We start from the raw sequence: 57,671 nt of genomic DNA, 5'->3' as shown, positions 1-57,671 counted from the left end.
CCGCATCGTCACTTCCCCAGCTGCGCGAGGGATTCGCCTATTCGAAGATGAGCATCGCCGAGGACCTTCTCGGCGTCCCCGTCGACGAGGACCAATTCTCAACGGTCAAGGGCCACCCCGACCTCTTCGCCCGCATCGAGCCCGAGTCAGCCGTCGTGCCGCCATGGGAGCCCGACGCAGTGTGGGTGCTCTCGTCGCTTTGGGAGCACGGGGAGCGGTCACCGCTCTGCGCGCGCGGCGCCCTGGCGTCGGCGCGTGAACGTCTCGAGGCCGAGCTCGGACTCACCGGCATCGCCGCCGGGGAGCCCGAGTTCTACCTGTTCGAGGTCGATGACGACGGAAAGCGCGTGGGCGCCTACGCCAAGAACGGCGTGTCGTACACGATCGACCGCATCACCGACCCCAGGGGCGTGGTGGGGCGCATGCACCGCAGCCTCATCGACTTCGGCATCGGAGTCACGGTCGTCAACCGCGAATTCTCGCCGGGTCAGTTCGAGATCAACCTGCACCACGACGAGTGCCAGGTGGCCGCCGACCAGGCATTTCTCCTCAAGACCGCGATCAAGGAGCTCGCGATCACCGAAGGTCTTGAGGCGAACTTCATGGCGAAGCCCGTCACGGGCGACGAGGGCTCGAGCCTGCACTTCCACCTGTCGCTCTGGGACGGTGACCGCAACGTTTTCGCCACCGACGGCGCCACGGAGGAGGGGCTGAGCGAATCGCTCCGACACGCGATCGCTGGTCTGCAGGCGCATGCGCCCGCGATCATGGCGTTCGCCGCACCAACCGTGAACTCCTACAAGCGCCTGCAGGGCGACGGACTCTCCCCGCGCACGAGCAACATGGGCGTCGACAACCGCTACGCGTTCGTGCGCATCCCTCCGGAGGGGGGCTCGGCGGCGCGCTTCGAACTCCGTGCGGGCGACGCGAGCGCGAGCCCGCACCTGTTGCTGGCCGCGATGCTGCACGCCGCGCGCGACGGCATCGTGCGTCGCCTCGAGCCGACCGATGCGGGCGTTGCGCTGCCGCGTTCTCTCGAGCAGTCGGTGGCCGCACTGCAGGCGAGCGAGCTGTTCCGCGACGCCTTCGGCGACGAGCTGGTACCGATCTACGCCGCGCTCAAGCGCCGTGAGATCGCGGCGTTCGAATCAACCGTGACCGATTGGGAGTGGAACCTCTACCACTCGCACGTGTAAGAGGCCCCGCCGGGGACCGCGAGCGCCCGCCGCCACACCTGCGCGGGCGCTCGCCAGCCGCATTGGCCACGAACACCCGCCCCGGCTCCCCTGCGCACGCGACCGATGCATCAGCACCCCCACTGCGACGAGATGCCCCTACGGCGACGAGAGCGTGGCGCCACATCGTCATGCCCGCTACCACGCACGCCAGCAGGTGCAGGATGCTCATGCGCATGGGCCACGGAATGCGCAGCGACACCTCTGTCGCGGACGCGGTGTCCTCGTTCGCCGTGGAGGCGTTCATCGAGGCGCGGCCGGGCGCGCTATGCCGCGACGCGGGCCCCGGCCGCCGCCTCGATGAAGGCCGACATGAGGGCTTTCGAACGGTCGTCGAGCTGCTCCTCCGGGTGCCATTGCACCCCAACGCAGAAGACTGCGCCTGGCAGCTCGACACCCTCCACGACGCCGTCCGGGGCGACGGCATTCGGCACGAGTCCGTGGCCGAGCCGATCGACGGCCTGGTGGTGGTGCGAGGCGATCTCGAACCGCGCATCCGGCATGATCGCTGCCAGCCGCGTGCCCTGGATGATCTCAACGGGATGCCTTGTGAAGGCGCCGACGACATCTCGGTGGGGCGTCTGGTCGACCCGATCGGCCAGGTGCTGTTCCAACGTGCCGCCGAGCGCGACGTTGATGAGCTGCTCGCCCCGGCAGGCGCCGAGCAGCGGCATGTCGCGGCGCACCGCCTCGCCAATGAGCGCAAGCTCGAGCCGGTCGCGGATCGAGTACGGGGGGTCATTGGCCCCGTGCGGGTCGTGTCCGTACAGCACGGCATCGACGTCGCGGCCACCGGGCAGGAAGAGCCCGTCGACCAGGTCGAGGAGCACCCCAGGCCGGTCGATGTACCCCTCGAGGCTGGGGAACAACACGGGATCGCCTCCGCACGTCGTGACGGCATCGACGTACGTGCGCGGCAGGCTGTCGTTCGGGATGTTCTTCCACGCACCGGACGTGACCCGCTTGAGATCGGCGATGACGCCGATGACGGGGCGGGGCGCGCCGGTCATGCGCGTGCGGGCGCCTCGTCGCCCTCGAGCGGGTTCGCATCGGTCCAGTCGGTGACCCCGTACGCGAACGACAGCCAGACGCAGTCGTGCCCCTCGTCGGCCCCGTGCCAGTGCATCTCGCCCGGCACGGTCTCGATCGCGGTGCCTGGCTCGAGCCCGGCCCAGGTGCCCTCGGCGCTGCCGACGCGGCCGACGCCGGACTGCAGCACGATGATCTGTCCGCCGGGGTGCCTGTGCCATTTGGTGACGGCACCATCGGTGTGGTGCACCCGCGCCAGGTCCACGTCGGTGGGCGTCGGCGCCTCGATGATCATCTCGAGCTGCACCTGGCCGGTGAATCGGCCGGCGTAGACGTAGTTCTTGTCGCCCTCGGGCAGGACACGCATCGGGCCCTCCTTCATGTGTGTGGAACGTTGGCGCGGATGGGCGGCGGCAGACGGAATGGTCCGGCCGCCGCCGGACACCCGCGTGGTCAGCTGTCCTCGGCGCGGACGCCGTTGCGGATGCTGCCGACGCCGGGGATCTCCACCTCGACCACGTCTCCGGGCACGAGGTAGCGCGGGGGCTTGCGCTCGTCACCGACGCCGCCCGGCGTGCCGGTGGCGATCAGGTCGCCGGCCTCCAGGGTCGTGCCACGCGACAGGTACTCGATGATGCTCGGAATGTCGAAGATCAGCTGGTTGGTGTTGCCGTCCTGCATCACCTCGCCGCTGACGGTGGTCTTGACCTGAAGCTCGCTCGCCTCCGCCAGCGAGCCGGGCTTCGTCGCCGCCGAGACCGGCGTGAAGGTGTCGAAGGACTTGCCGAGCGTGAACTGACGCATGGGCGTCTCGAGCTGCGCGCGGCGGCCCGAAACGTCATTGAGGACGACGAGGGCACCGACGTAGTCCCAGGCCGCTTCCTTCGAAATGCGGTACCCCGTCTTCGACAGGACGAGGCCAAGCTCGCCCTCGTAGTCGGTTCGCGTCTCTTCGCGCGGGATCACGATGTCATCGGTGGGGCCGGTGACCGACGACGGGAACTTCGCGAACACCACCGGCACGTCGGGGCGGGCGAGGTTCGTCTCTTCGACGTGCGTCTGGTAATTGAGGCCGATCGCGAGGATCTTGCCGGGGCGCACGGTTGCGAGGAGTTTGACGTCCTCGACCGCGTGCGCCGCACCGGCGGCCGCCTCCACCGCAGCCCAATTCTCAGCCGAGGGAATGAACCCCGGCGTGGGCGCGTCGTAGGCCGTCGTGATGGTGTCACCGTCGAGACGACCGATGAAGCGGCCTTCCTGGGTCTCGAACTGCACAGCTTGCGTCAAGGGGGCCTCCTGGGATGTCGTCCGTGGTTGCTACAAGAGTATACTCGTATCCCTAAAATAGCACTCCAGGACGATACCGGCGATGCCATTTCTGCGAACATGAAGACATGTCGTCCGCGCACTCCGCCACGCTCGCCGAGAACCTTCGCCGGCTTCGCGAGACCCGAGGCCTCTCCCTCTCCCAGCTCAGCGACCGGTCGGGGATCGCCAAGGCCACCCTGTTCAAGATCGAACGGGGCCATGCGAATCCGACACTCGACACGCTCGTGGCGATCGCGGACACGTTTGACGTTCAAGTGACATCGCTCATCGCATCGTCCCCCCGGGCCGTCATCGACGTCGTCCGCGACGGCGAAGGCGTAGAGGACATCTCCGACGACGCATCCGTGGGCTTTGTCCTCCGGCGAATGGTCGTTGGAGCAGGATCGATTGAAATCCATTCACAACGTTTTCAGCCGGACGCCGTCGAGACATCGCCGTCTCACGGCTCCGGAGCGCGTGAGCACGTACTCGTGCGCTCCGGCCGAATCGAGGCCGGCCCGGTCGGCCTCGAGGTCGACCTCGGCCCGGGCGACTACGCGACCTACCCGGCGGACCGCACGCACCGGTGGCGCGCGATAGACCAGGAAGCCGCCGTCTTCATCGTTCATACGTTCCCCAGGGCCGCGACCGTCGTCGAGTAGCGACGCGCCCCGCGACTGCACGCCATTGAGGCGTGCAGTCCTGCGGCACGCAGTCCCCGCGGCACGCAGTCCCTGCGGCTCCTAGCCCTCGAGAACTGCACGCCTCAGATACCCGATCACGTGACGGCACACCGCCCGCGTCGGCATGCCCTTGGCGACACTGGTCGCAGCCCCCCCCCCGAGCGAGGCCCCGGAGCACGAGGGCGCGCCACTGACGCGGGAGCGGCGAGGCGAGCGGACGTGGCGATCAGGCGTAACACGATCGCTATCTTTTGGTAGCACGGCAGTGTTACTGTAAGAAACGCAATGGATCTCCGGGCACGGCGAAGGAGAGCAACGACGCCTCCTCAGCCACGCCGCCCAACTTCGAAAGGAAGACCATGAACACTGCGCAGCCTCATACACGAATCTCGTCCCGAGCGCTCTCCGGCATCGCTGCCGCGTCACTGCTCTTGCTCGCAGGGTGCGCGGGCCAGTCCGAAGCCGAAGGGCCCGGCGAGACCCAGGACTTCAGTCAAGAGCTTCACGACATGCTGCCCGAACACATCCGCGCGGCGGGGGTCATCAGTGTCGCCGGCGCGTTCGACAACCCTCCGAACCTCTACGCCGATACGACCGACACCACGAAGGCCAACGGCATAGCCCCGGATCTCGCAGAGGCGATGGGCGAGCTCCTCGGCGTCGAGTTCCAGTGGGTGAACACGCAGTGGCCCGGGCAGCTTCCAGGCCTGGATGCAGGAACCTACGACCTCATCTGGGGTCAGGCCTCCGTCACGGAAGAGCGTGAACGCGAGATCATCGACCTCATTCCCTACACGCAAACGGTGCTCGGCTGGCTTGTCCCGGCCGGAAATCCCCTCGACCTCAGTGGCTGGGAATCCGCGTGCGGCAAGCGGATCGGCATTACGGTCGGCGCCATCTTCGCGGAGATCCTCGCCGACGCGAGCGAGGACTACTGCACCAGCCAGGGCCAACCAGCGATCGAGGTGAGCGAATTCCAAGGGAGCGAGCACACGGCGATTCTGTCCAATAACATCGACGCCGGCATCGACTCGTATCCCGTCCTGTCAGGGACCGCCAACGAACATCCCGACGACTTCACGGCTGTTCAGATGCCGGAGGATGAGTCGTTCGAGTACTACTCGGGCCTCGCCGGGATCGGCATCAGCAAGCAGAACCCCGAACTCGCCAACGCGCTCGCGGAAGCAATGCTCGTTCTCTACGAGAACGGAAGCCTCGAGTCGATCTACGCAGAATATGACGCCGTCGATCAGATTCCGGACACCGAATTGATCGGCGTCAACCCGCTGACGCAGACCCCGGCGGGCGAGATCGAGTCGGCGTGACGCACAACGACGACAGGCGACCCGGCCGCAACTAACGAGCAGCATGAGTCGGGATCGCGCGGATGCACGTCGCGCGATCCCGGCGCGCACAAGAGTCACCAGCCGACGCGGGGCCGGACCCCCAACGACATTCGAGGAGCATGTGATGAATAAGGAGACGCCGGACACGGGCGTCATCACCCAGATGGAGCGGCAGGTTCGCGAGGAAGTTGATCTTTCCGCGAAAGTCGTGCCGGTCCGCCATTGGGGTCGAGGCGTACTCACCGTTATCGTAGCACTGATCGCCCTGCAGATTACCTGGGCTTTGGCGACGAACGAGCACATCCACTGGGAAGTCGTCGCCTCTCACCTTTTCAGCGGGTCGATCCTCAATGGCCTCTGGGTGACGCTTCAGCTGACCGCCCTCTCGCTCGTGATATCCCTCGTCTTGGCAGTTATCGCCGCCGTTCTGCGGATGTCGAAGAGCAAGGTGGTGAGCGGAGTCTCATTCGCGTACGTCTTCTTCTTCCGAGCGATACCACTCATCGTTCTCCTCATCTTCGTCGGCAACCTCGGCCTCTTCGTCACGGAATTGACCCTCGGAATCCCGTTCACCGAGATCGTCTTCTTCTCCATCCCGGTCAACCAGGTGTTCACCCCGTTTGTGGCGTCGGTCGTCGGCCTCTCCCTGGCGGCCTCCGCCTATATGAGTGAGATCGTTCGTGCGGGCCTGCTCTCCGTCAACAGAGGCCAGTATGCGGCTGCCATGGCCCTCGGCCTGGACCGGGGAAAAACGCTTCGCTATATCGTAATCCCGCAGGCGATGCGAGTCATCATTCCGCCTATGGGCAACGAGTTCATCACCATGCTGAAAATGTCCGCGCTCGTCTCGGTCATCGCCGGCGGCGACCTCTTGACCGCTGCGCAGGCGATCTCGGGGGTCAACTACCGCACAATCGAACTGCTCATCGTCGCGACCATTTGGTACATCGTCGTGATCATCGTCGTTTCCGTGTTCCAGTACTTCATCGAGCGCCGCACCGCGGAGAAGTAGGAGAGACCGTCTTGAACAAGCAAGTCATCAGACGCGAGGCCATCGTCCAGATCGACAAGGTCAACAAGTCCTATGGCGGCACCCAGGTGCTCTTCGACATCGATCTCGAGGTCTCACAGGGAGAAACGGTCTGCATCATCGGCCCCTCCGGTTCAGGAAAGAGCACCCTCCTTCGCTGCGTCAACTACCTTGAGGAGATCAACTCGGGTCAGATCTGGGTCGATCACGACCTCGTCGGGTATCGCGTCGCAGGAGGACGCCTCCACGAACTCCGCGAAAACGAGGCCTGCAAGCAGCGCGTCGATATCGGCATGGTGTTCCAGAACTTCAATCTGTTCCCTCATATGACCGCGATCGACAACATCACGCTGGGGCCCATCCTGGCGAAGCGGATCTCGAAGGCCAACGCGCGCAAGGCGGCACAGGAACTGCTCAACCGGGTCGGCCTCGGCGGAAAAGAGCATCACTACCCGTCGCAGCTCTCCGGCGGGCAACAGCAACGCGTCGCGATCGCTCGGGCACTCGCGATGGAACCGAAAGTCATGCTGTTCGATGAGCCAACAAGTGCTCTCGACCCCGAACTCGTCGGCGAGGTCCTCGCCGTCATGAAAGACCTCGCGCAATCGGGAAGCACGACAATGCTCGTCGTGACCCATGAGATCGGGTTCGCGAGAGAGGTCGCCGACCGCGTCGTGTTCATGGACGCGGGCCGAATCGTCGAGGTTGGTTCTCCGTCGGAACTGCTCGACACCCCCAAGGAGGAACGCACGCGAGCGTTCCTGTCGGCGGTGCTTGCATGATCGACCACGGAGCCGCCTCTGCGTGGAGGCGCTGGGAAGACCTCCGCCGCCACGAGGTTCGCGACGTCGGTGCGGACGCGCTCGTCATCGTTCCGGTCGGCGCCGTCGAACAGCACGGTCCCCATCTGCCGACCGGCACGGACATCGCACTCGTGAGCACTGTCACAGAACGCGCACTCGAGCTGGCAGCGCCCGAGAGCCCGCGTCCGTTCGTCCTCGCCTCCTTCTTGCGCATCGGATGTTCCGCGCATCATCTGCCGTTCGGCGGCACAATTTCGCTGAGCGCGCCCGTGATGATCGGCGTCCTGGTCGACGCGATTTCGAGCATGTCCGCGAGTGGCGTCCGGCGAGTGGTGCTGGTGAACGGCCATGGCGGGAACACGGGGGTCTGTCACGCGGCCGCCGCTGAGCTGGCATCGCGCCACGGCATGACTGTCGCGGCACTGGACTACTGGGAGTTCGCGCATCCGGCGCCCGACGTGCCGATTCCCGGCCATGCGGGCAAATTCGAGACGTCGCTCATGCTCACCTTTGCGGAGACGGTCGCACCGCGACACGAGACCCGTTCCGGCGATCAGTCCCCGCAACCTGGGCGCGGCGTGTACGGTCCGGAAATCTGGGCCGGTATCGACGGGTACACGGACCAGCCCGCGGCCGCCACGGAGGAGCTCGGGCGTTCTCTGCTCGACCAGGTATCCCGGGGTCTCGCCGATCGTCTGCGAGAGCTCGCCGGGGAGATGCCGTGACTGAGACGATCTACCTCAACCGCGATGAGGTTTTCCGGCTCGCTGCCGACATCGACGTCGAGGACGCGATTCGGCGCATCCTCATCCAGTCAGCAAAGGGGATCGCCGGACAACACGTCCGCACGGAACTCAGTCCCCGACAGCTCGATGGCGTCCTCGGCATCATGCCGGCGTTCCGTGCTGAAGACGACCCGGTGTTCTCGGCCAAGGTCGTCTGCGTCATCCCGTCGAATCCCGAGCGCGGTCTGCCGGCCCACCAGGGCATGGTGTTGCTCTTCGACGCATCCGACGGTCATCTCAGGGGGTTCGCCGATGCCGGTGCAGTGACGGAGATCCGCACGGCCGCGCAGACAGCCTTGGCGACGCGCACACTGGCCCGCATTGGTTCCGGCCGACTACTGATCGTCGGCGCGGGGCACCAGGCCGCAGCCCACGCTCGCGCGCTGAGCGGTCTCGGCTGGCGGTTGTCCCTCTGGGCGCGGAGAGTCGCGCGCGCCGAAGCGCTGGCACAGCAGCTCGCTGCGGAAGGCATCGTGGTCGAGGTCGTCGACGACCTCGAGTCGGGCGTTCGGCAGGCCGCCGTCGTCACCACGACAACCGGCACCGCTGAGCCGTTCATCCACGCCGACTGGCTTCGGCCGGACGCGCACTGGAACGCGATCGGCTCGAGCACGCCCCGCGTGAACGAGGTGCCGGCCGAAGTGCTGCACGGTGCCCGGATCTTTGTCGATGATGTCGAGGCCGTCTCCACGCTCTCGGGAGAGATGCAGCGTCTCGGTCCGCCCCTGCCGCACATGACGCCCCTCGGCGAAGTCCTCGCTGACCCCGGTCGGTTCGATGAGTCCTGGAACGGTCGAACGGTCTTCAAGTCCGTCGGTGTCCCCGTCCAGGACCTGGCACTCGTGACGAAGCTCGTTGAGGCCGCGAATCGCCGACAGGTCGGTCAGCGCCTCACGCTCACCGCATGACCGACAGCTGACCCCGACGACCGCGATCGCGGTCGTCGGGGTCAGCTGTCGTCGTGACGAAAAACTCACGACGTCACGGCGAGCGAACACCACGGAAGGCGCCGATCACCGCGTCTGCGAAATCATCGGCCACCTCGACGTGTTCCGGCTTCATGATGCAGCTTCGCAGCACCGTGACGCTGTCGGCATCCGGCTGCAGTTCGCCGCCGGCGGCGTTGAGCCACGACACGTCCACGGTGAGCTTTGCAACGTGCCAGCCGTCCCGGGCCAGCGAGTCGAAGACCGCATCCGACGCCGCAGTGACGGCCGATGCGCTGGACAACGACGGGTAGTAGCAGACGATGTCGAGGTCCGGTTGCACGACCAGCCGAACAGACGGGTCCTCGTTGAGGCGCTCCGCGACCCGTAGCGCCGCACGGCGTCCATCACGGAGACCTCGGCCGAGTCCGTCGGCGTTCAGCGGCAAGGCTTGGATCGTCGCCCAGAACGCCGCCGCGGAGGCCCCGGCTCGAGAGCATTCAAGGCTGATTTCGCCCAAGTGCAGTTCGTCCGACGTGAAATACGTGTACGGCGAATCATGTGCGTACAGCCGCCCAACGCCCGGGTCGGCGAACAGTACGCTGCCGCACCCGTACGGCTGGAGACCGTGCTTGTGCGGGTCGACCACGATTGAGTCGACGTGCGGGAGCGCGGCGAAGGGGCTCGGGTCGACCGCGGGCGACGCTCCAGCCAGGAGCGTATGGAAGCCGCCGTAGGCAGCATCCACGTGGACCCGTACGCCGTGCTCGCGCGCCAGCTCGACGATCTCATGGACCGGGTCGAGCGCGCCGAGACTCGTCGTCCCGAGCGTGGCGACGACGACGGAGACGCCGCCCTTCTCCAGCCGTTGGGCGAGGGCCTCGACATCCATGCGCCCCGACCCGTCCTGTGCGACGGTCTCGTGCCGAACGCCGAGCAGGTCGCACATCCGCTTGTGCGTATAGTGCGCTGCCTCACTCGAGAGGACCACACCATCAGGTTGCAGTTCGCGCGACACATAAAGCGCTTCGAGATTGGCGATCGTGCCGGACGACGTGAGATGGCCGAGATGCCGCGGCATCCCGAACATTCGCGCCAGCTCCTCGACGGCCTCCTTCTCCATTTGCGCGGTCGCAGGGCCGCCGTCAAGTGCGTGGTTGTTCGGATTGATGAGGGCGGTGGCCGCGTACGCGGCCCAGGCCACCGGATGCGGCGGCTTGAGAATCTGGCCGATATAGCGAGGGTCACCGTACGGGTACATGTTCCGCAGGCGCTCGACGACCTTGGCCAGCGCCTCCGCATCACGGTTGCTCTGGAGCTGCTCCGGCCCCCACAAGGCGCCGACGCGGCCGAGGTCGGCGACGACTTCGTGCAGCCTCGAGATGACCTCCGTGTCCAAGGCCGGGTGGTCGGTAGACATGATCATTGCGTCTCCAGATTCGGAAATTCCCGTGGAATGAGGGGTGGGGCCGGCAATGACCGGCCCCACCGTCGTATCTCAGTAGATGTTCCAGATGGTGTCAGAGGGCTTTCCGGTCCCCCGCAGCTCCGCCAGCTGACGGATGACGGGCCCGGACTCTTCGAGGAACGCCTTCAGGTCGTCCTCGGACTCCCACTCATCAATGTCGAGGATCTCGTTCTCGCGGTACAGGCGGCGGTGTCCCTTGCAGCCGTGTCGAGTGATTGACTCCCGAAGCTGTTCGTGCAGCTCCGGATAGTCCCGCTCGACCTGGCGCACCCGTTCGATGTCCACGTCTGGGATTCGAACCGTGACGACAATTGTCATGTTTCCTCCTTCATTACTGGAGAGCTGTGCCTGTGGCGTCAGCTCGACTCGACTCGTCCCGCTTCTTCGATCGGGACGCGCAACTCATCGACGTGCGCGGTGCGGATGTCGACTGCGCCGACGCCTTCGATGATCGACTGCGGGATGAACTTCGGCTCGCCCGCGATCGCCCCGTACTCGCTCACCGTGCGGTAGCCGGCGCGCTCAGTGCGGTCCCAGATCGGGCGCCCGCCGGCCGGGCGGAACCTGGGCATGACCTCCTCGGCGAACAGCGTCATGTTCTTCGTCGTCATCCATGAGGGCATCGTCCACGTGTCGCCCGTGATGCAGACCCGCCCAGCGTCCATCTCCGTGGTGATCTCCTCGAGACGCTCGGCGACGGTGTCGGGTGATCCGACGATGAACTGCCCTGACTCAAGGGCGTCCTCATAGGTGGTCTCGCTCACGTCTTTGCTGCGATACCCGCCGCCGGCGGCCATTCCCCGCAGAGACCCCTCCGTGACATGTCCCGGCGGGAAAGAATCGTGGAAGGGAGACCCGAGCGAATTCTGCAGGAGGGACATCACGTGCGCCTCCGCCTCTTTGCGAGCCTGACGGTCGGTCTCGGCCACGTAGACGTGCGGGGTGGACACGATACGGCGAGGATCCCACTCCTGCCCGGCTTCCTCGACCTGCTCGCGGAACGTCCGGCAGTTCTTCAGCAGAATCGGCCACGGCACGAGGACCGCGAGGTAGGAGTAGCCGTTCTGTGCCGCGAACGCGAGCGATTCCTTCGACCCGGCCGCCGGAACCCACGCCTCCGGATACGGTTTCTGGAGTGGTTTCGGCCAGAGGTTGACGTACTCCGCGTTGAAGAACTTTCCATCGAACTTGAAGGGGCCGTCCTCGGTGAACGCCCGCTTCAGGAAGTCATGCGCCTCGCGGAACCGTTCACGTGCGTAGGTCGGGTTCATCATGCCGAGGCCGTGGTAGTTGGCGCCGATGCCCATGGGGAGACCGAAGAAATACCGGCCGTTCGAGAGGATGTCGAGCGTCGCGATCTCCTCGGCATACCGCATCGGCGTCAGGTAGCTGTTGAGGATCGCGCCGACCGTGCCGATCCGCATGTTCGTCGTCCGCGAGATGGCAGCCGCCGCCATGACGATGGACTGTCCCGCGATGGCATTGGGGCCGCTGTGCTGCTCGAGGATGACCGCACCGTCATATCCGAGCTTTTCGGCCTGCGCGAAGTTGCCGAGGAAGTCTTCGATGATCCGCTGACCGCGCACGTCGTCGTAGTGGTCGTTGGGGGTGGAGATGAAGATGGATTTCCCTAGCTGATCCCGCCGCGGGATGTATGGGAACTTGCCACCGAAATTGATGTAGAACTCTAGATTGTTCGGCATGCTCATTCAGCCCTTCGTGCTTTTCTCGACAAAATCAACCAGCGTCGTGGCCAGCCCCTCGGGCGCTTGGACGAACGGCAGGTGCGACGTCGGGATCGGCGTCGAACGCACAACGTCGACCGTTGCCCCCGGAATGAAGTCCGCATACCGCGCGCCGACGTCGCTGTCGAGCACACGGTCGTCTTCCGCAAGCAGCACCCTCGCCGGCACGTGCACGCGCCCGAGACGGCGTTCGAGCTTGGGATCATAGCGAGGCTGCCACGCGAGGCGAGCGCGAGTGGTCAGCTCCTTGTAGTTGTGCACGAGCGCCTCGACCGGATCACCGTCGTCGGTGTACTCCGGGAACGCGTCGGCGTGCCCGTTGAAGAGGCGCTCGAGCGCCTCGTCACCGTCCTGCCGGAACGCATCGTGCAGATCGGCACCCTTGAGCCCAGCGGGCGTCACCAGTTGCAGCGAACGCAGGCGCTCGGGGAAGAACGTCGCGAACTCGGCGGCGATCCATCCGCCCAACGAGTGTCCGACCAGATGGAAGGTTTTGAGGCCCATGGCGTCGAAAAGCTCCGCGTAGTGGAGGACGAGATCATCGAATCCATCAAGCCAGTCGGGGAACGGGGTATCACCGAACCCCGGGTGCTCCGGCGCGATGAAATCAACGCGCTTGGCCATCTCCTCATAGAACGGTATCCACCTGCGAGTGAGGCCCGCCCCATGGAAGTACACCACCGGCTCACCGGAACCCTCCCTCCGGTAGGCAACGTCGAGATCTCGAACGGTTATCTTCCGCGGCTCCGTGTAGAACGGCCATGGCAGTTCGCTACTCATCTTGTGCGACTCCTGACGACTTTGGTTATTTTACGAATACTACTGTATCCCTAAAACAACCCTTGGTCAACGATCGAATCGGGACGAAGCAAAGGCGTCCAAGTATGCGGGCGACGAACCCGTGTCGATGAGCCGAGCGACTCCGTCGCCAAGCGCCGGGGCCAAACCAAGACCATGCCCGCTCGTCCCCACGATCAGGGCGAGACCATCGATGGATGCGCCACCGACGATGGGCAGGAAGTCCGGCGTGGCATCGATCACCCCGCCCCAGCTCAGGTTGCAGTCCACGCCCTCCAGTTCCGGCACAAGCTCGGCCAGCCTGCGGCTCCCCTCGGTGACCTGCCGGCCGTTCACGCGGGGGGTTTCGAACGGCAGCGATGGGAGCTCGCGCCTCGCCAGCAGCCCTCCGACATCACGCACGAGCTCCCGTCCGATGCGAACGGACATCTGCCCGCGGCTCTTCACCAGGGTCGGCAGGAGCTTCCAGGCTTCTGCGACGTCCTCCCAGTGAACATCGACGTCGACGTATCCCCCGAGCCCGAACACGATCCGACCATCAGCGGACTGCCGGAATCCCACGCCTCCGACATCCCATACCGATGCCCGCGTGATCGGAGGAGCGGGCACGGTGAGACCAACAGTCCCGCGGCCGACGTGTATCGGCAGATGAACACCGCACGTTCGCAACAGGCGCGATGACCATGCGCCAGCCGCCACCACGATGTCAGAGGCACGGATCTCCGCCCCCGGAAGTGACACGCCAGTCACCCGCCCGGCGGCGACATCGATGCCCTGCACCTCGGCACCCTCGAAAACCTCAACGCCCGCCCGACGGCAGAGCATCAGGAGCGACGCCGTCGCCCGCGACGGATCGACATGCCCGTCGTCGGGGGTATAGCCGGCGCCGACGACGTCGACGCTGAGCCAAGGCATGCGCTCCCGCAGCGCCTCCCGCGTGAGCACCTCGAAGCGGACATCATGCTCACGTGCCACCTCGCCCCAGTCGCGGACTCGCTGCATCGCCGCATCGTCTCGGGCGACAGACACATGGCCGCCACGGATCCAACCGAGATCCGGCCCGAGCGCGCCCGCGAGGGTCTGCCAGCTCCGATTCGCGCGGCGCATCGCGGCCGCCTCGATCGCCTCGCGCCCTTGCTCCCGAATAAGACCGAGACTCCGGCTGGATTGCGCCCAACCAGCCCGGCACGCCTCGAGAACGACCACCCGCCGCCCGGTCTCTCGAAGCCGCAGTGCGGTGAAGAGGCCCGTGAGGCCACCCCCGACGACCACGACGTCGACTCGGCGGGGCAGCTCGGCACGGTCGGGTCGACTCAACGGGACAGGGAGTGCGGCGATCGACTCCGTGCGCTCCATGGCAACCCCTTCCGTACTCACTTTAGTGTATTGCACGTAGTATTGTAGTAAACACAAGCCCGATGCAATCAGTCCGAGGGCGAGCCACGCCTCACGTCCGCTCCGCGTCGTCGTCTCAGGTGCCATCCTGGCGGCGCGGAGCTCTCCCGACGCGAACCCCAGCTCCCGGCGCTCAGGAAGGGATGACTCCTTTGGCCGGTCCTCAGCCGCCTCCGGGTTCCAGTGGCGCGCTCCCCGCGACGCTGCTGTTCTCACTCGCCCTCCTGGCGGCCATGGCACCGTTCGGGATCGACCTCTACCTCCCGGCGTTCCCCGGAATGATGAGTGACCTCGAGACGACCGCGACCGGCGTCCAGCTCACGCTGACGAGCTGCCTGCTCGGCATCGCCGTCGGCCAGCTGGTCTTCGGCTCACTGTCGGACCGGTTCGGTCGCAGGGGGCCGCTCTTGCTCGGATCCGCCCTGTGCGTCGCCGCGAGCGTTGTCACGGCGACCGCCCCCACCATCGAGGTGCTCGTCATCGCCCGCTTCGTTCAGGGGCTGAGCGGTGCAGCGGGCGTCGTCATCGGTCGAGCGGTGATCGCCGACACGAGCACCGGCAGCAGAGCCGCCCGTCACCTCTCTCTCATGACCGCGATCGGGGGCGCCGCTCCCGTGGTCGCGCCACTGATTGGCGGCATCCTCACCCCTCTCCTGGAGTGGCGCGGGATCCTCTGGGTCTTGTTCGGGATCGCCGCCGCGATGTTCGTCGTCAGCATCCTCTTCGTTCCGGAGACTCGCGTCCGTGCAGCGGCCACGCCCCTCAAGCGCCCAGTTGGCGCCGTGCGGGCAGTCTTGGACCCGCATTACCTGGCCTATACGGGCATGTTCGTCTTTTCATTCGGCGCGCTCATGGGATACATCTCCGCGTCGCCATTCGTCTATCAGGAGATCATGGGGCTGAGCGCCACCGCCTTCGGCGTCGCCTTCGGCTTCAACTCTCTGCTCGCGATCTCCGGGGGGCTCCTCTCGGCCCGGTTGGTGATGCGGCTCGGCCCGCACCGCCTCCTCGGAGTCGGCCTCGGGATCCTCTCCGCCAGCAGCATCGCCGTCCTCGTCCTCGCTTCCAGCGGATATGCCTGGTGGACGTTCGTGCCACTCGGGACCGCGAGCATCGGAGTCGGCCTCGTCTTCGGGAATGCGACGGCCCTCGCCCTGGGGAGGGTCCGGCAGTTCGCGGGAACCGCCTCGGCGGTGCTCGGCGCCCTGCAGTTCACCGTGGGGGCGATCGTGAGTCCCCTGGTCGGAATCGGCGGGAGCGAATCGACGCTGGCGCTCGGCATCACGATGACGATCACTTCGCTCTTTGCGACCGGCTTGTTCATGGCGATCAGACGCGGCCGCACGGCGTGAGCCGGCAGCGTCGCAGATGTGCCCGTCGGTTATTCGTCGCCCTACGTGGACTCCTCCTTCGGGGCGCAGAAGAGGGGCGCCGCACTCGTCGCGCGGCGCCCCTGCCCGCTCCGGCACCCTCAAGGGCCCGAAGCGGCGGCGCTCAGCCCCTCAGCGCCTCACTCAGCTTTACCCGTCCGCCAGTGCGGAGCACGGCGTTCTCGTAGATCTTCGAGCCGATCCAGATCGCAACCGCGGCCGCGAGGACGAGCAGCACCAGCGAGGCGACGGGCTCCCACCACATCGCGTCGCCCGTGAAGACGCGCACCGGCATGGCGATCGGCGCCGAGAACGGCACGTAGCTCATGACGGTCATGAGCACGGGGTTCTCGCTCGCGAAGAACGACAGGATGTACGGGATCATGATCACGAACATGAGCGGCGTCGTAGCCGTGCCGACGTCCTCCTGACGCGAGACCGTCGCCGCGACGCCGGCGTAGAGGGCGGCGAGCAGCACGAACCCGACGACGAACAGCACCGCAAACCACACGATGGCGGGGCCGACCATGGTGAAGAGCGCCGCCTGGCCGGTCGCGGCGAGCGCGAGCACCGAGACGAGGCCGATCGCGGCGACCTGTGCAAGTGCGAGCAGGCTATTGCCGAGCACCTTGCCCGCCATGATCGTGCGGGGCGAGACCGTCGCGAGCAGCAGTTCGACGATGCGGGTCTGCTTCTCTTCAACGACAGACTGGGCGATGGTCGAGCAATAGGTGATCGCCGACATGAAGAACATGATGCCGAAGAAGACCGTGAGCAGGTAGACGAGCCCAGAGGGCGCCGTCGGCTGCTCGAGGGCGAATCCTTCCGGCGTGATCGTCAGCGCGCTTGTGACCCCGCTGCTCGGCTCCTCGAGGCCCACGATGACGAATCCGCCGCCGCTCGGCGTTTCCGCCGGCGTCCCGTCGCTGTTGTAGGCCTCGATCTCACCGATCGATGTGGCCGGCAGGACCGCGGAGTCGGCTTCGCCGCTCTCGACGGCGGCAACGGCATCCTGCACCGAACTGAACTCGGTCGCCTCGAGGCCCGCGTCGGCCACGATGGGCGCGGTCTCCTCCGTGACGGCGACCGTCGGGGCATCGTCGCCACCGAACGACTGCTGCCCGAAGATGCCGAAGGCGATGATGCCGCCGCCGACGAGCACGAGCGTGAGGATGAAGCTCACCTGGAACGCCCGGGAGCGCACCTGCATGAGCATGTCGCGTTTCGCGACGAGCTTCACGCCCTCCCAGAACGAGATCGCCCGGCTCGGCCCGCTGCCCGTGCCGGGGCCGCCGCTCGGCGGTTGGGGGGATGCTCCGCTCGCGTCGCCGTGCCCGGCGCCCGCGCCCGTTGCCGCGTTGCCCGATGTGGTCGAGGTCATCAGATCACTTCCTGGTAGATGGTGGCGAGCTTGACGAGGTGAGGGCCGAACTCCGTGACCGGCCCGCGGTCGAGGGCGGCGCGCAGCACCCGCTGCGCGGTCTCGTCTTCGGCCCTGAAGGTCGCGAAGCCGCGCTCGAACTCGAGCACCTCGACACCCGGCACGTCGCGCAGCCAGCCGGCATCGTCGGCGACGGCGATGCGGTGCAGGCCGCGCGAGTGCTCGGCTTGCATTTCGCGGCGGTCGCCCGCTGCGCGGATGCGGCCCTCGGCGATGATCACGAGCCGGTCGCTGAGCCGCTCGACCACGTCGAGCTGGTGCGACGAGAACAGCACCGGCGCGCCCGACGCCGCGAATCGCTGCAGGACGGTGAGCACCGACTCGACGGCGACCGGGTCGAGGCCGGAGAAGGGTTCGTCGAGCATGAGCACGTCGGGCTCGTGCACGAGCGCCGTGGCGATCTGGGCGCGTTGCTGGTTGCCGAGTGAGAGCTCCTCGACCCGGTCGTTCGCGCGGATGTCGAGCCCGAGCTCTTCGAGCAGCGACAGGCCGTTGCGCTTGGCTCGCTCGACGGCGAGACCGTGCAGCTGCCCGAAGTAGATGATCTGCTCGAGCACCTTCATCTTCGGGTACAGCCCGCGCTCCTCTGGCATGTAGCCGAAGCGGGCCCGGTCGGCGGGCGTGAGGGGGTGACCGTTGAATCTCACCTCTCCCTGCTCCGGCCGGACGACGCCGAGGATGCTGCGCATCGTCGTCGTCTTGCCCGCCCCGTTACCGCCCACGAATCCCGTGAGCATGCCATCGCGCACGTCGAATGAAACGTCGTCGAGGACCTGTCTGCTGCCGTAGCGCTTGCTGAGATGCTGAATGTCGAGCATGCCCGAAACGCTACGCAGCCGGCCGGCGCGGCGGATCGGCCGCGTGGGCGAACTGCCGGTGTCTTGGCGCCCCGGAGGCTCGGCCGCACGGCGGAGGGGCTACCGGGCCGGACATCCGCTACCGGGCCGGACATCCGCTACCAGCCGTTCGGGAGCGATTGTCCCGTCGGGTAGCCGTTCGGAGCCGCGGGTAGCCACGGACGGAGCCGCGGGTAGCCGTGCGGAGCCGCGGGTGGCCGTGCGGCGAAGGAGCTACCCGATCGGACATCTGCTACCAGCCGTTCGGGAGCGATTGTCCCGTCGGGTAGCCGGTGGCGGCGCGGCGCCAGGTCGCCGCTACTCGGGGCTTCTCGGGGCTTCCGCCGCCGGGCCGACGAGACCCTGCTCGTAGGCGAAGATCACGGCGTGGATGCGGTCGTGCACGCCGAGCTTCGCGAGCAGGTTCGACACGTGCGTCTTGATCGTCGCCCCCGACACGAACATCTGCTGCGCGATCTCGGCGTTGCTCAGCCCCTCGGCGAGCAGCAGCAGCACCTCGCGCTCGCGCTCCGTGAGCTGCGCGAGGGCGGGAGGCTCCGGCGCGACCGCGCCAGACGCACCGGATGCCGCAGCCGCCGCGGGCGAGCCCGACGCCGCCGCGGCATCCTGCGAATGCGGGGCCCGTGCCGTGACGGCCGCCGCGATGACCGAACGCGTGATCTGCGGATCGAGCAGCGCGTCGCCCTGGTGCACGACCCGGATCGCCTCGATGAGCGTCTCAGGCGGCGAGTTCTTGAGGACGAAGCCGCTCGCGCCCGCCTGGAGCGCGTCGCGCACGGCAGCGTCGTCGCGGAACGTCGTCAGCATGAGCACGCGCACGGCCCCGCCGTGCGACGCCACGATGCGCGACGTGGCGTCGATGCCGCCCATGACGGGCATCTGCACGTCCATGCACACGACGTCCGGGCGCGACTCGGCCGCCATCGCGATCGCGTCGGCGCCGTTCTCGGCCTCACCGGCGACCTCGATATCGCTCTCGGCCTCGAGGATGAGCTGCAGCCCCGCCCGCACGAGCTTGTGGTCGTCGACGAGCAGCACCCGGATCGGGTCGGTCATGGTTTCCCCTCATGCAGCGGCGCGGGGCGGGCGCCGCGGTCTCGCGGCGGCGACGTCACCGGCGCAGGCCATCGTATCGACCGGCTCGGGCGGCGAACCTAGGCCGCGAGGGGAAGTCGGGCGACGACACGGAACCCGCCGCCGAGCTCCGCCGACCGCGGTCCGGCCTCGAGCGTGCCGCCGATCGCGGTCGCGCGCTCGCGCATCCCGACGATGCCGCGCCCTCCCCCGCGGGGCGCGCGATGCCCCGGCGCTCGGGGCCCATTGGTGACATCGAGCTCGACCTCGCGGCCCAGATGGCGCACCCGGACATCGACGTCGGCCCCGGGGCCGGCGTGCTTCTGCGCATTGGTGAGGGCCTCCTGCAGGATGCGATACAGCGTGAGGCCCGTGACGCCCGACATCGGCCGCGCGTCGCCGATCTCGCGATAGCTCACCGACATCCCGGCAGCGCGCACCGAGTCGATGAGCGCGGGAATCTCCTCGACCGACAGCGTCGAGGGTGCGACCGACGACCCCGCCGCCGGGGCCGCGGCGTTGCCATGGGCGGCCGAGGTGCCGGATCCGCCCGCGCCCGCGCCCGCGACGCGGTCACTCATCTCGCTCGCGGGCGAGCGCAGCGTCGTCAGGACGAGCTGCAGTTCGGTAATCGCGGAACGCGCCGACTCCTCGACGGCGAGCAGCGCCTGCACGGCCCGCTCGGGGCGCTCGGGCGCCGAGGCGAGCGAGCGGCGCGCAGCGGCCGCCTGCAGGCCCATGAGTGAGACATGATGCGCGACGACGTCGTGCAACTCCCTCGCGATCTCGATGCGGTCGAGTCGAACCGCCTGCTCCGCGACCACGCGCCGCTCCGCCTCGAGCGCCTCGGTGCGCTCGCGGAGTTCGGCCGTGCGCACGGCAAGCAGGTCCTCGTTGCCGGCGCGCCGGTACTCGTTCGAGCCGAGCACGGCCGCCGCGAGCACGTAGAGCAGGTTGGCGAACAGCGAGAACACGAATGACAGCGCGGTCGCTTCGCCCGTCACCTCGCCAAGGCGCAGGTAGGCGACGACGCTCATCAGTCCGGACGCGAGGAAGACCAGCAGGATCACGAGGTTCACGGCGCTCACGAGCACCCGCCTCGGCGACCACGCCGCGCCCGAGAAAATGAGCACGAAGCACGCGATCTGGGTGAAGAGGTGCTCGCCGTACGGCGCGACCTGGCCCGCGAGGAACGCGACGACGCCGATGATGACCGTCACGATCGGCAGCACTCGGCGCAGGGCGAACGCGGCGAAGAACATCGCCGGAATGACCCACACCGTCCAAGGCTCCGAGAGGTACATGGCCACCGATTCTTCGGGCACGTCTGCGGTGCTCACGATGGCCACGTTGTAGCGCTCCGTGAGCACCATCATGCCGACCACGAGGGCCGCGATCGGCAGGTCGACCTTGAGTCCGCGCAACCCGGGCGACCGTCGCCTCCAGCCGTCGAGGTGCCTCGGATCGATGCCGGCGATGCGATGCCAGAGCGTCAGCCGGGGCGGGTCGACGCCATCGAGAGGTGCCGCGCCCGACGCTAAGGCCGGCTCGGGTCGCGACGCGACTGGGCCGGATGCCTGTGGCTCGTCATGCAGGTCCGTTCCGGTCGATTGTGCTGTTGCCATGACCTCACGGTACGCAGCCCCGGGCCGCCGCGGATCGGCTGCCCGGCCGAATCACCGACGCGGTCGCGCATCCGGACCCGTTCGATACACTTAGGCTTACCTCACTTACGGCCGATCTGCTGGCCGTTCCCGACCGGAGCCCGCCCACATGCAGCACGTCAGCACCCGCGTTCTCATGAGCTGCGCCGCGATCGGCGTCGCGGGCGCCGTCATCTTCACCGTCAATGCGTGGCTCGGCGGCACGTTGTCGAACCTGCTGCCCCTCGCGTACGGGCTTACGATCGGGCTCTACTTCATTCCCGGCGTCGTGGCGCAGCGACTCATCCAACGACCGGGCGCCGGGCTCCTGACGGCCGCGTTCGCGGGTCTCATCGCGAGCCCGTTCCAGCCCATCTTCTTCGGCGCGTTCCTCATCTCGCTGCTCATCGGCGTGCTGCACGAGCTCCCGTTCCTCATCGCCCGGTATCGCGTGTGGCGGCCCTGGCTCTTCGCCGTCGGGTCGCTCGCCGCGGGCCTGGTGACGTCGGGCGCGGCGTTCCAGCTGCTGTCGAACAACACGCTCGGCACCGCCGGAGTCGTGCTCGCCTTCGTGAGTTTCGGCGTCTCGCCGTTCATCTGCACGATGCTGGCGCTCTGGCTCGCCACGGCGCTCGCGCGCGCGGGCGTCGGGCGCGGGCTGCGACCCGATCGCGCCTCGGTGACCCCCGCGCCGCGCGAACCCCTCCTCACCGAGCCGCCGCGAGCCGAGCCCGTGGCGCACGGCACCGAGTGACGAAGCGCGCCGACGCCGCGCCCCTCCTGCAGCTCGATCGCCTGCGCATCACGCACGAGGGCGCGCGCCGGGCGACGCCCGACGGTGTCTCGCTCACCGTCGACCGCGGCGAGGCGGTGCTGCTGCTCGGACCATCGGGGTGCGGCAAGTCGACCCTGGCCCTCGCGGCGGCCGGGCTCCTGCCGCGCGCCCTCGACGCCGCGGTCGAGGGCCGGGTGCTGCTCGGCGGCCTCGATGCGACGACGCTTCCCGCAGGTCACGCCGCCGCGCACGTGGCGATGGTGTTCCAAGATCCCGACGCGCAGCTCGTGACCTCGACCGTCGACGACGAGGTCGCCTTCGGCCCCGAGAACCTGTGTCTCGACGAGGCAGAGATCGAGCGACGCGTCACGGAGGCGCTGACCGCGGTTGGGCTGGCGCACCGAAGACGGGATGCCCCGGAGGTGCTGTCCGGCGGTGGTCGCCAGCGGCTCGCGATCGCGGCCGCGCTCGCGCTCGGCTCGCCGCTGCTCGTGCTCGACGAGCCCACCGCGAACCTCGACCCGGCCGGCGCCCGAGGGGTCTACGACGCCCTCGCCCCGCTCATCGCCGGGGGTACGCACGGCGTGCTGCTCATCGAGCACAACCTCGATGAGGCGCTCCGCATCGCCACCAGGGTCGTCGCCCTCGACGACAGCGGCCGGATCATCGCCGACGGTCCCCCGCGCGAGGTCCTCGCGGGGCGGGCCGCCGAGCTGGCCGCCGCGGGCGTGTGGCTGCCGATCGGCGTGACGGCATCCCGGATGCTCGCGGCCGAGGGCGTGACGGTGACGGATGCTCCGCTGACGGCGGCAGAGCTCGTCGCGTCGCTCGGCGGCGGCCTTCCCGGCCGGCCGCACGCGCAGCCCCACCCGCTCCCCGGGGAGCCGACACCCAACTCTCACCCCGAGGAGCCGACGAAGCAGGCGCCCCGAGGGGAGCACCCGGCCACGCTCCCCCTCCTCGCCGTCGCCTCCCTCACCGTCCGGGCCGGCGGGCGCACGCTCCTCGACGACGTCTCGCTCACCGTGCGGCCGGGCGCGTTCACCGCGGTCGTCGGGCCGAACGGCGCGGGCAAGTCGACCCTGCTGCACGCACTCGGCGGGGTCGTCAGGCCGCCGAAGGGCACGGTGTTCCTGGGCGGAGTCGACGTCGCGAAGCTCTCGCCGCGGCGCTTGCGCCGGCGCGTCGGCGTCGTCTTCCAGAACCCCGAGCACCAGTTCCTGCGGCAGCGGGTGCGCGACGAGCTCGAGCTCGGTGTCGACGCCGGCGACGACACGGTCGCCGCGCGCATCGACGACCTCCTCTCGAGGTTCGGTCTCCTCGAACAGGGGGCGTGGCATCCATACCTGCTGTCGGGCGGCGGCAAACGGCGCCTCTCGGTCGGCACCGCCTTGGTCGAGGGCCCGCAACTGCTGGTGCTCGACGAGCCGACGTACGGGCAGGACCGCGCCCGCGCCGACGAACTGCTCGACCTGCTCGAGGCGCTCCGCCGCGACGGCACGACGGTCGTCATGGCGACGCACGACCTGCAGCTCGTCGCCGAGCACGCCAGCGACGTCGTCGTGCTCGCCGACGGGCGCGTCGAAGCCGCGGGAACCGTCGGCGAGGTCTTCGCGGGCGACGCGCTCGACCGCGTCGGGCTCGGCCTCCCGCCGCTCGCACGGGCCGTCCGCGCCGCCGATGCCCCGGGGCTTCGCGGCCTCACGCGCCTGCGCGACGCCGTCCGGTTCGCGTCGCTCAGCCGACCATGCGCGAGCGACAACGCGGGAGCGGCCCCGTGACGGTCATCGATCGCCCGACGCTGACCACCGCTCGCGCGACGCGCCTGCCGTGGCTCCACCGGGTGCATCCGCTCGCGAAGCTCGTTGCGACGCTCCCGCTGATCGTCGCGATGTTCCTCGTCCGCGATCTTGCGACGCCGCTCGTCGCGATCGCCGCATCCCTCGCGCTCATCGTCACCGGTTCCTCGCTTTCGCTCCGCTCGAAGCTCGGCGTCGTCATCGGTGCACCCCTCGTCGCGCTCGTGCTGTCGATCACGCTCGGGGTTTGGGCAGACCGGGACGCCGTCGGGTCGACGCCCCTGCTCGCGCAGCTCGGCCCGTGGCCGCTCCACCTCGCGGGCTGGCTCGACGGGCTCGAGACCGGCCTGCGCATGGTCGCGATCGTGCTGCTCGCGCTGCTCGCCGGCAGCACGACCTCGGCGGGCGACTTCGTTCGCTCGCTCGTGCAGCAGCTGCGTGTGCCGTATCGGTTCGGGTACGCGGCGCTCGCGGCGTTCCGGTTCGTGCCGCGTTTCCGGGGTGAGCTCGAGACCATCAGGCGGGCGCACCGCGTGCGGGGAATCGGTGGGCGCGGGCCCGTCGCGTGGCTGCGGGCGCAGCTGTCGACGGCCGTGCCGCTGCTCGCGGCGGCCCTGCGGCACGCCGACCGTGTCGCCATCGCCATGGAGGCGCGGGCATTCGGCTATTCCGAGCACCGCACCGAGCGCCACCGGGTGCCTCTGGCCGCGGCCGACTGGATGTTCGCGGCCGTATCCGTGCTCGTCACGGTCGCCGTGGTCGCTGTCGCGCCGTCGTGGCACGACGGCGTGGCCGCCTGGCTCGCCGGTCTCGTGACCGGGAACGGTCGCTCGTGAGCCGGCCCGTCGTGCACGGGCCGGTCGTCGACAACGAGACCCGCTGCATCCACTACCGATCACCGCTCGACGTCGTCGCGATCAGGTTCCGCTGCTGCGGCGAGTACTTTCCGTGCCTGCACTGCCACGCCGAGATGCGCGACCATCGGATCGAGCGGTGGCGCGCCGACGAGGTCGGCGAACGTGCCGTGCTCTGCGGCGTGTGCGGCCACGAGCTCACGATCGCCGAGTACGTCGACGCGTCGAGCTGTCCGCGGTGCGCGGCGCCGTTCAATCCGGGCTGCTCGCTGCACCACGAGGTCTACTTCACGCTGGCGGGCCCTCCGGCCTGAGCATCCACGGCGCTCACGACTCGGCCGGGCGCACGCGCTGCACGTCGCCCGCCGCGATCGTGTGCGCGGTGCCGGCGTCGTCGCGCACCACCAGCTGCCCGCGCGCGTCGATGCGCTCGGCGGCGCCGACGACGGCGGTGTCGCCGGGCAGCGCCACACGCACGCGCTGGCCGAGCGTCTCGCAGGCCGCCGTGAAGTCGTCGAAGAGCCCCGCCTCGACCGCGTCGCCGCCCGCTCGCGTCAGCGCGTCGATCCGCCGCGTGAGCGCCGCCAGGTAGCGACGCTCGACACGGGTGCCGTCGATGGGGTCGACCCCGGCGAGGAGGAGCGACGTCGCGTGCGGAACCGGCAACTCCTCGCGTGTGAACCGCAGGTTGATGCCGCAGCCGATCACGACGGCGAGCTCGTCGTCGCGGGCGCCGAGCACTTCGCCCAGGATGCCGGCGATCTTCCCGCCGTCGACCAGCACGTCATTCGGCCACTTCAACCGCACCCGATCGCCGGCCCCATACTGTGCATCCCGCTCGCCGGTCGCCGCGCTGCCGTGACCGAGGAGATCGATGAGCGCGTCGCGCAGGGCCAGGCCCGCGACAAGCGGGATCCACCCGAGCCACGTCCCCGCTCCCCCGTCGAGGCGAAGGATGGTCGACACGGCGAGGCTCGCCCCTGGGGGCGACACCCACTGCCGCCCGAGTCGGCCACGGCCCGCGGTCTGCGATTCGGTCGTCACGCTCGACAGGTGCGGCAGGGCGCGGCCGGAGTCGTCGGCCGCCCAGCGCCGGCGCACCTCGTCGTTGGTGGACGGCGACTCGTCGAGGCGGACCACGAATCGCCCTCCCGCGTCACCCCTCGTCGTGCCCGTCATGCGCCCGCCAAGAGATCCGCGAACGAGGTGAGCGGCCCGATGAGCGCGATCGCCAGGCCGACGCTGCCGAGCAGGACGACGAGCGCGACGAGCGCGGCGACGAGGCCCCGCGTCGAGTGCGGCTCCCGGACCCGGTCGATGATGAGCACGACGATGCCCGCGAGCGCCAGCACGCCGCTCGCCCCGACGTTGAGGGGCGCCGCGGGCATGAATGCGACGAGCACCGCTGCGGCGGCGAGCACGAGCGCCCAGGCCAGGCGCCGGGTGAGACCGAGCGTCGCGAGTGCCGAGACGGGTTGCGGCTCATGCGCCGGCAGCGCCCCTGCCGACGGCACGGTCGGTGCCGGAACGGATGCAGCCGGTGCGATCGCGGGGCCGTCCAGCCCGAACGGGTGGCCTGCCTGGACCGGGGCGGCCTGGGACGGGGCGGCCTGGGACGGGGCGGGGCGAGCGTCAGGCGCGGCGGGCCAGGCGGGTTGCGGCGGCTGGAGACCGGGCGAAGCCGGACGAGGCTGCGCCGCCGCGGGCGGGGCGGGATGTGTCGCCGCGGGCAGGGCGGGTGGCGCAACCTGAGCGGGCGAAGCGGCCGGCGCCTGGGGGGCACCGTCCACCGGCGGCGTCGGCGGCGCCGCGCCCGCCCAGACGCTCGACGGGGCGTCATCACCGTTCGACGCACTCGTGCCGAAAACGGCGCCGAGGTCGTCGCCGGGTCTGATTCGGCGCGGGCCATCTCCGTTCGGCATCACCAGGCTCCCCCTTCGGCATGCTCCTGCGCCTACGGTACTCGCGCGCTCTCGCGCCCGCAGCATCTCGGTCACCACCCGGCACGGACCTTCGGGTGCAGGGTTGGCCACCCACTCGCTGCACCGGCGGGGGCCTGCGCAATCCGCAACCTCAAGCCCCGCGGAGCGGCGGCCGCCGGAGCGGCCCCGCCCCTCTCGTCCACGCCAGTGGGCGTGCCGCGGAAAGGTACAGTGACACTCGTGAATGCCTCTCCCGATGCCGCCTCGCAGCCGGACGACCTCGATGTCAGCACGACGGCAGGCAAGATCGCCGACCTCAAGGGCCGCTACGCCGACGCCGTGACCGACGCGGAGGCCGTAGCCGCCGCCAAGCAGCACGCCAAGGGCAAGAAGACCGCCCGCGAACGCATCGAGGGCCTGCTCGACCCGGGCAGCTTCGTCGAGATCGACGAGTATGTGCGCCACCGCACGACCGCGTTCGGGATGGATGCGAAGCGACCGTACGGCGACGCCGTCATCACCGGAACGGGCACGATCCACGGCAGGAACGTCGCCGTGTACTCGCAGAACTTCACGGTGTTCGGGGGCTCCCTCGGCGAGGTCGCTGGCGAGAAGATCATCAAGATCATGGACCTCGCGCTGCGCACGGGTGTTCCCTGCATCGGCATCCTCGACTCGGGCGGCGCGCGCATCCAGGAGGGCGTCGTCGCACTCGGCAAGTACGGCGAGATCTTCCGCCGCAACACAGCCGCCTCGGGCGTCATCCCGCAACTCTCGATCATCATGGGCCCCGCCGCGGGCGGCGCCGTGTACTCCCCGGCGCTCACCGACTTCGTGATCATGGTCGACAAGACCAGCCACATGTTCGTCACGGGACCCGACGTCATCAAGACCGTCACGGGCGAGGAGGTCGGCTTCGAAGAGCTCGGCGGAGCGCTCGCCCACAATCGCACCTCCGGCGTCGCGCACTACCTCGCGGCCGACGAGGAGGACGCGCTCGACTACGCGCGGGCCCTGCTCAGCTTCATCCCCGACAACAACCTCGCCGACCTGCCGACCTACGACTCCGACGCCGACCTCGAGATCACCGACGACGACCGGCTGCTCAACCAGGTCATCCCCGATTCCCCCAACCAGCCCTACGACGTGCTCACCGTCATCGAGGGCATCGTCGACGACGGCGACTTCCTCGAGGTGCAGCCCCTGTACGCGCCGAACATCGTCATCGGCTTCGCGCGCGTCGAAGGCAGCCCCGTCGGCATCATCGCCAATCAGCCGAGCCAGATGGCCGGCACCCTCAACATCGCCGCGGGCGAGAAGGCCTCCCGCTTCGTGCGCTTCTGCGACGCCTTCTCGATCCCCATCATCACCCTCGTGGATGTTCCGGGGTACCTTCCCGGCACCGACCAGGAGTGGTCCGGCGTCATCCGCCGCGGTGCCAAGCTGCTCTACGCCTACGCCGAGGCGACCGTGCCACTCGTCACCGTGATCCTGCGCAAGGCCTACGGCGGCGCCTACATCGTCATGGGCTCGAAGCAGCTCGGCGCCGACCTGAACTACGCGTGGCCGACCGCCGAGATCGCGGTCATGGGCGGCCAGGGCGCCGTGAACATCCTGTACCGCGGTGAGATCAAGCGCGCCGAGGAGGCCGGCGAAGATGTCGCGGCGGTGCGGACGAAGCTCGCGAACGACTACACCTACAACGTGGCCTCGCCCTTCCTCGCCGCGGAGCGAGGAGAGCTCGACGGCATCATCGAGCCGGCGGCGACACGCGTCATCGTCACGAAGGCCCTGCGCACGCTCCGCTCGAAGCGGGCGTCGCTGCCGCCGAAGAAGCACGGGAACATCCCGCTGTGACCGAGATGGCGTTCCCGGGCAACGGAGATTCGCTGCCGGACGAGTTCGACCCGACCGTCGCACGCGTCGTCGCGGGCAATCCGACCGACGAGGAGCTCGGGGCGGTCGTCGCCGTCCTGGCGGCTGTTTTCGACGCGGGACGGCAGGCCGACCGACCGCGGGACATCCCCGCGCGCCGCTCCGGGTGGGAGCGCTCGCGCCGCGCCATGCGGGGCGCGCCCGGCAACGATCCGTTCGCCGACACGTTCGGTCGCTGAGCTCCGGCGATGACCGACGTCTTCTTCCGCAACCTCGGGGGTGACCGGTACGAGTCGACCGAGCACACCCAGGGAGCCTGGAACCCGAACGAGCAGCATCTCGCGGCGGCGACAGGCCTGCTCGCGCACGTCCTCGAGCGCATTCCCGGTGGCGAGGGCAAGGCGCTGAGCCGCATCTCGCTCGACGTGCTCGGGATGATCCCTCGCGGCGAGTGTGAGATCACGTCGGCGGTGGTGCGCCCCGGCCGGCGGGTCGAGCTGCTCGAGGCCCAGTGGCACGCGGGCGGCCGCACCTCGATCATCGCGCGCGCTTGGCGTCTCGCGCGGGCAGACACCGCGGGCGTGGCCGGCACGGAGGACGCTCGGCTCGTGCCGCCCGAATCGGTGGAGCCGTCCCGGCACATGGATGCCTGGGGCGGCGGTTTCGTGCGTTCGCTCGAGTACCGGCCGCTGCCCGGACGGCGCGCCGGCTCGGGTGCCTTCTGGGTGCGAACGGGCGTCGAGCTCCTGGAGGGCGTCACCGCTTCCCCGCTCGCCCGCTTACTCGGGATGGTCGACGTGGCGAACGGCCTCGCGCCGAGGATCTCCCCCGGCGACGGAGCCTGGAGCTACCCGAATGTCGACCTGCAGTTGCACCTGCATCGGCAGCCGGCCGGTGAGTGGCTGGGCCTCGAGGTGCGGCAGCAGTACGGCCCCGAAGGGGTCGGGCTCACGTCGAGCGTGCTGCACGATGCCGACGGCCCCTTCGGTCGGGCCGAGCAGATCCTGCTGGTGCGCCCCGGCGGGCACTGAGCCCGCAGCGCGCCCTTCGGCCGGAGCACGCCGCGTCAGGCGGGCCTCGTGGGCGCCGGATCGACGCCCCCAGCGATCCCACCCGGATGACGTGCGCGGACCGTGCCGGCGCACCGCGGACCAGGCGAGGATCAGTTCTCTGCGAACGTGAGGTCGCCGTCGGCGAGCGGCGCGAAGACGGCGTCGACGTCGTCGGCCGTCACCTCGGCGAGGGTCGCCGGTGTCCACGAGGGGTTGCGGTCCTTGTCGATGAGCTGTGCTCGCACGCCCTCGGCGAAGTCGGGGGCCGCGACCATTCGCAGCATGAGCCGATACTCCTGCATGAGCGCGGTCTCAAGATCGGGCAGGTCGGCGGCCCGGCGGATCGCCTCGAATGACACGGCGAGCGAGCGCGGCGAGCGGGTCGCGATGACGTCGCGCGCCCCGGCCGCGGCGTCGGACCCGGCATCGGCGGCGGCCTCGATCATCGCGATCGCGGTCGCAGCATTCGTCGCTTCACCCAGCCGCTGCGTCCATCCCGCCTCCGACTCGAGCGCGGCGGACGGCGCCTCCGCGCGCACCTCGACGAGGGCGTCGTCGGCCGAGCGAGTCTCGAGGAGCTTGAGCAGCCGGTCGAGGCGCTCGCTCGGCACGAAGGCGTCGGCGATGCCCGCCCGAATCGCATCGCCTGCTCCGACCGGCGTGCCCGTGAGGGCGATCAGGACGCCCACGCCCTGCGGCGCCCGCGACAGCAGCCACGTGCCGCCGACGTCGGGAAACAGGCCGATCCCCGTTTCGGGCATGCCGACCTTCGACCGCTCGGTCACGACACGGTGCGAACCATGGGCCGAGACCCCGACGCCGCCGCCGAGCACGATGCCGTCCATGACGGCGACATAGGGCTTGGGATAGCGGGCCACGGCGCGGTCGAGCCGGTACTCGTCTCGGAAGAACGACGCCGCTTCCGCCGCGGCCGCGGTTGGGTCGGTGCGCATCAGCGTGGCGAGCTCGGCGACGTCGCCGCCCGCGCACAGGCCGCGATCTCCCGAGCCCCGGATCGCGACGGCGTGGATGCGGTCATCGGCCGCCCACGCGGCGAGCCCGCGGTGCATGGTCACCACCATGTCGTGGCTCAGCGCGTTGATGGCGCGCGGGCGGTTGAGCGTGACAAGCCCCAGGCCGCCGCGCTGTTCGAACAGCACGGCGCCCGAAGCGTCCTTCGGTGGCGACGTCATGCGGTGCCCTCGCGGACGAGCCGTGCCACGCACTCGACGTGGTGGGTGTTGGGAAAGAGGTCGAGCGCCCGAACCTCATCGAGCACGTAGCCGTCGTCGCGGAGCGTCCGAACGTCGCGCGCGAGCGCCACCGGGTCGCAGGCCACGTAGATGATCTGGGCCGGGCGAAGGGCGGCGATGGCGTTCGCGATTTCTCGGCCCGCGCCGGCTCGCGGCGGGTCGAGCAGGATCGTGCCGGCGGCGAGGTCGGTGCGATCTGCTGCGGTGAGCTCGCCCTCGAGGTCACGCAGGTAGCGGTCGACGCGAGCCGTCACCGCCGTGGGTCCCCGCCACGGGGCGAGGTTGCGGCGGGCGTGCTCGGTGGCGCCAGCCGCTGATTCGACCGTCTCCACGTATGGCGCGCCAAGACTCGCGAACGTCGCCGCGAAGAGGCCGACGCCGCCGTACAGGTCGAGGTGCTGAGCTTCGGGATCGAGGCGCGGCCCCGCGAGGTCGGCGACCGTCTCGGCCAGCGCATCGGCGGCGTGCCGGTGCACCTGCCAGAAGCCGTCTTCGTCGACCGCGAAATCGATGCCGCGGGCGCGCTCCGTGATCACGCCGGCCGGCCTTTGCTTCGGGCCGCGCTCGAGCCGCACGCGGACGTGCGCGCCGTCACCCGCCGATGCCACGAGGTCGACGCGGCCGGGACCGCGCCGTTCGCCGGTTCCCGTGCCGAGTCGAACGGTCCCGCCGCCGTGGCTGAGCTCGGGGAGCGTGCCGTCGAGCGGAGCGCGCGCCTCGAGCTCGGTGACCGCGAGCGGCAGGCTCGTCACGGGAATGACGCGGTGCGAGCGCGCGGCGTACGGGCCGATCCGGCCCTCGTCGTCGATGTGCAGCGTGACGCGCGTACGCCACCTCGTGCCGCTCGTGTCGTCGTCGCCGGGCATCGGCGCGACGACGAGCGAACGAAGGTCGCTCCCCTCGACGCCCCCGAAGCGCTGCAGCGCGTCGATGACGACCTCGGCCTTGAGGGCCCGCTGATGCGGCAACCGGATGTGGCCGAACTCGGCGCCGCCGGCGCGAAGCTCGGGGGCACGATCGATGCCGGCCTCTGGCCAGACGTGCTGGATGCGGTGCTCGCTCGGCGTGAGGGGAGCAATGGCGACGGCGCGCGAGAACGACGCCTTCGACTCCGTGATGAGGGCGCGGACCGGCTCACCGGGAATGCCGTCCGCGATGAACACGACGCGCCCCTCGTGCCGTGCAACCGCGAAGCCACCGTGGGCGATGCCGGTTGGCTCGAGTTCGAGCTCCGCCCCCGGGGGCGGGCCCGAGTCCCTTGCACTGCGCGTCGCGCCGGCCGCGGCCTCGCCCGCGCCACTTCCACTGCCCGCCATCGAGCTCCCTCCATCGCATCGCCGACGGTACCTCACGCCTCCGACACTTCCGCACCGCCGCCGGACGAGCATCCGGCGACGGGCGCCGGGCGCCGGGCGCCGGGCGCCGGCGACGCTAGCCTTGCCGGGTGCGTCTGACTCTCGCCTCGACCTCACCCGCCCGCAAGATGCTGCTCGAACAGGCGGGCGTGCAACCACTGATCGTGCCCTCGCGCGTCGATGAAGACTGGGCGATTGAGCACTACGCGGAGGGCCGCGGTCTCACCGTGGCCGACCTGGCGCCCGCCGACATCGTGCTCGAACTCGCGCGGCGCAAGGCGCTCGACGTGGCCGAGCGGCCGGCAACGGGCGAACCCACTCGGCGTCCGTCGGACGTCCCTGCCGCGCCATCGCCCTCCCCATCGCCGAAGGGTGATGTGCCGGCGAACGGGCTCGTGCTCGGCGGCGACTCCATGTTCGAGTTCGACGGCGTCGTGCACGGCAAGCCCCACGAGCCCGAGGTGGCCCGCGCGCGGTGGCTGGCGCAGCGCGGCCGTACCGGCACGCTGTGGTCCGGCCACTGGCTCGTGGAGCGGCGGGATGGGCACGCGGGGCGGGGCGTCGGCGCCGTTGCAAGCGCCACCGTCACCTTTGTCGACGACCTGGGCGATGACGAACTCGACGCGTACATCGCGAGCGGTGAGCCCCTCAAGGTTGCGGGCGCCTTCACCATCGACTCGCTCGGCGGCGCCTTCATCGAGCGCATCGAGGGCGATCCTTCGACGGTCGTGGGCATGTCGCTGCCGACCGTGCGCCGACTCGCGCGCGACCTCGGCGTGCGCTGGACGGACCTGTGGACCCAGAGGTCCTGATGTGCCGTGGCCGATCCGCGGCGACCGCGGCTGCGCTGCTCCGCTGCTGCGCCCGCACCGGCCCGACACGCTCGATTGACCAGGCTGCCACCGCCACTCCCACGCCTCCTACCGCTTGAGGCGTGCGGCCCCGGCGAGCTCGTAGTTCTCCTCCGACAGATAGATGTGCTGCAGCACGCCGAGCAGATTGCGCAGGTGTCGCTGCATGGGCGCCTCCACTGACAGCACGCGCCCGCCGCCATATCTGAACAAGTCGCGCACGAGCTCGTCGCAGAGCTCGGCCGCCAGCGTGTGCCGCGCGCGAAGTTCAGCGACGGTGTCTTCGTCGATCTCCCCGCCGGCGGCGACGACGCCGTATCCGTCCTGCGCGGCCCCGCGATACACGGCCCGGGCGGCCTGCCACATCGCCTCGGCCTTGCCGAGGGCCTTGAGGAACGATGCCCGACTCGGCAGGCCGCCGGCGAGTGAGCGAGTCGTGGTCTCCGCGAGCGCGATCATGTCGTCGATCGCCCGGCGGGCGATGCCGACAACGATGGGCGAGAGCTCGTTCGAGATGAAGATCATGATGGGCTGGCGGAAGATTGCGCCGCCGCGCTGCGGGATTCCGCCATAGGCCGGCATCGCTCGCGAGGCCGGCACGAACACCTCCTCGAGCGTGAAGTCGTGACTGCCCGTGCCCTGCAATGCGGCGGCGTTCCAGTTTCCGAGCACGTTCGCCTCCGCCTTCGGTACGACGGCGAAGATCGGCGCGCCCGTCCCCTCGACGATGCAGCCCCCGACCACCCAGTCGGCGTGATCGATGCCGCTGCCGAAGCCCCATTTGCCCGTCACGCGGTAGCCCCCGTCAACGGGCACGGCCGTCCCGCGCGGCGTGAACTGCCCGGCGACGATGGGGAGGCGCTCGCCGCCGAACAGCTCGGCGACTCCCTCGGCGGGCAGCCAGCCGGCCATCGTGCCGGTCGTGCCGTTGCCGACCATCGTCGCCCATGCGGCCGAGGCATCGTGATAGGCGATCTCCTCGAGCACGTCGCTGAAGCCGATCGGATCGAGCTCGCTGCCGCCGAGCTCGACGGGCGACTTCATCCAGAAGATGCCGGCGTCGCGCATGGCCTGCGCAACCCGATCGGGCAGGCGCCGCTCGAGTTCGGCGTCGCGCGCTGCGCCCTCGAAGATCGGCCCCAGCTCACGGGCGCGGGCGAGGAGCTCCGCCGCGCGCTCGTCGCCGTTCCCGGATGCACCGGCGGGACTGGCCGTCTCGTGGGGGCGCGGCGGGTGGGATGCTGCGGATGGCGCAGCCGGTGCAGCCTCGGTCGGGGTTGCGGTGTCGGAGTTCGTCATGGCCTGGATCTCCTTTGATGCCTGGCAGATGCGATGCGCCGTCCTTGGCGCGCGCGGTGCGAACACCGTACGGGTGCGCTGCGGTGCGCGCGGGCGTGAGGATCGATTTCCGCGGAAACCGGCTGGCACCCGCGGGATTCGGATCGCGAGCGTGCCTCTCCGGCGGTGGGTGCGCTGAGCCTTAGGCGCGCAGGGTGGCCGACGGCGGTTCACCGTAGCGCGCACGGTACTCGGCGGCAAACCGACCAGCGTGGCCGAATCCGTGCGCTCGAGCGACGGCGATGACGGTCGTGCCGTCGGCCGGTCCGGCGGCAGCGAGCACCCGTCGCGCCGCCTCCAGCCGGTACCGCCGCACCCACGCCATCGGGCTGCATCCCGCCTCGCGACGGAACGCCTCGTAGAGCGTGCGCTCGCTGACGTGCGCGGCGCGGGCCAGGTCGGCCACCGTCACGCGCTCCGCGCCCGACGCTCGCAGCGCCTCACGCGCGGCAGGGAGGACCCGCGGTGTCCCGGAGCGCCGCCCATCGGTCGCCTCGCGCCGACTGTGACGGTGCTCGAGGACGAGGAGCGAAACGATGAGCTCTTCGAGCTCGCCCGCGAGCTCCGCTGGCACGCCGGCCGCCCCGAAGTGCTCGGCCGTCGAATGCACGGTTCGGATCGCGTTCGCGATGGCGCGGTCCGCCGCGCCATGCCCGACGACCGGCTCGAAGACGAGGTCGCCGGGTCGCGACGCACCCGAATCGTCGCGCAGTTTGGCTTCGAGCCGCTCGCGATCGATGCGCAGCACGAGCAGTCGGAGGTTCCGTGACCAACGCATGCGGACCCGGTCGGTCGAAGAGATGATGGCTCCCGCACCCGGGCCGACACTCGCGGTCCGCGGCTCACCCCGCTGGGCGGTGATGTCGAGACGACCCGCGAGCGGCACGTGCACGGCGACGAACGACTCGAGCGGAGCGGGCGTGATCTCGACGGGGGCGCCGTAGGCGAACGAGAGGAGGCCGAGGTTGCCGACCTCGGCCCGGCGAATATCGGCGTCGAAGGCCTCGGCGCTGCCGAGCACGCGCATCCTGTGCTGATTCATGAGCCTGGTCGCGGCGGCGTGCGTTTCCGCAGGATCTCGCGAACGGATCGCGGGGAACGCGCGAAGCGGCGCCGGAAGCCCCGGCACGGAGGCGTGATGCACGCAACCACCTCCTCGTGGCGCCCGTCCTTCCCGGGAGGGTACCCGTTCCGGCCGTGCTCGGGTACCCTCGCGCGTCCGATCCGTCCCGGGCCCCGACGCGTCACCCCATCATGCCGCCGCCCGGCGGAGGCGCGGGAATCGATACCGCTCCGGTTGTGACCGGCGTGTCATCGACCTCGACCGCCGCCTGCTCGAACTGCGAGTTATAGAGCCGCCAATAGGCGCCCTTCGCGTCAAGCAGTTCATCGTGCGTGCCCTGCTCGACGATGCCGCCGTTCTCCATCACGAGGATGAGGTCGGCATCGCGGATGGTCGACAGCCGGTGCGCGATGACGAAGCTCGTGCGGCCCTGCCGGAGCGCGGCCATGGCCTTCTGCAGCAACAGCTCCGTGCGGGTGTCGACCGAGCTCGTCGCCTCGTCGAGAATCAGCACCTCCGGGTCGGCGATGAATGCGCGCGCGATCGTGATCAGCTGCTTTTCGCCGGCCGACACGTTCGAGGCTTCCTCGTCGAGCACCGTCTCGTAGCCGTCAGGCAGGGTCCGCACGAATCGGTCGACGTAGGTCGCCTCAGCGGCGACGAGAATCTCTTCCTCACCGGCGTCTTCGTTTCCGTACCGAATGTTGTCGCGGATCGTGCCCTGGAACAGCCACGGATCTTGGAGCACCATGCCCGTGCGTGCACGAACGTCGTGGCGGCGCAGTGCCGCCGTGTCCTGCCCGTTGAGCACGATCGAGCCGGAGTCGAGTTCGTAGAAGCGCATCACGAGATTGACGAGCGTCGTCTTCCCCGCCCCTGTCGGGCCGACGATGGCGACCGTCTGACCCGGTTTCACCGTGAAGTTCAGGTCGTGGATGAGGGTGGTCTCGGGGTCGTAGCTGAACGCGACGTCTCGGAACTCGATCGTGCCGTCGCCGCGGGCCGGCTCGGGTGCGTCGGCCGCGTCGGCCTCTTCTTCGTCGGCGTCGAGCAGTTCGAATACCCGCTCGGCCGACGCCGTGGCCGACTGCACAACGGCCGCCATGCCGCCGAGTTGCGTCAAGGGCTGCGTGAACTGCTGGGAGTACTGGATGAATGCCTGCACATCGCCGAGCCGCAGATTGCCGCTCGCGACGAGCAGGCCTCCGACGACCGCAAGGGCGACATACGAGAGGTTCCCGATGTACATCATCGCCGGCATGATGATGCCGCTCAGGAACTGCGCTTTGAAGCTGGCCTTGAACAGCTGCTCGTTCTCGGCCTCGAAGGCGTCCCTCGCGTCGCGTTCGCGCCCGAAGACGCGGACGAGGGCGTGACCCGAGAACGACTCCTCGACGCGGGCATTCAGGCGACCGGTGCGCCGCCACTGCTCCGTGAAGGCCTTCTGCGAGCGGGGGCCGATGACACCGATCACGATGCCCGTCAGCGGCACGATGCAGAGGGCGACGAGCGCGAGCCGCCACGAGATCGAGAACATCATGATGAGCACCCCGAAGACGGTGAGGATGCTCGTCACGGCTCCCGAGAGCGACTGCTGCAGCGCCTGCGTCATGTTGTCGATGTCGTTCGTGACGCGGCTCAGCAGCTCCCCGCGCTGGACTCGGTCGAAGTAGCTCAGGGGCAGGCGGTGGATCTTCTCCTCGACGCGGCCGCGAAGCCTGTACATGGCCTTCACCATGATCAGGTTCATCAGATAGCCCTGCAGCCACATCAAGAACTCGGCCGCGAGATACAGCGCGAGCACGAACAACACGATCATGCCGAGCCGCTCGAAGTCGATGCCCTGACCCGGCGTGATGTTCATGGCGCCGACCATGTTGGCGAAGTCGTCCTCACCCTGCGCGCGCAGGCTCTCGACGACCATGTCCTGCGTCAGCCCCTCCGGGAGCTGGGCCGAGATGGCGCCCTCGAAGATGACGTTGGTCGCCTCACCGAGGATCTTGGGGGTCGCGACCTGCAGGATCACCGCGACGGCGCCCATGACGACAACCGACCACAGCACGACCTTGAACGGCGCGAGCAGCCCGAGCAGGCGCTTGAAGTTCGGCCAGAACCGCTTGGGCTTGCCGCCCGCCATGCCCCCGTCGCCGCCGCCGGCCTGACGCATGGCCTCTTGGGCGCGCTCGAGCTCTTCCGCCTCCTCCTCGGAAAGGCCCCCGTCAGCGCTCGCGTGCTCGATCGCGCTCATCGTGCCGCCTCCGCTCCGAGCTGGGATTCCACGATCTCGCGGTAGGTGTCGCACGTTTCGAGCAACTCGTCGTGCGTGCCGATGCCGACGGCGCGCCCGCCGTCGAGGACGACGATGCGGTCGGCATCCGCGACCGTCGAGACGCGCTGCGCGACCACGATCTTCGTCACGTCGGGAAGCTCGCTCCACAGCGCCCGCCGCAGCTTCGCATCGGTCGTGAGGTCGAGCGCGGAGAACGAGTCGTCGAAGACGAGGATGTCGGGTTCGTGAATGATCGCCCGCGCGATCGACAGTCGTTGTCGCTGCCCACCCGACACGTTGGTTCCTCCCTGTGAGACGCGCGAATCGAGCCCGCCGTCTTTCTTCTCGACGAAATCGCGGGCCTGGGCGATCTCGAGGGCGCGCCACATGTCGTCCTCATTCGCCCGCTCGTTGCCGAACCGGAGATTGGAGCGGATCGTACCGGCGAAGAGGAACGGCCGTTGCGGCACGAGGCCGATCTGTTTCCACAACAGCTCGGGGTCGGCTTCACGAACGTCGACGCCGCCGACGAGCACGCTGCCCTCGGTGGCGTCGAAGAGTCGAGGGATCAGCCCCACGAGCGTCGTCTTGCCCGCACCGGTCGAGCCGACGACCGCGACGGTCTCGCCCCGCTTCGCCGTGAACGAGAGACCGGTCAGCACGGGCGCGTCGGCGCCCGGGTAGGTGAATCCGGCGTCTCGGAACTCGACCGTGCCGACCTCTGGGAAGTCAGTGACGGGATGCGCGACGGTCGTGACCGACGTATCGGTCGCGAGCACCTCGGAGATGCGCTCCGCGCACACCGCGGCACGCGGAATCATCACGGTCATGAACGAGGCCATCAGCACGCCCATCAGGATCTGCATGACGTATTGCATGAACGCGAAGATCGTGCCGACCTCGATTTCGCCGTCGCCCACCCGGATTCCGCCAAACCAGACGACCGCGACGACCGTCACGTTGAGCACCAGCATGGCGAGCGGAAAGAGGAGGACGAACAGCTCGCCGACCTTGCGCCCGACGACCATCAGGTCGACGCTCGCGCCGTCGAAGCGCTCGCGTTCGATGTCTTCGCGCACAAACGCACGCACCACGCGGATGCCGGTGAGCTGTTCACGCAGAATGCGATTGACCGCATCGATCCTGCCCTGGTACGCACGGAACAGCGGCACCATGCGCGCGATGATGAGCCCCGCCAGGAAGAGCAGCAGCGGCACGGCGACCGCGATGAGCCAGCTCAGCCCCAGGTCTTGGCGCAGCGCCATGATGATGCCACCGATCGCCAGCATGGGGGCCGAGACGAGCATCGTGCAGCCCATCATGACGAGCATCTGCACCTGCTGCACGTCGTTGGTGTTGCGCGTGATGAGCGAGCCGGGGCCGAACTGCGACACCTCTCGCTCGGAGAAGCCGCTCACGCGCGCGAAGATGCCGGCGCGGATGTCGCGGCCGGCCCGCATCGCCGCCTGCGCGGCGAAGAACGTGGCGATGACCGACCCGACGATCTGACCGAACGAGACGATCAGCATGAGCGATCCCTGCTGCCAGATATAGGCGGTGTCGCCGTCGGCGACGCCGTTGTCGACGATGTCGGCGTTGATGCTCGGCAGCGCGAGCGCCGCGAGCGCCTGCAGGAACTGGAAGACAAGCACCCCGGCAAGCAGGAGCCGGTACGGCCGCAATGCCCTGAACAGGAGCTTGGCGAGCATGGAATTCTCCTCGCGAAGGGTCGGCGCGCCACGGCGGCCGAGCAATGGCAGGCTGCGCGGCACCGGGGCTCATCAGGGCACGGCGCCGTCAGGCTGATGGAAGTGCTTCGGGACGAAGCGTATTCCCACCCCACGACATCGCGGTACCGCGCTGCACGGTTGGACACGCGCACGATCTTCCACCTTGCCGTACGGGCAAGGTCAACCCGGGTGCCCCCCCTGTCGGTGCGAACCGTCGCCGCGCCGTCAGGCGAGCGGCGTGAGCTGCTCGAACGCCGCCCGCCACTGCCCCTCGAGCGGGCCGGTCGCCTCGAACACCCACGTCGTCGTTCCGCGAACGCGGGACCCGTCGACCCCGGTCCCCGGCGACGCCTCTGCCTCGAACTGCACGAGCTGCACGCCGGCGGCGAGCGTGCGCGCGCGTACCTTCGGCACCGAGCCCTCGGACGAGCCCGCGGTCACCCCGCCCGTGCGTGCCCCGGCCGTCGCCGCCGCGATCAGGTCGGCGCGCCCGACCAGGCGGCCGGTCGCGTCGATCGACTCGAAGTCGTCGTGAAGGAGCTCGTCGAGTCGCGCCGCGTTGCCCCGCGCGGCGGCCTCGAGCCGCTCGCGCTCGAGGCGTGCGACAAGCTCGCCGTCGGTCGGCCCGGTCGGCCCGGCCGGCTCGTCATCCCACGGCCTCACCGTGCCATCGCCGCGCACGTCGAGCTCTGCCGCGTCGTCGTCCGCGTCCGCGATTGCCTCCGCGCGACCGCCCGCATCCACATCCGTCGCCGCGGGCGCGCCGTCGCCACCCGCTCCTCCGCGCGCCGTCGCGACCATCCCGGCGGCGGGAGCCCGCACGCCGTCTGCATCCGAGCCGCCCGAGGCATGCGGTGCATCCACATCACCGCCCCCGAAGCCGGGACCGGCCAGCGGTTCCCGCCTGAGCTGGTACGCCGTCGCGGCAGCGTGCGCGCGCTCGTCGGCCGCTTCGTTCTCGGGGTGCCCCGAGTGCCCCTTCACCCACTGGAAGGTCACCCGCCGCCCCTTCAGCGCCGCGTCGATGCGCTGCATGAGCTCGACGTTCTGGACCGGCTTGCCGTCCTTCTTCTTCCACCCGTTGTACTTCCACCCGCGCATCCACTTGGTGCACGAGTCGATGACGTACCTCGAGTCGCACAGCACGTGCAGCGGCTCGTCAACGTGCGCCGTCGCGTCGAGCAGCTCCGCGACGGCCGTGAGCTCGCCGATGTTGTTGGTACCGTTCGCGAAGCCTCCCGCGGCCCACCGGTCGTCGTCGATGTACCACGCCCACCCCGTCGGCCCGGGATTCCCGAGCGATGAGCCGTCTGCCGCCGCCGTGATCGTCATGGTTCCATCCTGGCAGGCCGGGTGAGTGGCGCTTCGGAGTGCGTCTTGCACAGCTGGGCCGCAAGGGCCGCCAGCCGTGCGATGCGCAACGTGATCGGCCGGATCGTCACCGTCTCCCCTTCGTGCGCGCGGTGGGCGCCGCCGCCCACGGGTCTTCCGGCCACGGATGCCTCGGGTAGCGACCGCGCATCTCGGCGCGCACCTGCGCGTACGGCCCCGACCAGAACGACGCGAGGTCGTCGGTGACGGCGAGCGGGCGGCCGGCGGGCGAAAGCAGGTGGAACACGACGTGCACGCGCCCGTCGACGAGACTGGGCGTCTCGGCCCAGCCGAAGCACTCCTGGAGCTTGACGGCGATGACCGGCCGCGCGTCGTCGCCCGGCGCGGGGTAGTCGATACGCACGCGGGAGCCGCTCGGCACGACGAGGCGCTCCGGGACGAGCGCGTCGAGCCGGGCCGCCTCCGGCCACGGCAGGAGGCGTCGCAGCGGCTCGAGCAGCTCGATGCGCGACGCGCGGGTGCCGCCGGCGAGCGCGTCGATCTCGGAGGCGAGCCACTCATCCAGCCGTGAAAGGAGGGCGGCGTCGGCGACGTCGGGCCACGGCGCACCGAGCTCGCGGTGCAGCAGGGCGAGGCGGCGCCGCAGGGCCGCAGCCGAGTCCGACCACGCGAGCACGCCGAGGCCGTCGCGGGCGAGGGCCCTGGCGACCGCTTCGTGCGCGTCGGTGCGAGCCGCGCCCATCGAACCCGCGCCACCCGCGCCACCCGCGCCGCCCACCGCGACCGGCGTCGACGATCGCACGATCGCGCCGAGTCGCCGCTCGCGGCGAGCCACGACCCGACCATCGACGAAGTCGACCTCGACGCGATCGGTCGCCACGTGACTCGCGGCTCGCTCGGCAGCCGCCTCGCTCAGACGCGCCGCCGAGCGGATCACGGCCCCCGTGCCGGCGGCGGCGCGGCCCTCGGCGCGCGTCACCTCCGCGACGGCGAGCCACGATTCACCGCGCAGCGCGCTGCCGGCGGGCAGCGCGGCGCGCGTGCCCGAGGCGAGCAGGTAGGTCCCTGCGGCCGCGTCGGCGAGTCGAGCGATCCGGCCGGGGAACGCGAGCGCGGCGACGAGCCCCGGCGCACGCCGTGCGGCCTCCACACCCGCATCGACACCGGCCGCCCCCGATGCGCGCGCCGCATGCCGCTCGAGCCGTTCCACCAGCGCCCGCACGCGGTCGTCGAGCCGCAGGGTTCCCCGCCCCAGGTCGGCGAAGGCACGGTCGAGATCTCCCCCGGCGAGCCGAACCTCGCCGCTCGCGAGCGCCACCGCCTCTGCCGCGGCCCGGGCGCCGCACTCGGGTGCGGCGTCGAGCAGCGCCCTCGCGAGCCGCGGGTCGGTTGGCACGGCGGCGAGCCGATGACCGGCGGCCGTCGCCCGCCCTCGTGCGTCAACGGCACCGATCGCGCGAAGCTCCTCGATCGCGTCCGCCAACGCCGCGCGAGGCGGCGGATCGGGCAGCGCGAGCCCCTTGCCGCCCGGTGCGCCCCAGCAGGCGAGCACGAGCGCGGCCTCGACGAGGTCGGCCGAGGCGATCTCGGGCGCCGGATGCGCCGGTGCCGCCGCGTAGGCGCGCTCGTCGTAGCAGCGCACGACACGACCGGGCCCCAGCCTGGCCGCCCGCCCGGCTCGCTGATCGCACGAGGCGCGCGACGCCGAGACGGTGACGAGACCGGTCATGCCGCGCGCAGCATCCCGTTTGGGAACGCGGGCGAGCCCCGCGTCGACGACGAGACGCACGCCGGGCACGGTCAGCGACGATTCGGCGAGCGCGGTCGACACGACGATGCGGGGGCGCCCGCCCGCGGCCCGCCCCGAGACCGCGGCATCCTGCTCGCGCGCCGGGGCGCGCCCCTCCAGTCGGAGCACGTCGGCCCCGGGCGCGAGCTCGCGCAGCCGGTCGGCGACGTGCGCGACCTCGCGGCCCCCCGGCAGGAAGACGAGTGCATCGGCCTCCGGCGCGCCGGCGAGCAGCTCCTCGTGGGCACTCGCCGCCGTAGCGGCGACGTGGTCGAGGAACGCGCGCGTGACGCCGCGGTCGTCGAGCCTCGGCGCCGCGCTCGGTGTCCAGCGGATGTCGAGCGGATGCGAGACCGCCGGGCTCTCGATGACCGGAACCCCGGCGACCTCCCGGGAGGTGGCGGCGGCGGATGCGCCCTCCGCGCCAGGGGCGTCCGTCTCCTCCCGCGCCTGGTCGCGGTCCCGGCCGCCGAGCAACGCGGCGAACCGGCCCGCGTCGAGGGTCGCCGACATCGCGACGAGCGCGAGGTCGTCGCGCAGCTGCCGCACCTCGGCCAGCATGCCGACGAGCAGGTCCGTCTCGAGGCTCCGCTCGTGGACCTCGTCGAGGACGACCGCGCCGACTTCGGCGAGCTCCGGGTCGGACAGCAGCCGCCGCACGAGCACGCCGGGCGTGACGAACTCGACGACCGTCGTCTCGCTCGCGACCCGTTCGCCGCCGATCGAGAACCCGACGCGGTCGCCGAGCCTCGAACCGTCGAGGTGCGCGAGCCGACGGGCCGCCGCCCGCGCGGCGATCCGACGGGGCTGCGTCACCACGACGCGCCCCTGCCGCTCGCGGGAGCCCGCGAGCGCGTTCGCCACGAGCGGCGGGACGAGCGTGGTTTTGCCGCTGCCTGGCGGCGCCTGCACGACCGCGGCAGCACCGCGGTCGCGGAGTGCCGCGCCCAGCCTCGACACCACCTCGGCGAACGGCAGCCCGGCGCCGATCGCGTCGAGGTCGAAGGTCGCGGGCGCCCGAGTCATCCCATCAGTTTCCCGCACGAGGCGACCGGTTCAGGGCGCAGCCGGCTCCCCGGCCGGCCCCACGCGGCGCGCGAGGAGCGCCAGTGCGAGGGCGAGCACGGCGCAGGCGGTCATCGTGACGCCCATCGTGAGCATCGAGGTTCCCGCGAGCGAGGCGACGACCGGCACGAGCCCGCCGATGAAGAACTGTGCGCAGCCGATGAACGCCGACGCGAGCCCCGCTCCCCGGGCGAACGGTTCGAGGGCGAGCGCGCTGAGGTTGGGCATGGAGGCGCCGTGCATCGACACGGCCACGAACAGCACGACCGCGATCGCCAGCAGGGGAAGTGCGAGCGCCGCTCCCACCACCACGAGCGCGCTGCTGACGAGGGCCGTCGACACCGAGACGACCATGATCCTGGCCGGCGCGAAGCGGCTGACGATCGATCCGTTGATCTGGCTCACGATGAGCATCCCGACGGAATTGATCGCGAAGGCCAGCGCGAACGTCTGCTCGTCGAGCCCGTACTCGCGCTGGTACACGAGCGAGCTCATCTGGATGAAGGCGAACAGCACGCCCTGGTTCACGCCGGTCGCGAGCACGAGCAGCATGAACTGCCGGTGCGCGAGCACCGAGGCGACCTGCCGGCGCAGTGCGCGGACACCGCCGGCCTCATGCCGAGCGGCGCCGAGGGTGTCGGGCACGACGAGCATCGCGAGCACGAACAGCAGCACGCCGACGGCTCCGAGGATCAGGAAGAGACCGCGCCAGTCGGTCCAGGCGAGGAGCGCCCCGCCGAGCACCGGCGCGAGGATTGGCGAGATGCCGATCACGAGCATGAGCCGCGAGAACGTCCTGGCGGCTGCGGCGCCGCTGTAGAGGTCGCGCACGATCGCCCGTGCGACGACGAGCCCCGCGGCGCCGCCGACCCCCTGCACGAATCGCACGGCGAGCAGCACCTCAATGGTGGGGGCGAAAGCGCATCCGACCGAGGCGACGGCGAAGAGCGCGACGCCGATCAGCAACGGCAGGCGGCGGCCGACGCGATCGCTCCACGGGCCGACGACGAGCTGGCCCACCGCGAGCCCGAGCATGCACACGGCCATGGTCGCCTGCGCGAGCGAGTCGCCCGCGCCGAGCTCGTCGGCGAGCCGGGGCATGCCGGGCAGGTAGAAATCCATCGACATCGGGCCGAAGGCGCTCATGGCGCCGAGCACGGCGACGAGCAGCGCGCGCCGCGGCGTCCGCTCCGGCGGTACGCCCGGCCCCGAGGCTCCCGACGGCGGCGCAGACATGCGCGCAAGGCTATCGGCGTCACGCGACGGAGGTGCGACGTCGCATGGCCCGATGCTCCTGCGCCGGCATCGGCGGTTCCCGCGCACCATGCATGGCTGGGACGGCCGCGACATTGGCATGTCTCGGCAACGTTCCCCCGCCAGGTTTGTCGCCCCCCGCCAAAGGGAGCCAACCGAGTGGCCCTAAGCTGAGGAGTTATGGCCCGAATCGAAAAGCTGCTCGTTGCCAACCGCGGCGAGATCGCCGTTCGCATCGTCCGCGCAGCCAAAGACGCCGGCATCGCCACCGTCGCCGTTTACGCGGACCAGGACCGCGACGCCATGCACGTGCGGCACGCCGACGAGGCCTACGCGCTCCGGGGCACGACGAGTGCCGAGACGTACCTCGTGATCGACAAGCTCATGTCGGTCGCCCGCCGTTCGGGCGCGAACGCGGTGCACCCGGGGTACGGGTTCCTCGCCGAGAACAGCGATTTCGCCCGCGCGGTCATCGACGCCGGTCTCGTCTGGATCGGCCCGTCGCCCGAGGCCATCGACGCGCTCGGTGACAAGGTCACGGCCCGCCACGTCGCCGAGCAGGTGGGCGCCCCCCTAGCGCCCGGCACCCTCGAACCCGTCTCGAGCGCCGACGAGGTCGTCGCGTTCGCCGACGAGCACGGCCTGCCCATCGCGATCAAGGCCGCATACGGTGGCGGTGGCCGCGGCCTGAAGGTCGCCCGCGAGCGCGACGAGATCGCCGAGCTGCTGGCGTCGGCGCAGCGCGAGGCCGTTGCGGCGTTCGGCCGCGGTGAGTGCTTCGTCGAGAAGTACCTCGACCGTCCCAGACACGTCGAGACGCAGTGCCTGGCCGACGCGCACGGCAACGTCGTCGTCGTCTCGACGCGCGACTGCTCGCTCCAGCGCCGTCACCAGAAGCTCGTGGAAGAGGCGCCGGCTCCCTTCCTGACCGACGCGCAGCGCGACGAGCTCTACCGGTCGTCCAAGGCGATCCTGAGAGAGGTCGGCTATGTCGGCGCCGGCACGTGCGAGTTCCTCCTCGCCGCCGACGGCACCATCGCCTTCCTCGAGGTCAATACGCGGCTGCAGGTCGAGCATCCCGTGTCGGAAGAGGTGACCGGCCTCGACCTCGTGCGCGAGCAGTTCCGCATTGCCGAGGGGCACGAGCTCGGGTATGACGACCCCGAGGTGCGGGGACACTCGATCGAGTTCCGCATCAACGGCGAAGACGCCGGCCGCGGCTTCTTCCCCGCTCCCGGCCACATCCAGATGTACAAGCTGCCCGGCGGCCCCGGCGTGCGGGTCGACTCCGGCGTGCGCACCGGCGACGTCATCACTGGCGCGTTCGACTCGCTGCTCGCGAAGCTCATCGTGACCGGCACGACGCGGGAGGAGGCCCTCGCCCGGGCCCGCCGCGCGCTCGACGACTTCGAGATCAGCGGCATGCCGACGGTGATCCCGTTCCACCGTGACGTCGTGCGCCAGCCGGCGTTCACGGCCGAGAACGGCTCGTTCGAGGTGTTCACGCGCTGGATCGAAACCGAGTACGACAACACCATCGAACCCTGGTCGGGGGAGGCGGACGAGCCTCCCGGGCCGGCGCTGCGACGCAACGTGGTCGTCGAGGTCAACGACAAGCGCATCGAGGTGTCACTGCCCGAGCGCCTGCTCATCGCGGCCGGGATCCAGCACGGCGGCGTCGGCCGCACCATGCAGGGGCACCCGCCGCGCCGCCGCACCCCGCAGTCGGTCACGACCGAGGGGGCGGGCTCGGTGCAGGCTCCCATGCAGGCCACGATCGTGACGTTCTCGGTCGAAGAGGGTCAGTCGGTCGTCAAGGGCGACCTGTTGGTGGTGCTCGAGGCCATGAAGATGGAGCAGCCGATCCACGCCGATCGCGACGGCGTCGTGCGCGGGCTCACCGGCGCGCCCGGCCAGACCGTCCCGAGCGGCACCAAGCTGTTGGAGCTCGTCGACGCGTAGGCCGGCGTCGCGCACGCGTGATCGAAACCGTGATGTTGCCACCGCCATCGCGCACTGCGGCCCAGCGGTGGAATGGCCAACCGAATCGGTCACCCTCGCCCGGGCCAAACCGATCAGTGGCGAACGTCGTTCGCGCTACTCGTTGTCGATCTGCGGGATGTGCATGGCCCGCGCCGCGTCGGTGAGCGAGCCCGACAGCGACGGGTACACGGCCCAGGCGCGTGCGAACTGGTCGACCGTCAATCGCTGCTCGATCGCGATCGACAGCGCGAGCAGCAGTTCGGATGCCTTGGGGGCGACGATGACGCCGCCGACGATGGTCGGCGTGTCCTTGCCGGCGATGAGCTTCACGAAGCCGTCTTTGAAGCCGTGCATCTTCGCGCGCGCGTTGTGCGCGAGCGGCAGTTTGAAGACGCGCCCGCCGCGAAGGCCCTCCTCGATCGCGTTCTGCTGCCAGCCGACGGTGGCGATCTCGGGGTAGGTGAAGATATTCGATGCCACGTTGCGCCGGATGATCGGGCGCACCTCGTCGCCGAGCGCGTGGAACACACCCGTGCGCCCCTGGACCGACGCGACCGACGCGAGCGGCAGGAAGTCGGTGCAGTCGCCGGCCGCGTAGATGTTCGGCACCGAGGTGCGCGCGACACGGTTGACGCGGATGTGACCGGACGCCGTCGTCTCGACACCGATCTTGTCGAGGCCGATGCCGCCAGTATTGGGGGTCGACCCCACGGCGATGAGCACGTGCGAGCCGCGCACCTGTCTGCCGCCCTCGAGCGTGACGACGACCTCGTCGCCGTCGCGCACGGCGGACTCGGCCCGCGACTTGGACAGCACGTTCATGCCGTTTCGCTTGAACACGTTCTCGATGACGTCGGCGGCGTCGGCGTCTTCGCCGGGCAGCACTCGGTCGCGGCTCGAGACGAGCGTGACCTTCGTGCCGAGCGCGAGATAGGCCGAGGCGAACTCGGCGCCAGTGACGCCCGATCCGACGACGATGAGGTGGCTCGGCAGTTCCGAGATGCCGTAGAGCTGCGTCCACGTGAGAATGCGCTCGCCGTCCGGCTTGGCCGTCGGCAGGGTGCGCGGCGTTGCGCCGACCGAGACGACGGCCGTGTCGAAGTCGAACGAGTCGAAGTCGGTGCCCTTCGCGTCGGTGCGCACCGAGAGGGTCGAGGCGCTCTCGAAGTGCCCCTCGCCCTCGACGATGCGCACGCCCGCCTCCTCGAGGGTGCCGTGCATGTCGTCGGACTGGCTGCGCGCGAGACGCAGCAGGCGCTGGTTCATCTTGCGGAGGTTGACGGCGATCTCGGGGCGCTGGGCCTTGCCGTCGTCGCCGCGCGTGTAGAACTGCAGGCCGAGTTCACCCGAGCCCGCGATCTCGTTCGCAGCCTCCGCGGTCGCGATCAGGGTCTTCGAGGGAACGACGTCGGTCAGCACTGCCGAGCCGCCGATGCCGGAGCGTTCGATGAGCGTGACGTCGGCGCCGAGCTGGGCGCCGGAGAGCGCCGCTTCATATCCGCCGGGTCCTCCGCCCAGAACGACGATGCGGTGCTTGCGGTCGAAGGTTGTGGCCATGCGCCAATCCTGCCAGTGCTCGGCACCGGCGATGGCACGACCGCCCGCACCGGCCACCTGACCTTCACCTCACGTACGCTTCCAGATATGACCACGTTGCCGTCACTCGACCTTGACGACCCGGCCGCTTCCCCCGTCGACGTCGCCGCAGCGGCCGCACGTTCGATCGCGGAGGCCACCGGTGTGGAGCGCCACGACATCGCCCTCACGCTCGGCAGCGGATGGGGGCAGACCGCCGACGTGCTCGGCGAAACGGTCGCGAGCATCCCGGCCCACGAGATCCCCGGGTTCTCGAGATCGGCCGTCGCCGGACACCCGGGAACGATCCGCTCGGTGCGCCTCGAACGCGGCGGCCACGCGCTCGTCATCGGGGCGCGAACGCACCTCTACGAGGGGCTCGGCGTGCGGCGCGTCGTGCATTCGGTGCGCACGGCCGCGGCGGCCGGATGCTCCATCATGGTGCTGACGAACGGCGCGGGAGGGGTGCGTCCCGAGTGGGCGCCCGGCACGCCCGTGCTGATCTCGGACCACATCAACCTGACCGCGGCATCGCCGCTCGAGGGCGCCACCTTCATCGATCTCACCGACCTGTACTCGGCCCGGCTCCGGGCGATCGCCCGCGAGGTGCGCGATCTCGACGAGGGCGTCTACGTCCAGAATCGCGGCCCCCACTACGAAACACCGGCCGAGGTGCGCATGGCTCGCGCGATCGGCGGCGACATCGTCGGCATGTCGACCGCGCTCGAGGCGATCGCGGCGCGGGAGGCCGGCATGGAGGTGCTCGGCCTCTCGCTCATCACGAACGCAGCCGCCGGCGTTTCGCCGCACCCGCTCAGCCACGAGGAGGTCATCGAGGCCGGGCGTGCCGCCGAGGGCGAGCTCGCCCGGCTGCTGGCCGGCATCGTCGGGAGGCTCTCGTGAGCGGCACGGAGCTCGGCGGCGGCGGGAACCGTGACGAGTGTCTGACCCACGAGGTGCGGCGGGGCGAGGGCTCCGGCACTCGCGGTGGCGACGCCAATGGCCGTCTCCTCGGCGCAGGCTCAGGCGCGGGGACCGCCGGCGTCGGGACGACCGGCCCGGGCGCGACCGGAGCCCCGGCGGGAATGCCGGTCGCGGGCGAAACCCTCTCGCGCCAGCTGCAGGTTTCGCTGCGCTTCGCCGCGAGCCGGTGGGCCGAACAGGACCCGGACCCCGTGACCAGGGCCGAGCTCGAGGAGCTGCTCCAACGGGCGGGCGACCCCGACCCGAATCCCGCCGGCATCCCGCCCGATGACACCTCCGACACGGCGGTCGCCTGGCGCGGACTGCGCGACCGATTCCGCAGCCGGCTCGCCTTCGGAACGGCGGGGCTCCGAGGCGAGCTGGGCGCGGGCCCCGCGCGCATGAATCGCGTTCTCGTGGCCCAGACGGCACGGGGGTTCGCCGACTACCTGCTTGCCCGCGGGGAGCAGCCGTCGATCGTGATCGGCTATGACGCGCGCATCAACTCCGACGTGTTCGCGCGCGACACGGCCGAGCTCATGCAGGGCGCCGGCGTGCGGGCCACGCTGCTCCCCCGCCCGCTGCCGACACCGGTGCTGGCCTTTGCCGTGCGCGACCTGGGTGCCGACGCCGGCGTCATGGTGACGGCCTCGCACAACCCCAAGCGCGACAACGGTTACAAGGTGTTCCTCGGCGGGGCCGATGGCGGCTCGCAGATCATTGCGCCAGCCGACGCCGAGATCGCGGCCGCGATCGGCGAGGTCGCGCACGGCAGCCTCGTGACCGAGCTCCCCCGCAGCGGCGACTACGAGATCGCTGGCGAAGACCTCGTCGAGCGATACGTCGCGGCGACCGCCGCATCCTTCCGCGGCACCGTCGCCCCGCTGCGGGTCGTCTACACGCCGATGCACGGCGTCGGCTGGGCCACGTTCCGCGATGTGCTCGACGCCGCGGGCCTGCCGCATCCGACCCTCGTGCACCATCAGACGGAGCCCGACGGCGCCTTCCCGACCCTTGACTTCCCCAACCCCGAGGAGCCGGGCGCCCTCGATCTCGCGTACGCCGCGGGCGACACGGTGCTGGCTGACCTTGTGATCGCCCACGACCCCGACGCCGACCGGCTCGCGGTTGCGATCCCCACGGCGCACGGATGGCACCGCTTCGGCGGCAACGAGATCGGGCGCCTGCTCGGCTGGCGCGCCGCCGAGCACCTCGCCGCGACGGGTGAGACCGGCACGCTCGCGACGTCGCTCGTGTCATCGCCGGCCCTGCGCGCCGTCGCCGATGCCTACGGGCTTGGCTATGCCGAGACGCCGACGGGCTTCAAGTGGATCTCTCGGGCGGAGGGCATCGCCTTCGGCTACGAAGAGGCGCTTGGCTATCTCGTCGACCCCGAGAAGGTGCGCGACAAAGACGGCATCTCGGCCGCGCTCGCGGTGCTCGAGCTGGCCATGCGGCTCGCCGCCGAGAACCGCACGCTGCTTGATCTCGAAGCCGAGTTCGCCGAGAGATTCGGCGCGTTCGCTTCGCGCCAGGTGTCGACGCGATTCGCGGTGCTGAGCGAGATCCCCCGCGTCATGCGGGCGTTGCGGGATGCCCCTCCCGCGGCGATCGGCGACGTCGCGGTCTCGCGGCGCGACGATTTCGCCGCGGGCCTCGACGGCATCCCGCCGAGCGACATCCTTCGGCTGTGGTTGGCCGACGGCACGCGCGTCATGATCCGCCCGAGCGGCACCGAGCCGAAGATCAAGGTGTACATCGACGCGGTCGCGACGGGCGACGGGTCGTCGCGGCAGCTCACGGCGAAGGCCGAGGCGGCGGCCGAAGCGGCAGCGGCCGGAGCGCGAGCGCTGCTCGAGGCCATGTAGCGGCCCTTCGGCACCGGGACCGACGCCTCCCCGTCGGCACCGGGATCGACGCCTCCCCCGTCGGCACCTCGACGATCGTGCGGCGGCTACGTGACCGGACGTCCGCTCCTCGGCATTCTTGCCGCGACTACCCGACCGGACACTCGCTACCGAACGTCGGGTCGAGGGTGTCCGTTGCGGTAGCGACGTGCCCAGCGCACCGTCATCCGCAGCGTCTACCGCGGCGCGTGACGCTCGAGGAACTCGTACACGTCGACCTTGTCGACGCCATCCGTCGATCCGTCGGGCATCGCGGCGAGCAGTGACGTCGTGAGCCTCGCGCTCGGCATCACGTGGTCGCCCCAGTACGCCGAGCGGTCGGGGTCGGGCTCGCGGCAGCAGGCCGGGTCGGGGCACGTCGACGTCAACCGCCGTTTCGTATCGCGCCCCCGGAACCACTTCGCGTGCGCGAACGACGTGCCGAGGCTCACCGAGAACTCGCCGTTCGCCGACGACTGGATGCTCGAGGTGCACCAGTAGGTGCCGGCCGGCTTGTCGGTGTACTGGTGGTACGGGCTCAGCCGGTCCTCGACCTCGAAGACCTGCCGCGCGCTCCACCAGCGGCAGACGGTCTGCCCCTCGACCGACCCGAGCGCGTCGACCGGGAATTGCACGGCGTCGTTCTCGTACGCCTTCGACAGCACGCCGCTCGAGTTGACCTTGAGGAAGTGCACGGGGATGCCGAGGTGCGCCGTCGCGAGCGTGGTGAATCGGTGCGCTGCCGTCTCGTACGTGACCGCGAAGTGGTCGCGCAGGTCTTCGACCGAAAGCTCGCGCGCATCCTTCGCCGCCTTGAGAAACTCGACAGCGCTCGCCTCTGGGATCATCAGGGCGCCCGCGAGGTAGTTGGTCTCGACCCGCTGACGCAGCAGGTCCCCGTAGTCCTTCGGCGCGGGCTGACGAAGCACGTGCGCGGCGAGCGCCTGCAGCAGGGCCGAACGCGGGTCGGTGCCCGGCTGCCGCACGGCCAGATAGATGCGGCCGTTGCGGTGGTCGGTGATGCTGCGCGTCGTGATCGGCAGGTCGTTGACGTAGTGGAGCGTGAAGCCGAGGTGGTCGGCGAGCTGCGACGTCGCCCGCTGCGAGAGCGGGCCGCCTCGGTGGTTGATCGCCGCGAGCAGCTCGGCCGCCGCGCGTTCGAGCTCCTCGTAGGAGTTGTTGCGCTTTCGCTGCTGCCCCCGGAGCTCGGTGTTGGCGATGCGGGCCTCCTCGGGCGTCGACGCGCGCTGCCGGTGCAGGCGTTCGAGCTCATCGTGCAGCCGCAGAATGGTCTCGATCGCCTCGTCGCTCAGCGACTTGCGCACCGCGACGGGCGGGAGCTGCAACGACGCGAAGATCGGGCCGCGCTGCACGCGCTCGAGCGCGATCTCGAGTTCGTCGCGCCTCGACAGCCCCGCGGGCTCGAGGAGGGCGTCGAAGGATGCGCCGAGCACGCGGGCGATGCGCTGCAGCTCCGCCACCTTCAGTTCGCGCTTGCCGTTCTCGATCACCGACACCTGTGAGGCGGCGCGGCCGATCGCGGCCCCGAGATCGTCAACCGTCATGCCTCGTGAGCGCCGCAATTGCCGAATGCGGCGGCCGATCGTCAACGTGTCGAGCATCTCTTCATCGTCCACGTCTACGTGCGCTCCTCGGGTCATGCACGGAGTCTCGCACACCAGGTACTTCTGCAGATCAGAAGACCACCTCTTTTTCTGCTCGCCTTCCACGCGAAGAAGCGCCGAGATTGCCGCAAGCTCGAAGCACCCGGGAACCGCGACGCCGCCGCAACCGGAGCATCCCGCCAGGCGCGTATCCACCCACCGACGAAGGAGACTCCATGAGCACCACCGCCACCGACCCCCGCCTCGAGACTGCAGCCGACCTGCAGGCCGAGTGGAACACGAACCCCCGGTGGGCGAACGTGCGCCGCGACTACACCGCCGACGACGTCGTCGCGCTGCGCGGCCCGATCGTCGAGGAGTCGACGCTCGCCCGTCTCGGCGCCGAGAAGCTGTGGACCAAGATCCAGGAGAACTCCGACAACCCCGAAAGCTGGGTGTACGCGCTCGGCGCGCTCACCGGCAACCAGGCCGTGCAGCAGGTGCGCGCGGGCCTGCAAGCCATCTATCTCTCGGGCTGGCAGGTCGCGGCCGACGCGAACCTCTCAGGCCACACCTACCCCGACCAGAGCCTCTACCCCGCCAACTCAGTGCCGTCGGTTGTGCGCCGCGTCAACAACGCCCTGCTGCGCGCGGGCCAGATCGAGTTCGCCGAGACCGGCACCACGAGCCGCGACTGGCAGGCGCCGATCGTCGCCGACGCCGAGGCTGGATTCGGCGGACCCCTCAACGCCTACGAGCTCATGACCGCCATGATCGCGGCGGGCGCGGCCGGCGTGCACTGGGAAGACCAGCTCGCGAGCGAGAAGAAGTGCGGCCACATGGGCGGCAAGGTGCTCGTGCCCACGCAGCAGCACATCCGCACCCTCAATGCGGCGCGCCTTGCGGCCGATGTCGCGGGCGTGCCCTCGATCATCATCGCCCGCACCGACGCGCTCGCCGCCACCCTGCTGACGAGCGACATCGACGAGCGCGACCGCCCGTTCGTCACCGGCGAGCGGACGCCGGAGGGCTTCTACAACGTGCGAGGCGGCATCGAGCCGGTCATCGCCCGCGGCCATGCCTACGCCCCCTACGCCGACCTGCTCTGGGTCGAGTCGGGAACCCCCGACCTCGACCTCGCCCGCCGCTTCGCCGAGTCGATCCACGCGGAGTTCCCCGACCAGAAACTCGCCTACAACTGCTCGCCGAGCTTCAACTGGAAGCGTCACCTCGACGACGACACAATCGCGTCGTTCCAGCGCGAGCTGTCGGCCATGGGGTACGCGTTCCAGTTCATCACCCTCGCGGGTTTCCACTCCCTCAACTACGCCATGTTCGACCTCGCGACCGGCTACAACGAGCGCCAGATGGAGGCCTACGTCGAGCTGCAGGAGGCGGAGTTCGCCGCCGAACACCGCGGATACACGGCAACCAAGCACCAGGCCGAGGTCGGCACCGGCTACTTCGACCGCATCAGCACCGCGCTCAATCCCGAAAGCGCCACGCTCGCGCTCGTGGGCTCCACCGAGTCCGAGCAGTTCCACTGACCACGACGCGCCGTCCGCTCGTTCCTCACCGCGACGCGCGCTCCCACACAGCGAAACGAGACGAGACCATGAACACCAGCATCCTCGCGCCGGGCGCTCGCCCGAGCGGCAACACCACGACCGCCGCAGCACGGACGGCGACGGAGGGCGAGGCCCTCCGCGGACCTGCCCCCTACGCCCGGCGGCGCAGCAGCATCAAGGTGTGCGGGCCCCTCGGCGAGCGCTTCGACGAGATCCTCACGCCGGCGGCGATCCGATTCATCACCGCGCTGCACGACCGATTCGCCGATCGCCGCTCGACGCACCTGCAGCACAACGCCGGCCGGCAGGCCATGATCGACCGCGGCGTCGATCCCGGCTTCCTCTCGGCCACTGCGGCCATTCGCGACGAGCCCACGTGGCGCGTCGCGCCCCCGGCGTCCGGGCTCGCCGACCGGCGCGTCGAGCTCACCGGCCCGACCGACCGGCAGACCGCGGTCGAGGCCCTCGAATCGGGCGCGCAGGTGTGGCTGGCAGACCACGAAGACGGTCTCAGCCCGACCTGGCAGAACGTCATCGGCGGGCAGGTGACCCTCTTCGACGCGATTCGAGGCCGGATCGGCAATGAACCCGAGCGGGCGCCCACGATCGTGTTCCGGCCACGCGGCTGGCACCTCAAGGAGCATCATCTGCGGTACGTCGACTCGGCGGGCGAGGTGACCCCGGCATCCGGCACGCTCACCGACTTCGGGCTCTACCTCTTTCACAACGCACGCGAGCTCATCGCCCGCGGCACCGGCCCGTACTTCTCCCTGCCGAAGCTCGAGAACCACCTCGGCGCCCGGCTGTGGGACGACGTGTTCACGTTCTCGGAGAACGCCCTCGGGCTCGACCACGGCACAATCCGAGCGACCGTGCTGATCGAGACCATCACCGCGGCCTTCGAGATGGAGGAGATCCTGTACGAGCTGCGCGACCACTGCGCAGGCCTCGTCGCCGGCCGGTGGGACTACCTGTTCAGCGCGATCAAGGCGTTCCGCAAGCGCGGGCGGTCGTACCTCCTGCCCGACCGCCGCCAGATCACGGCGACCGCGCCGTTCATGCACGCGTTCACCGAGCTTCTCGTGCAGACCGCCCATAAGCGCGGCGCGCACGCGATCGGCGGCATGAAGGCCTTCATCCCCGACCCGAACGAGCCCGCCCTCACCGAGGCCGCGCTCACCCGCATCGCCGCCGGCAAGCGCCGCGAAGCCGAGGCCGGCTACGACGGCACGTGGGTCGCGCACCCCGGCCTCATCGCGACCGCGAGCGCCGAGTTCGACGCCGTGCTCCAGGGCCGCCCCAACCAGCTCGAGCACACCCGCGACGATGTGCGCGTGACCGCGGCCGACCTGCTGCGCTTCGAGCTGGACGGCAGCAGCATCACCGCCGAGGGCATCCGGCACAACGTGTCGGTCGCGCTCCGCTACCTCGAGTCGTGGATGCGCGGCCACGGCTCGGTCGCCATCGATGGCCTGGTGGAGGACGCGTCGACCGCCGAGATCAGCCGCTCGCAGCTTTGGCACTGGATCCAGCAGGGCGCCCTCACCGAGGACAACCGCCCCATCGTGCGAGAGCGGGTCGAATGGGTCATCGACGCGACCCTCGCCGGGATCGACCGCCGCGACGGCGATCGGTTCGACGACGCCGCAGAGCTGCTGCGCGAGCTCGCGCTCGGCGATGAGTTCCCGGCGTTCCTCACCAACCCGGCCTACCGGCGCTACCTGGGCTAGACGGTCGCGGCTACCGCGCGGGTGGGAGCGGCTCGCCCTCGGGACCGATCACCTTCAGGGGCGAGACCACCTCCGTGATGGCCGCAGCGAGCTCGTCGGCATCATCGGCGCGCAGGAACCAGTCGACGGCTTCGTCGTTGTCGAGCAGCTTCGCCAGCACGGCGATGATCTTCACGTGCTCGTCCGGCCGCGTCACCGCGAGGGCGACGACGACACGCACCGGATCATTGTTGGGATGCCCGAACGACACGCCGTCAGGGAAGGTCAGCACCGCGGCGGCGTTCTCGCGCACGTCGGGCCCTGGGCGGGCGTGCACGAGCGCGATGCCGGGCGCGACGACGACGTACGGGCCAAATGCGTCGATGACCCAGAGCATCCGATCGCTATACCCGTTCTTGGTCGCGCCGATCGTTTCAAGCACCTTGCCCGCGGCGGTCACGGCTTCGCGCCATGTCACGGCCTGTCGACCGAGGCGGATGCAGTCGCCGCCGAAGCGGATGGTGGTGTGCTGCGGGCTCACTCGGCGGTGACCCCGTCGGCGACGTCGTCGAAGCCATCCTCGATGAGATCCGCCAGCTCGTCGCGGCGCTCGACCGGCAAGAACGCGGCCTCGGCGGCGTTGAGCTGGAACGTCAACAGGTCGTCGAGGTCGTAGTCGAACGCGTCGGAGAGCAGCTGCAGCTCCCGCGTGATCGTCGTGGCGCTCATGAGCCGGTTGTCGGTGTTGACCGTGACCGTGAAGCCGAGCTGGTAGAGCAGGTCGAACGGGTGATCGAAGAGCTCGTCGCCCCACTGCTCGATCGCGCCGGTCTGCAGGTTCGACGACGGGCTCAGCTCGAGCGGGATGCGTCGGTCACGCACCCAGCGTGCGAGCGGCCCGAGCGTGACGAAGGTCGCGTCGTCGTCGCCCTCGTCGTCGACCTCGATGTCTTCCGCGAGGCGCACACCGTGACCGAGCCGCAGGGCGCGCGCGTCGTCGAGGGCGCCGCGGATCGATTCGAGCCCGTCCGCCTCACCCGCGTGCACGGTGACGGGGAAGTGCTCGCTCGCGAGCAGGTCGAACGACGGCTGCAGCAGCGACGGCGGGAAGCCGTGCTCGGGCCCGGCGATGTCGAAACCGACCACGCCGCGGTCTCGGTGGCGCAGGGCGAGCTCGGCAATCTCGCGACCGTCGCCCGCGTGCCGCATCGCGCTCACGATCTGGCCGACACGGATGCGGTGCCCCGAGTGCCGTACCGCGTCGATGCCCTGCTCGATGCCCTCCTGGACGGCATCGACCGTCTCGTCGAGGCTGAGCCCGCGCGCGAGGTGCTGCTCGGGCGCCCAGCGCACTTCGCCGTAGATCACGCCGTCGGCGGCGAGGTCGAGCACGAAGTCTCGGGCGACGCGGCGCAGGCCCTGGCGGGTCTGCATGACGGCGGTCGTCACGTCGAAGGTCTTGAGGTACTCGACGAGCGAACCCGAGTCCGCCTGGTCGGCGAACCAGCGCGCGAGCGCGAGCGCGTCGCCCTCGGGCAGGTCGATCCCGATCTCATCGGCGAGCTCGATGATCGTCTGCGGGCGCAGACCGCCGTCGAGGTGATCGTGCAGTGACACTTTCGGCAGGGGCGCGATGGGGGTGCCGTCGCGCAGAACGGCCGGCTGCTGTCGTGTCACTGAGGTCTCCGTTGAATCCGCCCGCGCGTGCACCGGCGGGCTTGGCGGTGCCCCACAAGGGTAGCGCGCGCCACGCCGCCGGTCGTTACCGTTTCGTGTTGTGGACGGCGCGGCCTGTGGAGCGCCGTCTCGCTGCAGGATGCTCGTCCCTCCCGCGTGCGCGCCGTGCCCGTGCCCGGGCCGGCGCCCGGGGT

The 57,671-nt window shown here is 70.0% G+C and carries 48 protein-coding genes (1 of these 48 only partly in view); 21 read left to right on the top strand and 27 right to left on the bottom strand.

The window, feature by feature from the left end; translation table 11 throughout:
• Positions 1–1,196 carry the 3' portion of a glutamine synthetase family protein gene (locus F8O04_RS11005; RefSeq protein WP_158029427.1) on the top strand. The gene continues 205 nt to the left of window position 1, outside the view, so 1,196 of the gene's 1,401 nt are visible here — the last part of the coding sequence; its start codon lies off the left edge, out of view; the stop codon is at positions 1,194–1,196.
• 305 nt (positions 1,197–1,501) lie between these two features.
• Here the strand turns inward: F8O04_RS11005 and F8O04_RS11000 are convergent, their stop codons facing one another.
• From F8O04_RS11000 to F8O04_RS10990, 3 genes are all read right to left on the bottom strand, one after another.
• Entirely contained in the window at positions 1,502–2,245 is a 744-nt protein-coding gene (locus tag F8O04_RS11000; RefSeq protein WP_158029426.1) for a gamma-glutamyl-gamma-aminobutyrate hydrolase family protein, read from the bottom strand.
• Positions 2,242–2,631 (bottom strand): cupin domain-containing protein, encoded by a 390-nt coding sequence (locus F8O04_RS10995; protein ID WP_188726400.1) that lies wholly within the window; start codon positions 2,629–2,631, stop codon positions 2,242–2,244. Before F8O04_RS10995 ends, F8O04_RS11000 begins: the two co-directional genes overlap by 4 nt.
• An 86-nt stretch (positions 2,632–2,717) precedes the next feature.
• Entirely contained in the window at positions 2,718–3,551 is an 834-nt protein-coding gene (locus F8O04_RS10990; RefSeq protein ID WP_158029424.1) for a fumarylacetoacetate hydrolase family protein, read from the bottom strand.
• A 107-nt stretch (positions 3,552–3,658) separates the two neighbouring features.
• On the opposite strand from F8O04_RS10990, the gene F8O04_RS10985 reads away from it, so the two are divergent.
• The 6 genes from F8O04_RS10985 (at position 3,659) to F8O04_RS10960 (ending at position 9,127) form a co-directional block, all read left to right on the top strand.
• Positions 3,659–4,234: a helix-turn-helix domain-containing protein gene (locus F8O04_RS10985; RefSeq protein WP_158029423.1), complete on the top strand. Its 576-nt coding sequence runs from the start codon at positions 3,659–3,661 to the stop codon at positions 4,232–4,234.
• A gap of 380 nt (positions 4,235–4,614) precedes the next feature.
• A complete protein-coding gene (locus tag F8O04_RS10980) occupies positions 4,615–5,580 on the top strand; it encodes a transporter substrate-binding domain-containing protein (protein ID WP_158029422.1) in 966 nt (321 codons plus the stop codon).
• 145 nt (positions 5,581–5,725) lie between these two features.
• Positions 5,726–6,613, top strand: coding sequence for an amino acid ABC transporter permease (locus F8O04_RS10975; protein ID WP_188726399.1), 888 nt, complete (start codon positions 5,726–5,728; stop codon positions 6,611–6,613).
• An 11-nt stretch (positions 6,614–6,624) separates the two neighbouring features.
• Positions 6,625–7,413 carry an amino acid ABC transporter ATP-binding protein gene (locus F8O04_RS10970; RefSeq protein ID WP_308420201.1) on the top strand — a complete coding sequence of 263 codons (789 nt, stop codon included), beginning with the start codon at positions 6,625–6,627 and terminating at the stop codon, positions 7,411–7,413.
• Positions 7,410–8,159: a creatininase family protein gene (locus F8O04_RS10965; RefSeq protein ID WP_158029420.1), complete on the top strand. Its 750-nt coding sequence runs from the start codon at positions 7,410–7,412 to the stop codon at positions 8,157–8,159. The genes F8O04_RS10970 and F8O04_RS10965 overlap by 4 nt, the downstream gene beginning before the upstream one ends.
• Complete coding sequence (locus F8O04_RS10960; RefSeq protein ID WP_188726398.1) at positions 8,156–9,127, top strand: ornithine cyclodeaminase family protein; 972 nt, start codon at positions 8,156–8,158, stop codon at positions 9,125–9,127. The genes F8O04_RS10965 and F8O04_RS10960 overlap by 4 nt, the downstream gene beginning before the upstream one ends.
• A gap of 73 nt (positions 9,128–9,200) precedes the next feature.
• Here the strand turns inward: F8O04_RS10960 and F8O04_RS10955 are convergent, their stop codons facing one another.
• The 5 genes from F8O04_RS10955 to F8O04_RS10935 form a co-directional block, all read right to left on the bottom strand.
• Entirely contained in the window at positions 9,201–10,634 is a 1,434-nt protein-coding gene (locus F8O04_RS10955) for a pyridoxal phosphate-dependent decarboxylase family protein (RefSeq protein ID WP_225735015.1), read from the bottom strand.
• Between the two features lie 9 nt (positions 10,635–10,643).
• Positions 10,644–10,931 (bottom strand): hypothetical protein, encoded by a 288-nt coding sequence (locus tag F8O04_RS10950; RefSeq protein WP_158029418.1) that lies wholly within the window; start codon positions 10,929–10,931, stop codon positions 10,644–10,646.
• A 38-nt stretch (positions 10,932–10,969) separates the two neighbouring features.
• Positions 10,970–12,316 (bottom strand): LLM class flavin-dependent oxidoreductase, encoded by a 1,347-nt coding sequence (locus F8O04_RS10945; RefSeq protein ID WP_188726397.1) that lies wholly within the window; start codon positions 12,314–12,316, stop codon positions 10,970–10,972.
• Between the two features lie 6 nt (positions 12,317–12,322).
• Positions 12,323–13,138, bottom strand: coding sequence for an alpha/beta fold hydrolase (locus tag F8O04_RS10940; RefSeq protein ID WP_158029416.1), 816 nt, complete (start codon positions 13,136–13,138; stop codon positions 12,323–12,325).
• 66 nt (positions 13,139–13,204) lie between these two features.
• Positions 13,205–14,512, bottom strand: a complete 1,308-nt coding sequence (locus F8O04_RS10935) for an NAD(P)/FAD-dependent oxidoreductase (RefSeq protein ID WP_188726396.1) — start codon at positions 14,510–14,512, stop codon at positions 13,205–13,207.
• A 182-nt stretch (positions 14,513–14,694) separates the two neighbouring features.
• On the opposite strand from F8O04_RS10935, the gene F8O04_RS10930 reads away from it, so the two are divergent.
• Positions 14,695–15,903: a multidrug effflux MFS transporter gene (locus F8O04_RS10930; RefSeq protein ID WP_158029414.1), complete on the top strand. Its 1,209-nt coding sequence runs from the start codon at positions 14,695–14,697 to the stop codon at positions 15,901–15,903.
• 142 nt (positions 15,904–16,045) lie between these two features.
• Here F8O04_RS10930 and F8O04_RS10925 read toward each other — a convergent pair whose 3' ends face one another.
• From F8O04_RS10925 to F8O04_RS10910, 4 genes are all read right to left on the bottom strand, one after another.
• Positions 16,046–17,302, bottom strand: a complete 1,257-nt coding sequence (locus F8O04_RS10925) for an ABC transporter permease (RefSeq protein WP_158029413.1) — start codon at positions 17,300–17,302, stop codon at positions 16,046–16,048.
• Positions 17,302–18,180: an ABC transporter ATP-binding protein gene (locus F8O04_RS10920; protein WP_158029412.1), complete on the bottom strand. Its 879-nt coding sequence runs from the start codon at positions 18,178–18,180 to the stop codon at positions 17,302–17,304. Before F8O04_RS10920 ends, F8O04_RS10925 begins: the two co-directional genes overlap by 1 nt.
• A gap of 336 nt (positions 18,181–18,516) precedes the next feature.
• A complete protein-coding gene (locus tag F8O04_RS10915; RefSeq protein ID WP_158029411.1) occupies positions 18,517–19,275 on the bottom strand; it encodes a response regulator transcription factor in 759 nt (252 codons plus the stop codon).
• A 98-nt stretch (positions 19,276–19,373) separates the two neighbouring features.
• On the bottom strand, positions 19,374–20,918 hold the full coding sequence (locus F8O04_RS10910) for a sensor histidine kinase (RefSeq protein ID WP_158029410.1): 1,545 nt from the start codon (positions 20,916–20,918) through the stop codon (positions 19,374–19,376).
• Positions 20,919–21,066: 148 nt separating this feature from the next.
• Between F8O04_RS10910 and F8O04_RS10905 the strand changes: the two genes are divergently transcribed.
• Genes F8O04_RS10905 through F8O04_RS10890 form a run of 4 tightly spaced genes read left to right on the top strand, consistent with a single transcriptional unit; the run spans position 21,067 to position 24,678 of the window.
• Positions 21,067–21,690, top strand: coding sequence for an ECF transporter S component (locus F8O04_RS10905; RefSeq protein WP_158029409.1), 624 nt, complete (start codon positions 21,067–21,069; stop codon positions 21,688–21,690).
• A complete protein-coding gene (locus F8O04_RS10900; protein WP_158029408.1) occupies positions 21,687–23,492 on the top strand; it encodes an ABC transporter ATP-binding protein in 1,806 nt (601 codons plus the stop codon). Before F8O04_RS10905 ends, F8O04_RS10900 begins: the two co-directional genes overlap by 4 nt.
• Positions 23,489–24,346 carry an energy-coupling factor transporter transmembrane component T family protein gene (locus F8O04_RS10895; protein ID WP_188726395.1) on the top strand — a complete coding sequence of 286 codons (858 nt, stop codon included), beginning with the start codon at positions 23,489–23,491 and terminating at the stop codon, positions 24,344–24,346. Before F8O04_RS10900 ends, F8O04_RS10895 begins: the two co-directional genes overlap by 4 nt.
• Complete coding sequence (locus tag F8O04_RS10890; protein ID WP_225735014.1) at positions 24,343–24,678, top strand: CHY zinc finger protein; 336 nt, start codon at positions 24,343–24,345, stop codon at positions 24,676–24,678. Before F8O04_RS10895 ends, F8O04_RS10890 begins: the two co-directional genes overlap by 4 nt.
• 13 nt (positions 24,679–24,691) lie before the next feature.
• On the opposite strand, the gene F8O04_RS10885 is transcribed toward F8O04_RS10890, so the two are convergent.
• Both F8O04_RS10885 and F8O04_RS14845 read right to left on the bottom strand, forming a co-directional pair.
• The gene (locus tag F8O04_RS10885) at positions 24,692–25,543 is read right to left on the bottom strand and encodes a biotin--[acetyl-CoA-carboxylase] ligase (protein ID WP_158029406.1); all 852 of its coding nucleotides are present in this window, start codon (positions 25,541–25,543) and stop codon (positions 24,692–24,694) included.
• Complete coding sequence (locus F8O04_RS14845) at positions 25,540–26,286, bottom strand: hypothetical protein (protein WP_188726394.1); 747 nt, start codon at positions 26,284–26,286, stop codon at positions 25,540–25,542. The genes F8O04_RS10885 and F8O04_RS14845 overlap by 4 nt, the downstream gene beginning before the upstream one ends.
• A 240-nt stretch (positions 26,287–26,526) precedes the next feature.
• Here F8O04_RS14845 and F8O04_RS10870 point away from each other — a divergent pair, with 240 nt between their 5' ends.
• From F8O04_RS10870 to F8O04_RS10860, 3 genes are read left to right on the top strand one after another with little or no spacing between them, the layout of a single operon-like run.
• Positions 26,527–28,143 carry an acyl-CoA carboxylase subunit beta gene (locus F8O04_RS10870; protein ID WP_158029403.1) on the top strand — a complete coding sequence of 539 codons (1,617 nt, stop codon included), beginning with the start codon at positions 26,527–26,529 and terminating at the stop codon, positions 28,141–28,143.
• Between the two features lie 5 nt (positions 28,144–28,148).
• Positions 28,149–28,400: an acyl-CoA carboxylase epsilon subunit gene (locus tag F8O04_RS10865; protein ID WP_158029644.1), complete on the top strand. Its 252-nt coding sequence runs from the start codon at positions 28,149–28,151 to the stop codon at positions 28,398–28,400.
• A gap of 9 nt (positions 28,401–28,409) precedes the next feature.
• On the top strand, positions 28,410–29,192 hold the full coding sequence (locus F8O04_RS10860; protein ID WP_158029402.1) for a thioesterase family protein: 783 nt from the start codon (positions 28,410–28,412) through the stop codon (positions 29,190–29,192).
• A 131-nt stretch (positions 29,193–29,323) separates the two neighbouring features.
• Here the strand turns inward: F8O04_RS10860 and F8O04_RS10855 are convergent, their stop codons facing one another.
• Positions 29,324–30,406 (bottom strand): enoyl-CoA hydratase/isomerase family protein, encoded by a 1,083-nt coding sequence (locus F8O04_RS10855; RefSeq protein WP_158029401.1) that lies wholly within the window; start codon positions 30,404–30,406, stop codon positions 29,324–29,326.
• Positions 30,403–31,782: a class I SAM-dependent RNA methyltransferase gene (locus F8O04_RS10850; RefSeq protein WP_158029400.1), complete on the bottom strand. Its 1,380-nt coding sequence runs from the start codon at positions 31,780–31,782 to the stop codon at positions 30,403–30,405. Before F8O04_RS10850 ends, F8O04_RS10855 begins: the two co-directional genes overlap by 4 nt.
• A 128-nt stretch (positions 31,783–31,910) precedes the next feature.
• On the opposite strand from F8O04_RS10850, the gene F8O04_RS10845 reads away from it, so the two are divergent.
• Entirely contained in the window at positions 31,911–32,633 is a 723-nt protein-coding gene (locus F8O04_RS10845) for a Maf family protein (protein WP_158029399.1), read from the top strand.
• Between the two features lie 108 nt (positions 32,634–32,741).
• Here F8O04_RS10845 and F8O04_RS10840 read toward each other — a convergent pair whose 3' ends face one another.
• From F8O04_RS10840 to F8O04_RS10810, 7 genes are all read right to left on the bottom strand, one after another.
• The gene (locus F8O04_RS10840) at positions 32,742–33,971 is read right to left on the bottom strand and encodes an acyl-CoA dehydrogenase family protein (protein ID WP_158029398.1); all 1,230 of its coding nucleotides are present in this window, start codon (positions 33,969–33,971) and stop codon (positions 32,742–32,744) included.
• Between the two features lie 181 nt (positions 33,972–34,152).
• On the bottom strand, positions 34,153–35,154 hold the full coding sequence (locus tag F8O04_RS10835; RefSeq protein ID WP_158029397.1) for an AraC family transcriptional regulator: 1,002 nt from the start codon (positions 35,152–35,154) through the stop codon (positions 34,153–34,155).
• Between the two features lie 100 nt (positions 35,155–35,254).
• Positions 35,255–37,321 carry an ABC transporter ATP-binding protein gene (locus F8O04_RS10830; protein ID WP_158029396.1) on the bottom strand — a complete coding sequence of 689 codons (2,067 nt, stop codon included), beginning with the start codon at positions 37,319–37,321 and terminating at the stop codon, positions 35,255–35,257.
• A complete protein-coding gene (locus F8O04_RS10825; RefSeq protein WP_158029395.1) occupies positions 37,318–39,051 on the bottom strand; it encodes an ABC transporter ATP-binding protein in 1,734 nt (577 codons plus the stop codon). Before F8O04_RS10825 ends, F8O04_RS10830 begins: the two co-directional genes overlap by 4 nt.
• 246 nt (positions 39,052–39,297) lie before the next feature.
• Complete coding sequence (locus F8O04_RS10820) at positions 39,298–40,404, bottom strand: ribonuclease HI family protein (protein ID WP_158029394.1); 1,107 nt, start codon at positions 40,402–40,404, stop codon at positions 39,298–39,300.
• A 106-nt stretch (positions 40,405–40,510) separates the two neighbouring features.
• Positions 40,511–43,219, bottom strand: coding sequence for an ATP-dependent RNA helicase (locus F8O04_RS10815; RefSeq protein ID WP_158029393.1), 2,709 nt, complete (start codon positions 43,217–43,219; stop codon positions 40,511–40,513).
• Between the two features lie 30 nt (positions 43,220–43,249).
• Positions 43,250–44,494: a multidrug effflux MFS transporter gene (locus tag F8O04_RS10810; RefSeq protein ID WP_188726393.1), complete on the bottom strand. Its 1,245-nt coding sequence runs from the start codon at positions 44,492–44,494 to the stop codon at positions 43,250–43,252.
• A gap of 198 nt (positions 44,495–44,692) precedes the next feature.
• On the opposite strand from F8O04_RS10810, the gene F8O04_RS10805 reads away from it, so the two are divergent.
• Positions 44,693–46,474, top strand: coding sequence for an acetyl/propionyl/methylcrotonyl-CoA carboxylase subunit alpha (locus F8O04_RS10805; RefSeq protein WP_158029391.1), 1,782 nt, complete (start codon positions 44,693–44,695; stop codon positions 46,472–46,474).
• A 135-nt stretch (positions 46,475–46,609) separates the two neighbouring features.
• Here the strand turns inward: F8O04_RS10805 and F8O04_RS10800 are convergent, their stop codons facing one another.
• Entirely contained in the window at positions 46,610–48,052 is a 1,443-nt protein-coding gene (locus tag F8O04_RS10800) for an NAD(P)H-quinone dehydrogenase (protein WP_158029390.1), read from the bottom strand.
• An 87-nt stretch (positions 48,053–48,139) separates the two neighbouring features.
• Here F8O04_RS10800 and F8O04_RS10795 point away from each other — a divergent pair, with 87 nt between their 5' ends.
• Together F8O04_RS10795 and F8O04_RS10790 are read left to right on the top strand one after the other, a co-directional pair.
• On the top strand, positions 48,140–48,973 hold the full coding sequence (locus tag F8O04_RS10795; protein WP_158029389.1) for a purine-nucleoside phosphorylase: 834 nt from the start codon (positions 48,140–48,142) through the stop codon (positions 48,971–48,973).
• Between the two features lie 182 nt (positions 48,974–49,155).
• The gene (locus F8O04_RS10790) at positions 49,156–50,901 is read left to right on the top strand and encodes a phospho-sugar mutase (protein WP_158029643.1); all 1,746 of its coding nucleotides are present in this window, start codon (positions 49,156–49,158) and stop codon (positions 50,899–50,901) included.
• Between the two features lie 215 nt (positions 50,902–51,116).
• Here F8O04_RS10790 and F8O04_RS10785 read toward each other — a convergent pair whose 3' ends face one another.
• Positions 51,117–52,580 (bottom strand): XRE family transcriptional regulator, encoded by a 1,464-nt coding sequence (locus F8O04_RS10785; protein WP_158029388.1) that lies wholly within the window; start codon positions 52,578–52,580, stop codon positions 51,117–51,119.
• A gap of 179 nt (positions 52,581–52,759) precedes the next feature.
• On the opposite strand from F8O04_RS10785, the gene aceA reads away from it, so the two are divergent.
• Together aceA and aceB are read left to right on the top strand one after the other, a co-directional pair.
• Positions 52,760–54,070, top strand: a complete 1,311-nt coding sequence (gene aceA / locus F8O04_RS10780; RefSeq protein ID WP_158029387.1) for an isocitrate lyase — start codon at positions 52,760–52,762, stop codon at positions 54,068–54,070.
• Positions 54,071–54,138: 68 nt separating this feature from the next.
• Entirely contained in the window at positions 54,139–55,821 is a 1,683-nt protein-coding gene (gene aceB, locus F8O04_RS10775) for a malate synthase A (protein ID WP_158029386.1), read from the top strand.
• A 10-nt stretch (positions 55,822–55,831) separates the two neighbouring features.
• Here aceB and F8O04_RS10770 read toward each other — a convergent pair whose 3' ends face one another.
• A complete protein-coding gene (locus F8O04_RS10770) occupies positions 55,832–56,341 on the bottom strand; it encodes a PTS sugar transporter subunit IIA (protein WP_158029385.1) in 510 nt (169 codons plus the stop codon).
• The gene (locus F8O04_RS10765) at positions 56,338–57,477 is read right to left on the bottom strand and encodes an adenosine deaminase (protein WP_225735013.1); all 1,140 of its coding nucleotides are present in this window, start codon (positions 57,475–57,477) and stop codon (positions 56,338–56,340) included. The genes F8O04_RS10770 and F8O04_RS10765 overlap by 4 nt, the downstream gene beginning before the upstream one ends.
• Positions 57,478–57,671: the final 194 nt, after the last annotated feature.

This window comes from Pseudoclavibacter endophyticus, from assembly GCF_008831085.1.
GTDB classification, from domain to species: domain Bacteria; phylum Actinomycetota; class Actinomycetes; order Actinomycetales; family Microbacteriaceae; genus Pseudoclavibacter; species Pseudoclavibacter endophyticus.
This window is presented reverse-complemented; position numbering and strand designations above follow the sequence as displayed.

Bases quoted from the DNA above. Each gene is read 5' to 3' on its own strand.
- F8O04_RS10815 (WP_158029393.1), bottom strand. From the start codon at position 43,219: ATGACTCGGGCGCCCGCGACCTTCGACCTCGACGCGATCGGCGCCGGG.
- F8O04_RS10865 (WP_158029644.1), top strand. From the start codon at position 28,149: ATGGCGTTCCCGGGCAACGGAGATTCGCTGCCGGACGAGTTCGACCCG.
- F8O04_RS10850 (WP_158029400.1), bottom strand. From the start codon at position 31,782: ATGGCGGGCAGTGGAAGTGGCGCGGGCGAGGCCGCGGCCGGCGCGACG.
- F8O04_RS10975 (WP_188726399.1), top strand. From the start codon at position 5,726: ATGAATAAGGAGACGCCGGACACGGGCGTCATCACCCAGATGGAGCGG.
- F8O04_RS10915 (WP_158029411.1), bottom strand. From the start codon at position 19,275: ATGACCGACCCGATCCGGGTGCTGCTCGTCGACGACCACAAGCTCGTG.
- F8O04_RS10950 (WP_158029418.1), bottom strand. From the start codon at position 10,931: ATGACAATTGTCGTCACGGTTCGAATCCCAGACGTGGACATCGAACGG.
- F8O04_RS10800 (WP_158029390.1), bottom strand. From the start codon at position 48,052: ATGGCCACAACCTTCGACCGCAAGCACCGCATCGTCGTTCTGGGCGGA.
- F8O04_RS10790 (WP_158029643.1), top strand. From the start codon at position 49,156: ATGCCGGTCGCGGGCGAAACCCTCTCGCGCCAGCTGCAGGTTTCGCTG.
- F8O04_RS10820 (WP_158029394.1), bottom strand. From the start codon at position 40,404: ATGACGATCACGGCGGCGGCAGACGGCTCATCGCTCGGGAATCCCGGG.
- F8O04_RS10805 (WP_158029391.1), top strand. From the start codon at position 44,693: ATGGCCCGAATCGAAAAGCTGCTCGTTGCCAACCGCGGCGAGATCGCC.
- F8O04_RS10785 (WP_158029388.1), bottom strand. From the start codon at position 52,580: ATGACCCGAGGAGCGCACGTAGACGTGGACGATGAAGAGATGCTCGAC.
- F8O04_RS10940 (WP_158029416.1), bottom strand. From the start codon at position 13,138: ATGAGTAGCGAACTGCCATGGCCGTTCTACACGGAGCCGCGGAAGATA.
- F8O04_RS10830 (WP_158029396.1), bottom strand. From the start codon at position 37,321: ATGAGCGCGATCGAGCACGCGAGCGCTGACGGGGGCCTTTCCGAGGAG.
- F8O04_RS10985 (WP_158029423.1), top strand. From the start codon at position 3,659: ATGTCGTCCGCGCACTCCGCCACGCTCGCCGAGAACCTTCGCCGGCTT.
- F8O04_RS10810 (WP_188726393.1), bottom strand. From the start codon at position 44,494: ATGTCTGCGCCGCCGTCGGGAGCCTCGGGGCCGGGCGTACCGCCGGAG.
- F8O04_RS10920 (WP_158029412.1), bottom strand. From the start codon at position 18,180: ATGCTCGACATTCAGCATCTCAGCAAGCGCTACGGCAGCAGACAGGTC.
- F8O04_RS10795 (WP_158029389.1), top strand. From the start codon at position 48,140: ATGACCACGTTGCCGTCACTCGACCTTGACGACCCGGCCGCTTCCCCC.
- F8O04_RS10885 (WP_158029406.1), bottom strand. From the start codon at position 25,543: ATGACGGGCACGACGAGGGGTGACGCGGGAGGGCGATTCGTGGTCCGC.
- aceB (WP_158029386.1), top strand. From the start codon at position 54,139: ATGAACACCAGCATCCTCGCGCCGGGCGCTCGCCCGAGCGGCAACACC.
- F8O04_RS11000 (WP_158029426.1), bottom strand. From the start codon at position 2,245: ATGACCGGCGCGCCCCGCCCCGTCATCGGCGTCATCGCCGATCTCAAG.
- F8O04_RS10825 (WP_158029395.1), bottom strand. From the start codon at position 39,051: ATGCTCGCCAAGCTCCTGTTCAGGGCATTGCGGCCGTACCGGCTCCTG.
- F8O04_RS10965 (WP_158029420.1), top strand. From the start codon at position 7,410: ATGATCGACCACGGAGCCGCCTCTGCGTGGAGGCGCTGGGAAGACCTC.
- F8O04_RS10995 (WP_188726400.1), bottom strand. From the start codon at position 2,631: ATGCGTGTCCTGCCCGAGGGCGACAAGAACTACGTCTACGCCGGCCGA.
- aceA (WP_158029387.1), top strand. From the start codon at position 52,760: ATGAGCACCACCGCCACCGACCCCCGCCTCGAGACTGCAGCCGACCTG.
- F8O04_RS10945 (WP_188726397.1), bottom strand. From the start codon at position 12,316: ATGCCGAACAATCTAGAGTTCTACATCAATTTCGGTGGCAAGTTCCCA.
- F8O04_RS10910 (WP_158029410.1), bottom strand. From the start codon at position 20,918: ATGGCAACAGCACAATCGACCGGAACGGACCTGCATGACGAGCCACAG.
- F8O04_RS10935 (WP_188726396.1), bottom strand. From the start codon at position 14,512: ATGGAGCGCACGGAGTCGATCGCCGCACTCCCTGTCCCGTTGAGTCGA.
- F8O04_RS14845 (WP_188726394.1), bottom strand. From the start codon at position 26,286: ATGCCGAACGGAGATGGCCCGCGCCGAATCAGACCCGGCGACGACCTC.
- F8O04_RS10980 (WP_158029422.1), top strand. From the start codon at position 4,615: ATGAACACTGCGCAGCCTCATACACGAATCTCGTCCCGAGCGCTCTCC.
- F8O04_RS10840 (WP_158029398.1), bottom strand. From the start codon at position 33,971: ATGACGAACTCCGACACCGCAACCCCGACCGAGGCTGCACCGGCTGCG.
- F8O04_RS10925 (WP_158029413.1), bottom strand. From the start codon at position 17,302: ATGACCTCGACCACATCGGGCAACGCGGCAACGGGCGCGGGCGCCGGG.
- F8O04_RS10905 (WP_158029409.1), top strand. From the start codon at position 21,067: ATGCAGCACGTCAGCACCCGCGTTCTCATGAGCTGCGCCGCGATCGGC.
- F8O04_RS10930 (WP_158029414.1), top strand. From the start codon at position 14,695: ATGACTCCTTTGGCCGGTCCTCAGCCGCCTCCGGGTTCCAGTGGCGCG.
- F8O04_RS10860 (WP_158029402.1), top strand. From the start codon at position 28,410: ATGACCGACGTCTTCTTCCGCAACCTCGGGGGTGACCGGTACGAGTCG.
- F8O04_RS10855 (WP_158029401.1), bottom strand. From the start codon at position 30,406: ATGACGTCGCCACCGAAGGACGCTTCGGGCGCCGTGCTGTTCGAACAG.